This window comes from Bradyrhizobium sp. MI1.11 (assembly GCF_055811255.1).
In genome coordinates this window covers 1-56875 of sequence record NZ_JBVVPM010000038.1, presented here as the reverse complement: position 1 = coordinate 56875, position 56875 = coordinate 1, and the positions used below count along the sequence as shown (strand labels likewise).

The 56875-nt window shown below is 64.6% G+C and carries 50 protein-coding genes; 25 read left to right on the top strand and 25 right to left on the bottom strand.

What is annotated here, in order from left to right; all coding sequences use genetic code 11:
* Positions 1-237 precede the first annotated feature (237 nt).
* Positions 238-1386 carry an ROK family protein gene (locus AC0L30_RS29820; protein WP_473405839.1) on the bottom strand — a complete coding sequence of 383 codons (1149 nt, stop codon included), beginning with the start codon at positions 1384-1386 and terminating at the stop codon, positions 238-240.
* Positions 1387-1720: 334 nt separating this feature from the next.
* Here AC0L30_RS29820 and rplU point away from each other — a divergent pair, with 334 nt between their 5' ends.
* The 3 genes from rplU to AC0L30_RS29805 all read left to right on the top strand — a co-directional run bounded on the left by rplU (position 1721) and on the right by AC0L30_RS29805 (position 3223).
* Positions 1721-2110, top strand: coding sequence for a 50S ribosomal protein L21 (rplU, locus tag AC0L30_RS29815; RefSeq protein WP_007598925.1), 390 nt, complete (start codon positions 1721-1723; stop codon positions 2108-2110).
* Between the two features lie 97 nt (positions 2111-2207).
* Positions 2208-2477 carry a 50S ribosomal protein L27 gene (gene rpmA / locus AC0L30_RS29810; protein WP_007598923.1) on the top strand — a complete coding sequence of 90 codons (270 nt, stop codon included), beginning with the start codon at positions 2208-2210 and terminating at the stop codon, positions 2475-2477.
* 152 nt (positions 2478-2629) lie between these two features.
* Complete coding sequence (locus AC0L30_RS29805; RefSeq protein ID WP_473405838.1) at positions 2630-3223, top strand: GNAT family N-acetyltransferase; 594 nt, start codon at positions 2630-2632, stop codon at positions 3221-3223.
* A gap of 164 nt (positions 3224-3387) precedes the next feature.
* Here the strand turns inward: AC0L30_RS29805 and AC0L30_RS29800 are convergent, their stop codons facing one another.
* Positions 3388-4302 (bottom strand): DMT family transporter, encoded by a 915-nt coding sequence (locus tag AC0L30_RS29800; RefSeq protein WP_456766763.1) that lies wholly within the window; start codon positions 4300-4302, stop codon positions 3388-3390.
* A 272-nt stretch (positions 4303-4574) separates the two neighbouring features.
* On the opposite strand from AC0L30_RS29800, the gene AC0L30_RS29795 reads away from it, so the two are divergent.
* The 3 genes from AC0L30_RS29795 to AC0L30_RS29785 all read left to right on the top strand — a co-directional run bounded on the left by AC0L30_RS29795 (position 4575) and on the right by AC0L30_RS29785 (position 8152).
* On the top strand, positions 4575-5054 hold the full coding sequence (locus tag AC0L30_RS29795) for a MaoC family dehydratase (protein WP_473405837.1): 480 nt from the start codon (positions 4575-4577) through the stop codon (positions 5052-5054).
* A gap of 202 nt (positions 5055-5256) precedes the next feature.
* Complete coding sequence (obgE, locus tag AC0L30_RS29790) at positions 5257-6297, top strand: GTPase ObgE (protein WP_473405836.1); 1041 nt, start codon at positions 5257-5259, stop codon at positions 6295-6297.
* A 220-nt stretch (positions 6298-6517) separates the two neighbouring features.
* Positions 6518-8152 (top strand): alkaline phosphatase family protein, encoded by a 1635-nt coding sequence (locus AC0L30_RS29785; RefSeq protein ID WP_473405835.1) that lies wholly within the window; start codon positions 6518-6520, stop codon positions 8150-8152.
* Between the two features lie 133 nt (positions 8153-8285).
* Here AC0L30_RS29785 and AC0L30_RS29780 read toward each other — a convergent pair whose 3' ends face one another.
* Complete coding sequence (locus tag AC0L30_RS29780) at positions 8286-9251, bottom strand: Bug family tripartite tricarboxylate transporter substrate binding protein (protein WP_473405834.1); 966 nt, start codon at positions 9249-9251, stop codon at positions 8286-8288.
* A gap of 166 nt (positions 9252-9417) precedes the next feature.
* Here AC0L30_RS29780 and proB point away from each other — a divergent pair, with 166 nt between their 5' ends.
* From proB to AC0L30_RS29730, 10 genes are all read left to right on the top strand, one after another.
* The gene (gene proB / locus AC0L30_RS29775; protein WP_027515023.1) at positions 9418-10539 is read left to right on the top strand and encodes a glutamate 5-kinase; all 1122 of its coding nucleotides are present in this window, start codon (positions 9418-9420) and stop codon (positions 10537-10539) included.
* Positions 10540-10767: 228 nt separating this feature from the next.
* Entirely contained in the window at positions 10768-12063 is a 1296-nt protein-coding gene (locus tag AC0L30_RS29770) for a glutamate-5-semialdehyde dehydrogenase (RefSeq protein ID WP_473405833.1), read from the top strand.
* Between the two features lie 20 nt (positions 12064-12083).
* Positions 12084-12728 carry a nicotinate-nucleotide adenylyltransferase gene (locus AC0L30_RS29765; RefSeq protein ID WP_473405832.1) on the top strand — a complete coding sequence of 215 codons (645 nt, stop codon included), beginning with the start codon at positions 12084-12086 and terminating at the stop codon, positions 12726-12728.
* A gap of 238 nt (positions 12729-12966) precedes the next feature.
* Complete coding sequence (gene rsfS / locus AC0L30_RS29760) at positions 12967-13323, top strand: ribosome silencing factor (protein WP_007598906.1); 357 nt, start codon at positions 12967-12969, stop codon at positions 13321-13323.
* 96 nt (positions 13324-13419) lie between these two features.
* Positions 13420-13902: a 23S rRNA (pseudouridine(1915)-N(3))-methyltransferase RlmH gene (gene rlmH, locus AC0L30_RS29755; protein ID WP_007598905.1), complete on the top strand. Its 483-nt coding sequence runs from the start codon at positions 13420-13422 to the stop codon at positions 13900-13902.
* Between the two features lie 33 nt (positions 13903-13935).
* Positions 13936-15282 (top strand): murein hydrolase activator EnvC family protein, encoded by a 1347-nt coding sequence (locus AC0L30_RS29750; protein ID WP_219681804.1) that lies wholly within the window; start codon positions 13936-13938, stop codon positions 15280-15282.
* On the top strand, positions 15279-16634 hold the full coding sequence (locus tag AC0L30_RS29745; RefSeq protein WP_007598902.1) for a S41 family peptidase: 1356 nt from the start codon (positions 15279-15281) through the stop codon (positions 16632-16634). Before AC0L30_RS29750 ends, AC0L30_RS29745 begins: the two co-directional genes overlap by 4 nt.
* Before the next feature lie 143 nt (positions 16635-16777).
* Positions 16778-18010: a divergent polysaccharide deacetylase family protein gene (locus AC0L30_RS29740; protein WP_473405831.1), complete on the top strand. Its 1233-nt coding sequence runs from the start codon at positions 16778-16780 to the stop codon at positions 18008-18010.
* A gap of 75 nt (positions 18011-18085) precedes the next feature.
* Positions 18086-18589, top strand: a complete 504-nt coding sequence (locus AC0L30_RS29735; protein WP_007598900.1) for an RNA pyrophosphohydrolase — start codon at positions 18086-18088, stop codon at positions 18587-18589.
* A gap of 63 nt (positions 18590-18652) precedes the next feature.
* The gene (locus AC0L30_RS29730) at positions 18653-19153 is read left to right on the top strand and encodes an RNA pyrophosphohydrolase (protein ID WP_007598899.1); all 501 of its coding nucleotides are present in this window, start codon (positions 18653-18655) and stop codon (positions 19151-19153) included.
* A gap of 77 nt (positions 19154-19230) precedes the next feature.
* Here AC0L30_RS29730 and AC0L30_RS29725 read toward each other — a convergent pair whose 3' ends face one another.
* The 6 genes from AC0L30_RS29725 to AC0L30_RS29700 all read right to left on the bottom strand — a co-directional run bounded on the left by AC0L30_RS29725 (position 19231) and on the right by AC0L30_RS29700 (position 26121).
* Entirely contained in the window at positions 19231-20862 is a 1632-nt protein-coding gene (locus AC0L30_RS29725; protein ID WP_473405830.1) for an adenylate/guanylate cyclase domain-containing protein, read from the bottom strand.
* A gap of 151 nt (positions 20863-21013) precedes the next feature.
* Positions 21014-21421: a F0F1 ATP synthase subunit epsilon gene (locus AC0L30_RS29720; protein WP_007598897.1), complete on the bottom strand. Its 408-nt coding sequence runs from the start codon at positions 21419-21421 to the stop codon at positions 21014-21016.
* Between the two features lie 86 nt (positions 21422-21507).
* Entirely contained in the window at positions 21508-22950 is a 1443-nt protein-coding gene (gene atpD / locus AC0L30_RS29715) for a F0F1 ATP synthase subunit beta (RefSeq protein ID WP_007598896.1), read from the bottom strand.
* A 52-nt stretch (positions 22951-23002) separates the two neighbouring features.
* On the bottom strand, positions 23003-23878 hold the full coding sequence (locus AC0L30_RS29710; protein WP_007598895.1) for a F0F1 ATP synthase subunit gamma: 876 nt from the start codon (positions 23876-23878) through the stop codon (positions 23003-23005).
* A 153-nt stretch (positions 23879-24031) separates the two neighbouring features.
* Complete coding sequence (atpA, locus tag AC0L30_RS29705) at positions 24032-25561, bottom strand: F0F1 ATP synthase subunit alpha (protein ID WP_007598893.1); 1530 nt, start codon at positions 25559-25561, stop codon at positions 24032-24034.
* Complete coding sequence (locus AC0L30_RS29700) at positions 25561-26121, bottom strand: F0F1 ATP synthase subunit delta (protein ID WP_007598889.1); 561 nt, start codon at positions 26119-26121, stop codon at positions 25561-25563. Before AC0L30_RS29700 ends, atpA begins: the two co-directional genes overlap by 1 nt.
* A 646-nt stretch (positions 26122-26767) precedes the next feature.
* Between AC0L30_RS29700 and AC0L30_RS29695 the strand changes: the two genes are divergently transcribed.
* Positions 26768-27277, top strand: coding sequence for a septal ring lytic transglycosylase RlpA family protein (locus AC0L30_RS29695; RefSeq protein ID WP_007598887.1), 510 nt, complete (start codon positions 26768-26770; stop codon positions 27275-27277).
* A gap of 158 nt (positions 27278-27435) precedes the next feature.
* Here the strand turns inward: AC0L30_RS29695 and AC0L30_RS29690 are convergent, their stop codons facing one another.
* Positions 27436-29646, bottom strand: coding sequence for a primosomal protein N' (locus tag AC0L30_RS29690; RefSeq protein ID WP_473405829.1), 2211 nt, complete (start codon positions 29644-29646; stop codon positions 27436-27438).
* A gap of 111 nt (positions 29647-29757) precedes the next feature.
* On the opposite strand from AC0L30_RS29690, the gene AC0L30_RS29685 reads away from it, so the two are divergent.
* Both AC0L30_RS29685 and AC0L30_RS29680 read left to right on the top strand, forming a co-directional pair.
* Positions 29758-30723 carry a tyrosine recombinase XerC gene (locus tag AC0L30_RS29685; protein WP_219681807.1) on the top strand — a complete coding sequence of 322 codons (966 nt, stop codon included), beginning with the start codon at positions 29758-29760 and terminating at the stop codon, positions 30721-30723.
* A 100-nt stretch (positions 30724-30823) separates the two neighbouring features.
* Complete coding sequence (locus tag AC0L30_RS29680) at positions 30824-31414, top strand: DUF4337 domain-containing protein (protein ID WP_007598882.1); 591 nt, start codon at positions 30824-30826, stop codon at positions 31412-31414.
* A gap of 104 nt (positions 31415-31518) precedes the next feature.
* On the opposite strand, the gene AC0L30_RS29675 is transcribed toward AC0L30_RS29680, so the two are convergent.
* The 10 genes from AC0L30_RS29675 to zapE form a co-directional block, all read right to left on the bottom strand.
* Positions 31519-32049 (bottom strand): hypothetical protein, encoded by a 531-nt coding sequence (locus AC0L30_RS29675; protein WP_219681808.1) that lies wholly within the window; start codon positions 32047-32049, stop codon positions 31519-31521.
* Between the two features lie 33 nt (positions 32050-32082).
* Entirely contained in the window at positions 32083-33480 is a 1398-nt protein-coding gene (gene lpdA, locus AC0L30_RS29670) for a dihydrolipoyl dehydrogenase (RefSeq protein WP_219681809.1), read from the bottom strand.
* Positions 33481-33536: 56 nt separating this feature from the next.
* The gene (locus tag AC0L30_RS29665; protein WP_473405828.1) at positions 33537-34298 is read right to left on the bottom strand and encodes an SDR family oxidoreductase; all 762 of its coding nucleotides are present in this window, start codon (positions 34296-34298) and stop codon (positions 33537-33539) included.
* 52 nt (positions 34299-34350) lie between these two features.
* Complete coding sequence (gene odhB / locus AC0L30_RS29660) at positions 34351-35595, bottom strand: 2-oxoglutarate dehydrogenase complex dihydrolipoyllysine-residue succinyltransferase (RefSeq protein WP_219681810.1); 1245 nt, start codon at positions 35593-35595, stop codon at positions 34351-34353.
* Positions 35596-35777: 182 nt separating this feature from the next.
* Positions 35778-38747 carry a 2-oxoglutarate dehydrogenase E1 component gene (locus AC0L30_RS29655; RefSeq protein WP_473405827.1) on the bottom strand — a complete coding sequence of 990 codons (2970 nt, stop codon included), beginning with the start codon at positions 38745-38747 and terminating at the stop codon, positions 35778-35780.
* Between the two features lie 137 nt (positions 38748-38884).
* On the bottom strand, positions 38885-39769 hold the full coding sequence (gene sucD / locus AC0L30_RS29650) for a succinate--CoA ligase subunit alpha (RefSeq protein ID WP_473405826.1): 885 nt from the start codon (positions 39767-39769) through the stop codon (positions 38885-38887).
* A gap of 34 nt (positions 39770-39803) precedes the next feature.
* Positions 39804-40283, bottom strand: a complete 480-nt coding sequence (locus AC0L30_RS29645) for a DUF1579 family protein (RefSeq protein ID WP_007598873.1) — start codon at positions 40281-40283, stop codon at positions 39804-39806.
* Positions 40284-40287: 4 nt separating this feature from the next.
* Positions 40288-41484, bottom strand: a complete 1197-nt coding sequence (gene sucC, locus AC0L30_RS29640; RefSeq protein WP_007598871.1) for an ADP-forming succinate--CoA ligase subunit beta — start codon at positions 41482-41484, stop codon at positions 40288-40290.
* 217 nt (positions 41485-41701) lie between these two features.
* A complete protein-coding gene (gene mdh / locus AC0L30_RS29635; RefSeq protein WP_007598869.1) occupies positions 41702-42670 on the bottom strand; it encodes a malate dehydrogenase in 969 nt (322 codons plus the stop codon).
* A gap of 262 nt (positions 42671-42932) precedes the next feature.
* Positions 42933-44117 (bottom strand): cell division protein ZapE, encoded by a 1185-nt coding sequence (gene zapE / locus AC0L30_RS29630; RefSeq protein WP_473405825.1) that lies wholly within the window; start codon positions 44115-44117, stop codon positions 42933-42935.
* Between the two features lie 139 nt (positions 44118-44256).
* Here zapE and AC0L30_RS29625 point away from each other — a divergent pair, with 139 nt between their 5' ends.
* Positions 44257-44511 carry a type II toxin-antitoxin system VapB family antitoxin gene (locus AC0L30_RS29625; RefSeq protein ID WP_354201509.1) on the top strand — a complete coding sequence of 85 codons (255 nt, stop codon included), beginning with the start codon at positions 44257-44259 and terminating at the stop codon, positions 44509-44511.
* 67 nt (positions 44512-44578) lie between these two features.
* Here the strand turns inward: AC0L30_RS29625 and thpR are convergent, their stop codons facing one another.
* Positions 44579-45115 (bottom strand): RNA 2',3'-cyclic phosphodiesterase, encoded by a 537-nt coding sequence (gene thpR / locus AC0L30_RS29620; protein WP_007598862.1) that lies wholly within the window; start codon positions 45113-45115, stop codon positions 44579-44581.
* Between the two features lie 174 nt (positions 45116-45289).
* Complete coding sequence (locus AC0L30_RS29615; protein ID WP_473405845.1) at positions 45290-45937, bottom strand: arylesterase; 648 nt, start codon at positions 45935-45937, stop codon at positions 45290-45292.
* Positions 45938-45992: 55 nt separating this feature from the next.
* On the opposite strand from AC0L30_RS29615, the gene AC0L30_RS29610 reads away from it, so the two are divergent.
* The 4 genes from AC0L30_RS29610 to AC0L30_RS29595 all read left to right on the top strand — a co-directional run bounded on the left by AC0L30_RS29610 (position 45993) and on the right by AC0L30_RS29595 (position 51160).
* Positions 45993-46715, top strand: coding sequence for an ABC transporter ATP-binding protein (locus AC0L30_RS29610; RefSeq protein ID WP_007598857.1), 723 nt, complete (start codon positions 45993-45995; stop codon positions 46713-46715).
* Positions 46712-49282 (top strand): ABC transporter permease, encoded by a 2571-nt coding sequence (locus AC0L30_RS29605; RefSeq protein WP_473405824.1) that lies wholly within the window; start codon positions 46712-46714, stop codon positions 49280-49282. Before AC0L30_RS29610 ends, AC0L30_RS29605 begins: the two co-directional genes overlap by 4 nt.
* Positions 49283-49552: 270 nt before the next feature.
* The gene (locus tag AC0L30_RS29600) at positions 49553-50344 is read left to right on the top strand and encodes a Bax inhibitor-1/YccA family protein (RefSeq protein ID WP_007598855.1); all 792 of its coding nucleotides are present in this window, start codon (positions 49553-49555) and stop codon (positions 50342-50344) included.
* A gap of 285 nt (positions 50345-50629) precedes the next feature.
* Positions 50630-51160 (top strand): GNAT family N-acetyltransferase, encoded by a 531-nt coding sequence (locus AC0L30_RS29595; RefSeq protein WP_473405823.1) that lies wholly within the window; start codon positions 50630-50632, stop codon positions 51158-51160.
* A gap of 93 nt (positions 51161-51253) precedes the next feature.
* Here the strand turns inward: AC0L30_RS29595 and AC0L30_RS29590 are convergent, their stop codons facing one another.
* The 3 genes from AC0L30_RS29590 to acnA all read right to left on the bottom strand — a co-directional run bounded on the left by AC0L30_RS29590 (position 51254) and on the right by acnA (position 55949).
* Positions 51254-51622, bottom strand: coding sequence for a DUF2794 domain-containing protein (locus tag AC0L30_RS29590; protein ID WP_007598853.1), 369 nt, complete (start codon positions 51620-51622; stop codon positions 51254-51256).
* A gap of 595 nt (positions 51623-52217) precedes the next feature.
* Positions 52218-52994 (bottom strand): DUF1223 domain-containing protein, encoded by a 777-nt coding sequence (locus tag AC0L30_RS29585; RefSeq protein ID WP_007598850.1) that lies wholly within the window; start codon positions 52992-52994, stop codon positions 52218-52220.
* A gap of 234 nt (positions 52995-53228) precedes the next feature.
* Complete coding sequence (acnA, locus tag AC0L30_RS29580; RefSeq protein WP_473405822.1) at positions 53229-55949, bottom strand: aconitate hydratase AcnA; 2721 nt, start codon at positions 55947-55949, stop codon at positions 53229-53231.
* Between the two features lie 242 nt (positions 55950-56191).
* On the opposite strand from acnA, the gene ccmA reads away from it, so the two are divergent.
* Positions 56192-56794: a heme ABC exporter ATP-binding protein CcmA gene (gene ccmA / locus AC0L30_RS29575; RefSeq protein WP_473405821.1), complete on the top strand. Its 603-nt coding sequence runs from the start codon at positions 56192-56194 to the stop codon at positions 56792-56794.
* Positions 56795-56875 lie beyond the last annotated feature (81 nt).

The window sequence follows — 56875 nt, the reverse complement described above, 5'->3', positions numbered from 1 at the left end:
GAACGCACCTTTATCGGGGCACGAGGCCCGTCTCATTCATTATGCGCTGAAAGAGGGGTGGGACCGCCAGACGCGGTAAACACTGGCGGTCCCGTGCCGCTCATTGAAATACTGGCTGGGAAGGGCGGCTTCGCCGGCCAGGTGAGGCGACGGTTCCACCGTAGCGTGTAACCCGTGCACCGCAACGCAATCCGTTTCTTAACCTAACCAGACAAGGTTACTCCTTGTCATTCTTTGTCATTCTTTGCCTTTTTTCTTCCCGTTCTCCGTGGACTCCCGGTCTTTGCCATTATCTTTGCCGTTACCTTTGCCTTGGCCGTTGTCCTTGCGGCGGTTGGTGAAGCGGGCATTGCCGAGCCCGGTGCCGATGGTGAGCACGCCCCAGCGATCGACGTCCTGCATGAACGGCACCTCGGAGAGGCCCTGAACCACGCCGTCATTGTGCATCAGGATCGCGGTGTCGTGCTCGCCGATGGAAGGGATGCCCTCGAGCAGGCTCGCCGGCAGGTTGAACTTGCTGCTCTCCCAATTGCCCGGCAGATTCTGCGCGCCTTTCTCGATCGAGCCGTCCGCGTTGATCACGCCGGGACAGGCAATGCCGATGAACGGCGCCAGCTTGTAGCCTTCCTTCTCGGCCTCGGTGATCAGCCCCTTCAGCATCTTGGTGAGCCGCTTCACCGCGCCTTCGCGCGTCGGCTCGTCGTCGGCATGGCGCCACAGCTCGGACTTCACGACCTTGGCTTTCGACAGGTCTTTTGCCTTTTTCCAGCTGGTCTCCACCAGGCCGCAGCGGATGTTGGTGCCGCCGATATCGACGGCGAGGATGCTGTCATGGGCCTCGAAGATCCACGACGGCGCCAGATGCAGCGCGCCGATCAGGCCGGCTTCGTCGGGGTGATGGCGGATCGGCATCATGTCGATCTTGAAGTCCTCGGATTTGAGGATGATCTCGGTGCGCGCGATCGCGAGCTCGCCAAGCCGGGAATCGCGGAAACCGCCGCCGACCACGATGCGCTCGGTCTTGGCCCAGGCCTTGGACTTGAGGAAACGGCGGGTGACATAGGCGAGCTCCTGGGCAAAGTCCTCGATCGCGCTGTGCACCAGCGCGGAGGCCTCGGTGTCGTCCCCGATCAGGATGGCATCCAGTGTCTTCTTGCTGATCTCCTCGGACGGCTCCTTGCCGAACGGGTCCTCGCCGGTCTTGCGCAGCGGCTTGCGCCAGCGATCGAGGATCTCGCGAAACGCGCCCTTGCTGGCGCGGTCGCCGAGAAACCCGTCCTCGTCCTTCATCTCGATGTTGAAGCTGTCGATGTCCACCGACGGCAACCGCTCCGCGCCGTGGGTGGCGATGCCCGTCGTCGTCTTGACCAGCTCGTCCGTTGCCATGGTAAGCCCCTTGCCCGTCTGACTGAATTCGCGGGGACAACGGCGGGGGAACCTGTTGGTTGCCGCGCGGGCCGAAATTCGCCTGCGGGGCCGGATCGGGCCCAAATGCTTCAAATCCGGGCCGTTTTCGCCGGCTTTTCCTTGACTCCGTGCTGTCAGCGGCTATAAATCCCGCAACCGGCGCGGGGCGTTTCTCGCGCCGCTTGTTTTTGCGTGGGTTTTCAAAGGGATAACTCCCGCCCGCACAAAACTCGCATAAACCCATAACGACTGACAAAAAGCCGGCCCCGACGATATGTCGCGAGGCCGGGAATGAACACGAAGGAAAACAACGATGTTCGCAGTCATCAAAACCGGCGGCCGGCAGTACCGCGTCGTTCCGGATGATGTCCTGGAAGTAGGCAAGATCGAAGGCGAAGTCGGCTCGATCGTGCAGCTCAATGAAGTTCTCCTGGTCGGCGGCGACACGCCGATCCTGGGTCTGCCCACGGTCGCAGGTGCGTCCGTTGCGGTCGAGGTGCTCGACCACAAGCGCGGTCCCAAGGTCATCGCTTTCAAGAAGCGCCGCCGCAAGAACTCGCGCCGCAAGCGCGGCTATCGCGACGAGATCACGGTGCTGCGCATCTCGGAGATCCTGACGGACGGCGCCAAGCCCACCAAGGGGCCGCGTCCGAAGCGGGAAAAGGTCGTCAAGGAAACGACCACCGAAGAGGCCGCCGCATAATTTGATCACGCGCCATCACGAATTGATGCGTGAGAAATTGTGAAATGATTCCGTCAAGGAATTGATCTAGACATACGTAGAATTTCGGAGACGAGCCATGGCTCACAAAAAAGCAGGCGGTTCATCGCGCAACGGTCGCGATTCCAAGGGCAAGCGCCTCGGTATCAAGGCGTTCGGCGGGGAAGTTGTGATTCCCGGCAACATCATTGCGCGTCAGCGCGGCACCACCTGGCATCCCGGCCTTAATGTCGGCATGGGCACGGACCACACCTTGTTCGCCAAGGTCGAGGGTCGCGTAACGTTCCAGGCCAAAGCCAACGGCCGCACCTTCATCTCGGTGCTCCCGCTCGCAGAGGCGGCTGAATAGACGGTGGATCAAATTTGGAGTCCGCCGGGTCCCAGACCGAACCGGCGGAGTCCTTGAGATCCTAGAGATCGAAGGCTCCAGGGGAGGCGGGAAACCGGCCTCCCCTTTCGTTTGCGTGCTCATTTCACTGAGTGACTTCGACGGAGCCGGACATGTTGCAGGATTTTTCGAGCGTGACCTTGCGGGAGGCGAGACCGAGCGTCGTCGCCACCGAACGGCTGACCTTGCGGCGGCCGACCCTCGCCGACGTCAGGACCATCGCCCTCCTCGCCAACGACCGCCGTGTCGCCGAAAACACAAGGCGCCTCCCGCATCCCTATTTGCAGGACGACGCTATCGCCTTCGTCCGCGCCACCGCCGCGCCCGGCGGCGAGACCGTGTTCCTGATTGAGCATGACAGCGGCCCCGTCGGCGTGGTCGGCATCGACCGCTCGACACCCGACAATGCCGAGCTCGGCTATTGGCTCGGCGTCGAGCATTGGGGCCGGGGCTTCGCCACCGAGGCCGCGCGCGGCGCGATCGACTTCTTCTTCGAGGAGTTCGAGGACGACCATCTCTATGCAGGTGCGCGCGTCACCAACCCGGCCTCGCGCAACGTGCTGGAGAAGTGCGGCTTCCAGTGGAGCGGCGTCCAGCTGCATCGCTTCCTGGCGCTGGGCTCGTCCACGCCCGTCGACTGCTTCCGCCTGTCACGCAGTGTGTGGGCGTCGCTGAAGAGCTGGAGCAGTGCGCGGAGGGTGAGGTAGGCGGAAGCGGCCTCAACTGTCGTCCTGGCGAAAGCCAGGACCCATTACCCCAGGGTGAAGTCGTGGCGCGAACGATCAACCACGAATCTTCATCAAACTCCTCCCTGGGGTAATGGGTCCTGGATCTGCGCTCCGCTTGTCCAGGACGACGCCGATGACTGTGATTACGCCGGCGGATTCACATCCGCGTCCCCACGCCCCAGATCGCGCTCACGCAAGTAAATATAGAACCCGGCGCCGATGATGATGGCGGCGCCGACGATGGTGGCGATTTCGGGCACGTCGCCGAACACGACGAAGCCGAAGATCACCGCCCAGACGATCATCGAATATTGATAGGGCACGACGACGCTGGCCGGCGCGAGCTTGAGCGAGCGGTTAACGCAGAACAGCGCCGTGACCGAGACGCATCCCGCCAGCGCGAAGATCACGAGGCTGCCCGGTGTCGGCGGCACCCAGTGGAACGCCGACAGCACCGCACCCAGCAAGAACGTGCCGACGAATTGCGACGACGCCATCACGATATCGGGCGTCTTGCGCAGGCTGCGCGTGATCAGCATCAGCGTTGCGAAGGAAAGACTGCCGCCAAGCGCGATCAGCGCCGGCAGGCTCACCGTCTGTGCCGACGGCCGCAGCGCGATCAGCACGCCGCAGAAGCCGATCAGGATCGCCGTCCAGCGCCGCCAGCCGACCTTCTCGCCGAGAAAGATCGCCGACATCGCGGTGACGAAAATGGGCCCGGCGAGATAATAGGTGATGACGTCGGCGAGCGGCAGGTAGACCGTCGCAAGGAAGAAGGCCGCCACTTCCAGCGTCGACAGCACGACGCGAAAGAGCTGGAGGCCCGGCCGCTCCAGCTGCAGGAACTGGTGACGCTGCCGCCAGACCAGCGGCGATAGCAGCAGCAGCGCTGCGCAGGCGCGCAGGAACAGCAGCTGCCCCACCGAATAAGTCCCGACCAGGAACTTGCCCATGGCGTCGCCGAACGAGAACATGAAGATCGACAGCACCATGAGTGCGATCCCGGCGAGGCGCGCCGAGCGTTCGTCATAGGCCGAGAGATTCTTGAAGAGGGGCATTGCTGTCGTTCGTGGAAACTCGTCATTGCGAGGAGCTCTTGCGACGAAGCAATCCAGACTGTTGCCGCGGAGACAGTCTGGATTGCTTCGCTTCGCTCGCAATGACGAGCGGAGAGAGCGTCGGAATGGCGACCGGAGTCGCTTGCGGTCGTTTTAATGACGTGAGCGCCCGCGACAAGCCCACGCAAGACGAATTGAACGGATTGCCGCACTCTTCGCGTCGCGGTAGCGATAGGCGACACCGAACGAAAGAGCCAGGAAAGAGCTTAGCCATGACCGACTTCGACCCGGCCCGGCATCGCATGATCCCCGCGCAACGCTGGTTTGAGGATTTCGTGGTCGGCGAACGCTTCGTGCTGCCGAGCCGCACGCAGACGACGGCCGTGTTCGCGGCCTTCCAGACCGCGAGCGGCGACACCCATCCGGTGCATTACGACGTGGAGTATTGCCGCAGCCGCGGCATGCCGCATCTGCTCGCCCACGGTTTCCAGACGCTGATCCACACCGCACCCGGCGCAGGCCTGTTTCCGTTCATGGTCGAGGACTCCCTGGTCGGCTTCCTCGAGCAATCGAGCCGGTTCCTCAAGCCGGTGTTCGCCGACGACACAATCTATCCCGCGCTCGAGGTCACCGAGCTGGTGCCGGGACGCTCGACCGGCGCGGTGACGCTCAAAAGCACCGTGTTCAACCAGCGCAAGGAGCTGGTGCTGGAGGGTGTGCAGAAATTCCTGATCCGGCGCCGGCCATCCTAACCGCATGAAGACCAGTCCACTGCCGGTCTTCGCCAAACGCCTCCCTGTGGTTATGGGTCCCGGATCTGCGCTTCGCTTGTCCGGGACGACACGTAGGGGCCGCCGGCCAGTTGGTTAAGCAAGGCCACAAATCGCCGGGTTTCGGCCGATTTGCGGGTCTATCCGGGTTGCCGCGCGGGACCGGCTGGCCTACCTATGGCCCATGAAATTCCTAGACGAAGCAAAGGTCTATATCCGCTCCGGCGACGGCGGAAACGGCTGCGTGGCGTTCCGCCGCGAAAAATTCATTGAATTCGGTGGCCCCTCCGGCGGCAATGGCGGCCGCGGCGGCAATGTCATCATCGAGGTCGCAGACGGCCTGAACACGCTGATCGACTATCGCTACCAGCAGCACTTCAAGGCCCAGAAGGGCGAGAACGGCTCGGGGTCGGACCGCCACGGCGCCAATGGCAAGTCGATCGTGCTGAAGGTCCCCCTGGGCACGCAGATCTTCGATGAAGATCGCGAGACCATGATCCACGATTTCACGACTGTGGGCGAAAAATTCGTGCTGGCCGAAGGCGGCAATGGCGGCTTCGGCAACGCGCATTTCAAGACTTCGACCAACCGTGCGCCGCGCAATGCCAATCCCGGCCAGCCCGGCGAGGAGCGCTGGATCTGGCTGCGGCTGAAGCTGATCGCGGATGCCGGCCTCGTCGGCCTGCCCAATGCCGGCAAATCGACCTTCCTCGCCAAGGTCAGCGCGGCCAAGCCGAAGATCGCCGACTATCCCTTCACCACGCTGCATCCGCAGCTTGGCGTCGTGAATGCCGACGGCCGCGAATTCGTGCTGGCTGATATCCCCGGCCTGATCGAAGGCGCGCATGAAGGCGTCGGTCTTGGCGACCGCTTCCTCGCCCATGTCGAGCGCTGCCGCGTGCTGCTGCATCTCGTCGATGCAACCTGCGAGCACGCCGGCAAGGCCTACAAGACGGTGCGAACCGAGCTGGACGCCTATGCCGGGCAGCTCACCGACAAGATCGAGATCGTCGCGCTGAACAAGATCGACGCGGTCGAGCCGGACGAGTTGAAGAAGCAGAAGGACCGGCTGAAGCGCGCCGCCAAAAAGACCCCGCTGCTGCTCTCCGCCGCCACCGGCGATGGCGTGCAGGAAGCGCTGCGCGCTCTGGCGGATGTGATCGGCGAGAGCCCGGTCTCCGCCAAGGCGAAGAGCGCGGCCGAAGCGGAGCCTTGGTCGGTTTGAACAATCCGGCTTGAAGACCTCATGGTGAGGAGCGCGGAACGCGCGTCTCGAACCATCAAGGCCCGGCTCTCGCCCGTGGCCATCCTTCGAGACGCCCGCTTGTCGCGGGCTCCTCAGGATGAGGTTCGTTGCTTGTGACGCAGCGGAATCGGACCCCCTGCTTGTCTTCGCGCCCTCGATAGCGCAGCATCGGCCAATCAAGAAACGGCAGGGATGATTCATGGCGCGCGCGAAGAACGTTCTCTGGATCATGTGCGACCAGCTTCGCTATGACTATCTCGGCTGCACCGGCCACCCCACGCTGAAGACACCGAACATCGACGCCATGGCGAAGCGCGGCGTGCTGTTCAGCAAGGCCTATGTGCAATCGCCGATCTGCGGCCCGTCGCGCATGTCGTTCTACACCGGGCGCTACATGCGTTCGCACGGCTCGCACTGGAACGGCTGGCCGTTGCGCGTCGGCGAGCCCACCCTCGGCGATCACCTCAACAAGCTCGGCGTGCGCAACGTGCTGGTCGGCAAGACCCACATGGCGCCCGATCTCGAAGGCATGAAGGCGCTCGGCATCCCGCCGGAATCGATGATCGGCGTGCACGTCGCCGAATGCGGGTTCGAGCCCTATGAGCGTGACGACGGCCTGCATCCCACGGGGCGGCCGCGCCCGAAATACGACGAGTATCTGCGCCAGCAGGGTTTTGATGCGCCCAATCCCTGGGAGCATTGGGCCAATTCCGGCGCGGCCGAGGACGGCTCGCTCCAGAACGGCTGGCTGCTCGTGCATGCCGACAAGGCCGCGCGCGTGCCGGACGAGCATTCCGAAACGCCCTACATGACGCGACGCGCGATGGACTTCATCGGCGAAGCGGAGACCGACGGCAGGCCGTGGTGCCTGCATCTGTCCTACATCAAGCCGCACTGGCCCTACATTGCGCCCGAACCTTACGCCAGCATGTATTCGACATCGGACATGATCCCGGTGATCCGCTCCGAGCGCGAGCGCCAGAACCCGCATCCGGTGTTCGGCGCCTATATGGACATGCGCTACTCCCGCAACATGGCGCGCGACGATGCCCGCGAGAAGGTGATCCCGACCTATATGGGCCTGATCACCCAGATCGACGACCAGATGGGCGTGCTGATGAAATTCCTGGAGGAGCGCGATCTGCTGGACACCACCATGATCGTGTTCACCTCCGATCACGGCGACTATCTCGGCGATCACTGGATGGGCGAGAAGGACCTGTTCCACGAGCAGTCGGCGAAGATCCCGCTCATCATCATCGATCCCTCGAAGGAGGCGGATGCGACGCGCGGCACGCGCAACGATGCGCTGGTCGAAGCCATCGATCTCGCGCCGACCTTCGTGGATTATTTCGGCGGCAAGGTGCCGGGCCATATCCTCGAGGGACGCTCGCTGCTGCCGCTGATGCGCGGCGAGAGCCCGCCCGATTGGCGCAAGGTGGCGTTCTCCGAATACGACTATGTCATGCAGGACGTGCGGCTGAAGCTGAACCAGCCGATCGAACGCTGCCGCCTGTTCATGGTGTTCGACGGCCGCTGGAAATACATCCACGCGTCAGGCTTCCGCCCGATGCTGTATGACCTCGAAACCGATCCGGAAGAGTTTCTGGATCGCGGCGACGATCCAGAGTGCGCCGGCATCATCGCACGACTGCAAGCCGAATTGTTCGACTGGGCGCTGCATCCCAACGACCACATCACAACACCGCGCGAGAAGATCGCGGCCTATGCCGACAACCAGCTCCAGGTGAAGGGCGGGATTTTGATCGGCATCTGGGACGAAGCGGAGCTGGCGTCGATCAAGGACGGCATCGCGCAACGCGCGAAGCTCTAAGACCCTCATGGTGAGGAGGCGCGAAACGCCGTCTCGAACCATGCAGGCCGCGCTGTGGCAGTCGGGCCTTTCATCCTTCGAGACGCGCGCAAGAGCGCGCTCCTCAGGATGAGGAGAGAGTGAAGCGCTCGGGTCAATTCTCGATCTTGTACCCCGTCGCCTTCACGATCGGCTGCCAAAAGGCGGTGTTGGCGGCGAGCTCCTTGGCCAGACCTTCCGCACTGCTGCCGACCGGGATCAGCCCGATCGCGGTGAGCTTCTCCTTCACCTCAGGCTTGGCGAGCGCGGCGCTTGCGGCCGCGCCGAGCTTGCTGGCGAATTCCGGCGCGCTGCCGGCGGGAAGCCACATGCCGTACCAGGCGTCGGCGACGAGATCGATGCCGCTCTCCTTCAAGGTCGGTACCTCCAAGGCAAACGGCGAACGTTCGGCGCTCGCGACCGCGATGATCTTCACGCCCTTGGCGCGATGCTGCGGCAGCGCATCGGCCAAAGTGACGATGCCGAAGGAGATGTGACCGCCGATGATGTCGTTGAGGATGGGCGCGCTGCCGCGATAGGGCACGCGCGTCATGGGGATGCCGAGGTCCTTCTCGAGCTTGGAGCCCATGAAATGCGGGATGGTGCCGTTGCTCGGCACGCCGAACGATGCCTTGTCCGGATGCGCCTTCAGCCAGGCGACGAATCCCCTGAAATCCGCGGCATCGATCGTCGGGCTGATCACGACGGCGAACTCAAACCGCGCCAGCAGCGAGACCGGGACGAAATCTCTTGCGGTGTCGAAGCTCGGGGTCGTCTCCACCATCGGCAGCAGGTACATCGTGGGCCCGGTGGTCACCAGCACCATACTGCCGTCGGGGCTGCCCCCTTTCACCGCCTTGATGCCGATCAGGCCGTCTCCGCCGGTGCGGTTCTCGACCACGATGGTCCGCTGCAGCCCCGGCGCCATCTCCTGTGCGATCAGCCGGCACAGCGTGTCGCCACCCGCTCCCGCCGCGAACGGGAAGATCATTTTTGTCAGCCCGGTCTGTGCTTGCGAACCGCCCACCTGCGCCAACAACGGCAACCCGAGGCATCCGGCGATGAAGTTGCGGCGATCCATTGGTTTCCTCTTTGAGCCCATTATGGTTGGCGACAGTTAGAGCCAGACGGGCGCTCCGGACAAGCGCCGTTTACCGGGCCTGCCGCCTTGCGCCGGCCATCGTCCTGCTGCAAAAGCAGGCCTTACCGGCGCCGCTCTCCAGCACATACACACACCACATACATAGATGGCCAGCCCCGAACTCAGTCAATTCCGCCGCATCGTCGTCAAGGTCGGCTCCGCGCTGCTGGTCGATTCCGACAAGGGCGAGGTGCGGGCGTCCTGGCTTGCCGCGCTCGCCGACGACATGGCCAAGCTGCATCGCGAGGGGCGGGACGTTCTCGTCGTCTCTTCCGGCTCGATCGCGCTCGGCCGCAGCCGCCTGAAATTGCCGCGCGGCCCGCTGAAGCTGGAGGAGAGCCAGGCGGCCGCCGCCGTCGGTCAGATCGCGCTGGCGCGGATCTGGTCGGAGGTCCTTGGCGCCCACGGCATCGGCGCCGGCCAGATCCTGGTGACGCTGCAGGACACCGAGGAGCGCCGCCGCTATCTCAACGCGCGCTCCACCATCGGCAAGCTCCTGGAGTGGCGCGCGATCCCCGTGATCAACGAGAACGACACGGTCGCCACCAACGAGATCCGCTACGGCGACAATGACCGCCTCGCCGCGCGCGTCGCCACCATGGCGAGCGCGGACCTGCTGGTGCTGCTATCGGACATCGACGGGCTCTACGACGCCCCGCCGAAGAACAACCCGAACGCCAAGCTCATTCCCGTCGTCGACAGCATCTCCTCGGAGATCGAGGCCGTTGCAGGCGACGCCGAATCCGAGCTCTCGCGCGGCGGCATGCGCACCAAGGTCGAAGCCGCAAAAATCGCGACCACAGGCGGCACGCATATGCTGATCGCCTCGGGCAAGATCGAGCATCCCCTTCAAGCGGTCGCCGATGGCGGCCGCTGCACCTGGTTCCTGACGCCGGCCAATCCCATTACGTCGCGAAAACGTTGGATCGCGGGCTCGCTGGAGCCGAAGGGCACGCTGACCATCGACGCCGGCGCGGTCGCGGCGCTGCGCGCCGGCGCCAGCCTGTTGCCGGCCGGCGTGATCAAAGTCGAGGGCCAGTTCGCCCGCGGCGACGCCGTGATCGTGCGCGGCCCCGACACCAGCGAGGTCGGCCGCGGCCTGATCGCCTACGACGCCGACGATGCCGAGCGGATCAAGGGCCGCTCCTCCCCGGATGTGATGGCGATTCTCGGGATCAGCGGGAGGTCCGAGATGATCCACCGGGACGATCTGGTGATGGGCGGGTAGGGGCCGGCAGGCGCCCAGACCGTCATGCCCGGGCTTGTCCCGGGCAACCACGTTCTTTGCACCGCGTGGTAATCCGTGGATGGCCGGGACAAGCCCGGCCATGACGCCGTAGATGGGTCATTGGCCCAGCCGAACCAGCACGTGAAGCCCTGCCATACCCTCCCCGCCCTTCGCAAAAGCGGGATTTCCGTGCTAGGACACCGCCTTAGCAGAAGGTTGAAACTCCCCATGGCCGCCCCCCTCAAAGCCGTCGACGGCAATGCCGATCTTCAGGCGCTGATGACCGATCTCGGTACCCGTGCCCGCGCTGCCGCGCGCGTGCTGGCGCTGGCGCCGCCGGAGCAGAAGAACCGGGCGCTCGAGGCCATGGAGCGGGCGATCCGCAACAATGCAGCTGCGATCCTTGCCGCCAATGCCGAGGACGTCACCGAGGCCCGCGCCTCCGGCAATGCCACCTCGTCCTTCATCGACCGCCTGACGCTGACGCCGGCGCGGGTCGAGGGCATGGCCGAGGGCATCGGCATCGTGCGCGGCATCGCCGATCCGGTCGGCATCGTCACCGAGAGCTGGCAGCGGCCGAACGGCATGACCATCGAGCGCGTGCGCGTGCCGCTCGGCGTCGTCGGCGTGATCTTTGAGAGCCGGCCAAACGTTGCGGCGGACGCTGGCGTGCTGTGCCTGAAGTCGGGCAATGCCGTGATTCTGCGCGGCGGCTCCGACAGTTTCCGCTCCTGCCGCGCGATCCATGACTGCCTGGTGCAGGGCCTGCGCGAAGCGGGCCTCCCCGAGGCTGCAATCACGCTGGTGCCGACGCGCGACCGCGCGGCGGTAGGCCAGATGCTGTCGGGATTGAACGGCGCCGTCGACGTGATCGTGCCGCGCGGAGGCAAGAGCCTGGTCGCGCGCGTCGAGCAGGAAGCGCGCGTGCCGGTGTTTGCGCATCTCGAAGGCGTCAACCATGTCTATATCGACGGCAGCGCCGACCTCGCCATGGCGAAGTCGATCGTGCTCAATGCCAAGATGCGCCGTACCGGCGTCTGCGGCGCCGCCGAGACGCTGCTGGTCGATCGCGCCGCTGCCGGTAAAAACCTGAAGCCGCTGGTCGAGATGCTGATCGAGGCCGGCTGCGAAGTGCGCGGCGACGATGCCGTGCAAAAGACCGATGCCCGCGTCAAACCCGCGAGCGCGGACGATTGGGACACCGAATATCTCGATGCGATCATCGCAGCGAAGGTGGTGGACGGCGTCGACGGCGCGATTGCGCATATCCAGAACCACGGCTCGCACCATACCGATGCGATCGTGAGCGCCGATGAGACCGCTGCGAAGAAATTCCTGAGCGAGGTCGATTCGGCGATCGTGCTGCACAACGTCTCGACGCAGTTCGCCGACGGCGGCGAGTTCGGCTTCGGCGCCGAGATCGGCATCGCCACCGGCAGATTCCATGCCCGCGGCCCGGTTGGCGCCGAGCAGCTGACGAGCTTCAAATATCGCGTTCACGGCACCGGGCAGACGCGGCCGTAGACGACGCAAGGCGCGGGGCATTGAGCAACAATTTCGTCGCGCCACGTTTCTTCGCGCAGGCCATACCAAGCCACACTTCGGGCATGCGCATCGGCCTGCTCGGCGGCTCGTTCAATCCGCCGCACCAGGCTCATCGCGCGATCAGCCAGTTCGCGCTGAAACGTCTCCAGCTCGATCGCGTGTGGTGGCTGGTGACGCCAGGCAATCCGCTGAAGGAGAACGGCGCGTTGCACGAGCTCGGCGAGCGCATGCAGGCGGCGCGCGACGTGGCCGACGACCCCAGGATCGAGGTGAGCTGTCTCGAATCCGTCATTCGCACGCGCTATACTATCGACACGATCAACACCTTGCGCTGCCGCCTCTCGGGCTTGCGCTTTGTCTGGATCATGGGCGCCGACAACCTCGCTCAATTCCATCGTTGGCAGCACTGGCGGCGCATCGCCGGTCAGGTGCCGATCGCGGTCATCGATCGCCCGCCGCAGAGCTTTCGTGCCCTCGCCTCTCCCGCCGCCCAGGCGCTCAGGCGCTACCGCTTGCCGGAGAATGAGGCGCCATTGCTTGCCGATCGGGCCGCCCCGGCCTGGGTATTCCTGACCGGTATGAAGCTGAATCTCTCGTCGACCGGCTTACGGAACCCGGACGGAAGCTGGAAAGGTACGAAGTGAGTCGGATTTGTGCGAACGCCATGCGGCCTTCGGCTCTCTGGCATATTGAAACCCTTAACCCCACATGATGTAGTGTAACCAGTGAGCGCCGGATTCGGCGTTCGCGATACAGTGAAAGGAATGGTCCCTGACCACATCTGTATTGTCCAAGACAGCATCACCCAAGACGGCTTCACTGAAGTCTGTTTTACCCAAGGTTGCCAAGCCGACGCGTAAAACATCGACCAAAGCTGCGGCCTTGAAGGCGCAACCCGACGCCGACAAGACGCTGAGCCTGATCCTCTCCCGCCTCGACGACATGAAGGCGGAAGAGACGGTTACCATCGACCTTCGCGGCAAATCGGCCTACTCCGACTACATGATCGTCACGACCGGCCGGGTGAACCGGCACGTCGGCGCGATCGCGGAGAACGTCGCCAAAGGCCTCAAGGAAAACGGCATCAAGAACATCCACGTCGAGGGCTTGCCCAATTGCGACTGGGTGCTGATCGATTCCGGCGATGTGATCGTGCACGTGTTCAGACCCGAGGTCCGCGAGTTCTACAGTCTCGAGAGATTGTACACGCAGGGCCCAGGGGCGGCGAAGGCGATCTGAGAGGCTGCTGGCCGATTTCGAATCGGCTGACGCGCATGCTAGCGTCGTGCGCGCGCATATCGCGCGCGGTCCAGAAAACGCGACCCTGAACATATCATGCGCATAGCCGTCATTGCGGTGGGCCGGCTGAAGCAGGGCCCCGAACGGGAGCTTGCCGACCGCTATTTCGAGCGGTTCGACGAGGCCGGCCGCAAGCTCGGATTCCGCGAGCTCGCCATCCACGAATTGCCCGAAAGCCGCGCGCGCGATACCGCGACGCGGATGGCCGAAGAGGCGGCGGCGATCTCGGCGCATATTCCCGAAAAATCGGTCCTGGTGGCGCTGGACGAGCGCGGCCAGAATCTGGATTCGACCGTATTCGCACGGCATCTCGGCCGCTGGCGCGACGAGGGTGCCGGCCACACTATCTTCATGATCGGAGGGGCGGACGGACTTTCGCCCGAATTGCGCCGTAAGGCCAAGCTCGCGATCGCGTTCGGCTCTGCGACCTGGCCGCATCAAATGGTCCGCGTCATGCTTCTGGAACAGCTTTATCGGGCCGCCACCATTCTGGCCGGCCACCCCTATCACCGCGCGTGATCCGCGCCACAACGAGCACCTTTGCCTATAGCGATGCGAGCGCCTGTCCTCAACCTGCTGCTGATCGCCGGCATGACCGGCGCAAGTATTTTGGGCGCAAGCCTTGCGCAAGCTCAGACGCCTGCACCGCAGACTGCGGCCGTCGCGCCCGATGCGATCAAGCAGCGCGAGCAGGAGCTCGAAGCCGCGCGCGCCAGCAAGAAGAGCGCGGAGGAAGCGCAGGCCAAGCTCAAGGCCGAGATCACCTCGCTCGGCCAGGACCGCACCCAGCTCAATCAACAGTTGATCGACACCGCCGCCAATGTGCGCACCGTCGAGACCAAGATCGACGAAGCCGAAGCGCGGCTGCGATCGCTGAACGGCCGCGAGCAGGCGATGCGCAGCTCGCTCGATTCGCGCCGCGCCGACATCGTCGAGGTGCTGGCGGCCTTGCAGCGCGCCGGAAGGCGGACGCCGCCGGCGCTGTTGGTAAGGCCCGAGGATGCCCTGCAATCGCTGCGCACGGCGATGCTGCTCGGTGCCGTGGTGCCGGAATTGCGCGGGCGCGCCGAGAAGATCGCAAGCGAGCTCGGCGAGCTCGTGGCCTTGCGCAAGACCATCGCGACCGAGCGCGACCAGCTTGCCTCCGACCGCGACAAGGTCCGCAACGACCAGACCCGGCTCGCAGCTCTGGTCGACGAGCGGCAGCGCCAGCAGGCGTCGCGCGAAAAGGACCTCGACGCCGAGAATGCGCGCGCCGTCGCGCTCTCACGACAGGTCGGCGATCTCCAGGGGCTGATCGCCAAGATGGAGCAGGATCTGCAAAGTGCCGCCAAGGCGGCCGAGAAGGCGGCTGAGGCCGCCAAGCAGGCCGAGGCAAAGGCCGCTGCAAACGCGGCCGCCAGCGCCAAGACCGGCCCTGGCGCTTTCAAGGATCGTTCCCGGACCACCCCTGCGATGGCCTTCGCTGCGGCCAAGGGCCTGCTGCCTCTTCCGGTTAACGGTAACAAGATCAGGGATTTCGGCGGTTCGGACGGGCTCGGCGGGGTCCAGAAGGGCATTTCGCTGGCGACCCGGCCCGGCTCCCAGGTCACGACGCCGTGTGATGGCTGGGTAGTCTATGCCGGCCCCTTCCGCAGCTATGGACAACTCTTGATCCTCAATGCCGGGGGCGGGTATCATGTGCTGATCGCCGGGATGGAGCGCATTTCGGTCAACATCGGTCAGTTTGTGCTCACGGGGGAGCCTGTCGCGACCATGGGGTCGACTTCTCAAGTCGCCTCCATTCTCGCCACGAACGCGAGTCAACCTGTGCTCTATGTCGAGTTCCGCAAAGACGGCACTCCAATCGATCCAGGCCCATGGTGGGCCGCAAATGAAGGCGAGAAGGTTCGCGGATGATGCGCAAGACTTCAGTTATCCTCCTCAGCGCGGCCACCGGTGCGGCGCTGACGCTGTTCGTGACGCAACCGCGCGCAGTCTTCATGGGCTCCAGCGCGCGAGCCGCCACCGCGGACACCTATCGCCAGCTCAATTTGTTCGGCGACGTCTTCGAGCGCGTGCGCTCGGACTATGTCGAGAAGCCCGACGACACCAAGCTGATCGAATCCGCGATCAGCGGCATGCTCACCGGTCTCGATCCGCATTCGAGCTACATGGACGCCAAGAGCTTCCGCGACATGCAGGTGCAGACCCGCGGTGAGTTCGGCGGCCTCGGCATCGAAGTCACGATGGAAGACGGCCTGATCAAGGTGGTCTCGCCGATCGACGACACCCCGGCCTCGCGCGCCGGCGTCATGGCCAACGACATCATCACCAATCTCGACGACGAAGCGGTGCAGGGGCTGACCCTGAACCAGGCAGTCGAGAAGATGCGCGGCCCCGTCAACACCAAGATCAAGCTCAAGATCATCCGCAAGGGCCAGGACAATCCGATCGACGTCACGCTGGTGCGCGACAACATCCGCGTCCGTTCGGTGCGCGCCCGCATCGAGGCCGACGACATCGCCTATATCCGCATCACCACCTTCAACGAGCAGACCACCGAAGGCCTGAAGCGCGAGGTCGCCAACCTCTCGAATCAGATCGGCGACAAGCTGAAGGGCTACGTCATCGACCTCCGCAACAACCCGGGCGGGCTGCTCGAGGAAGCGGTCACCGTCTCCGACTCCTTCCTGGAGAAGGGCGAGATCGTCTCGACCCGCGGCCGTAATGCCGAGGAGACCCAGCGCCGTACCGCGCATACGGGCGACCTCACCAAGGGCAAGCCGGTCATTGTGCTGGTCAACGGCGGCTCGGCTTCGGCGTCGGAGATCGTCGCCGGCGCGCTGCAGGACCACAAGCGCGCGACCATCGTCGGCACGCGTTCGTTCGGCAAGGGCTCGGTGCAGACCATCATTCCGCTCGGCTCCGGCAACGGCGCGCTGCGTCTGACCACGGCGCGCTACTACACGCCGTCGGGCAAGTCGATCCAGGCCAAGGGCATCGTGCCCGACATCGAAGTGCTGCAGGACGTGCCGGACGAGCTGAAGTCGCGCACCGACACCAAGGGCGAAGCTTCGCTGCGCGGCCATCTCAAGAACGACGGCGACGAGAAGACCGGCTCGCAGTCCTACGTTCCGCCGGACGCCAAGGACGACAAGGCGCTCAAGCTCGCCGACGATTTGCTCCACGGCATCAAGAACAGCGCCTCCGCAGCGCCCACCCCGGGCGGCGACAAGGCCACGACCGACAAGCCCAAAGCGGCGAACTAAGTCGGCGCATCGCGATCTGACGAAAAGGGCGGCTCCCGGAGCCGCCCTTTTTGCTTGGAGCTCCTGATATCCCCGGCCTATCCCGGCCTGCCGCCGCTTGACCCCGGCGTGGTATCGTCATCTCGAGTGATTCGGGATCGCGCATGACTGAAACGGCCGATGATCTGAGCGCCCCGCTCGGACGGGACAAGCCGCGCCGGAAACGCCGGCTGCGGCTGCCGTTCACCGCCATGCAGCTGCTCGCAGTCCTGCTCGGCCTGTTCCTGGTCACCTTTGCCGGCTTCGCCATCTTCAACAAGGACCCGCTCGGCGGCGAGCCGATGACGCGGCTCGCGATCCGCGAGCCCAGTGCCGCAGACAAGGCCGGCGACGACAAGCCGGCCGCCGCCAGCCACGGCCAGGACAGCAAGCAGGAAAGCAAGCACGAGGCCAAGGAGGCACTGAAGCAGGCGGGCGAGCAGAAGACCGTCACCATGATCGACGGTTCCACCGGCACCCGCCACGACGTGGTGATCGGCGGCGATGCCGCCGGCAAGAGCGAGCCGGCCTCAGCCTCCGCACCGCCGCCCGTCATGGCCGGGATCGACACAAAACTCCTCGAGAAATCGCGCTACGGCATGATCCCGGCGATTTCCGGGGATCTGAAGCCGTTCAACGTCTATGCGGCGGATGCCGATCGCGCCAAGGCCGCCAAGATGCCGGTGGTCGCGATCTTGATCGGCGGCCTCGGCGTCGGCGCCGCCAAGACCACCGATGCCATCATGCGGCTGCCACCGGCGGTGACGCTGGCCTTCACACCCTATGGTTCCGATCCAGGAAAACTTGCCGAGCGCGCCCGCGCCCAGCGCCACGAGATCTTCCTCCAGATCCCGATGGAGCCCTATGACTTCCCCGACAACGATCCGGGACCGCAGACGCTGCTGACCTCGCTGAGTGCCGACCAGAACATGGACCGCCTGTACTGGCATCTGAGCCGGATGCAGGGCTATGCCGGCCTCACCAATTTCATGGGTGCCCGCTTCATCGCGACGGAGCCGGCGATGCAGCCGATCATCCGCGAGGCGGCCAGGCGCGGTCTCGGCTTCTTCGACGACGGCTCCTCGCCCCGCAGCATCGCACCGCAGGCCGCCGGCAGCCTGGCGATGCCGTTCGGCAAGGGCGATATCGCAATCGACGCAGTGCCGACCCCGGCCGAGATCGACCGCGCCCTGACCAAGCTCGAAGCGGCGGCGCGCGAGCGCGGCGTGGCCGTAGGCACCGCCTCCGCCCTCCCGGTCTCGATCGAGCGCATTGGCGTCTGGACCAAGACATTGGGCGACCGAGGTATCCTTTTGGTGCCATTGACAACCGCGATGCTGAAATCAAAATCCAGCTAAATCAACGGATTGGTACGGCACAGGCCCGCGGGGCCTGCTTCAGCCTTACCGACGGCATGCGAGAGGTCTGGCGGAATGGCGCGTTACGAGGATCTGCCCTACCGGACCTGCGTCGGCGTGATGTTGCTCAACAAGGACGGACTGGTGTTCATCGGCCGGCGTGCCGGCGGCATCGAGCATGTCGACGACACCCATGTCTGGCAGATGCCGCAGGGCGGCGTCGATCCAGGCGAGGACAATTGGGAGGCCGCCAAGCGCGAGCTCTATGAGGAGACCAGCGTGCGCTCGGTCGAGCGGCTCGGCGAGGTTCCGGACTGGCTCACTTACGACATTCCGCGCACGGTCGCCGGGCGCGCCTGGAAGGGCCGCTACCGCGGCCAGCGCCAGAAATGGTTCGCGGTCCGCTTCACCGGCAAGGACAGCGAGATCAACGTCGAAAAGCCCGGCGGCGGCCACAAGGCCGAGTTCGTGAGCTGGCGCTGGGAACCGATGAAGAACCTGACCGGGCTGATCATCCCGTTCAAGCGTCCGGTCTACGAGCGCGTGGTGAAGGAATTTTCCGCGCTGGCGCGGGATTAGTTCAGGTCGCCATTCCAGCTTGATGCTAATGCATCGCCTGGAATGACGACGAGAGATCCACGCGTGACCCATGAAAAGCCTTACCGTCCCAATGTCGGAATCGCGCTGTTCAACGCCGATGGCCGCGTGCTGATCGGGCACCGCTTCAAGGGCGACGGACCCGAGATCATCCTGCCGGGCCTCGACTGGCAGATGCCGCAGGGCGGCGTCGACGAGGGCGAGGATTTGCGCGATGCCGCGCTGCGCGAGCTCTGGGAAGAGACCAGCGTCAAGAGCGCAACCTATCTCGGCGAGACCGACTGGCTGACTTACGAATTTCCGCCCTATGACGGGCCGCAGACGCATCGGCTGGCGAAATTCCGCGGTCAGCGCCAGAAATGGTTCGCGCTGCGCTTCACCGGCAAGGATGACGAGATCGATCCGCTGACGCCGCGCAACGGGCAGCCCGCCGAGTTCGACGCCTGGCGCTGGGAGCGGCTCGACCGCGTCCCCGATGTCGTGGTGCCGTTCCGCCGCCACGTCTACAGCGCAGTGGCGCAGCAGTTTGCGCCCTTCGCCAACTAAAAACGCGAAAACAACCCCATGCACAGTAGAACGGGGTTGAAATCATTAGAGAACTTTCGCCGGAAATTTGCGCGAGCCTAATTGATCGGTCCCACCGTGAACGGGCCGATCGCGATGACGTGGCAGTCGCTGTCGCGCTTGGCGCAGTCGGCGAGCGCGGAACTGACGGCGGTCTGCTCGTCCGCGGCCTTGAGGCCGAGGCCCGGCCGGCCCGCGGTGCCGACCGCGACGGCGTTCCAGCCCATGCCGTCGGCGAGCTTGCGCACGACCTCGTCGCGCGCATCTGCGACGATCGAGGCGTTGGACGCCGCGTGGAAGAAGCCGGTGATCCTCAGCAGGGTCGGGATCGGCACGACGAAATTCTCGTCGACCGCAACGACCAGGCAAGCGACGCCGGCGATCGCGCCGCACGATTCCAGCGAACGCCGCGCGGCATCGTCGGCGGATGATGCGCCCATCACCATGAAATATTGACCGCCCGGGCCGAGCGCGACCGCGCGGGATTTTGCAGCGGGCACGAACATGTTCTCGAGGCGGACTTTCGCGGGATCGCGCACCATCGGAAAGTCTTTGGAGGCAAAGGCACGCTCGGTCATGGCATCATGCCGGATGAACGGTTGCGGCGGCATCGGCGGCTTGCCGTGCGTGTAGACAATGTTGTTGCCGACCGCATAGAGCTCGCAGCGCCGCGGCGACTGCGCGGCATCGGCGCGCTTCTGACACTGATCGAGTGCGGCGTTGCGCGCGGCTTCCTCGTTCGGCTGATTCAACGACGCGCCGGTGAACCCGCCGACATTGAGCGCGAACGCCTTGTAGTTGCCGGCAGCGGAATAGTCGCCAGCCAGGTAGTTGCGGATGCGCTCGTTGATAAAGGGGACGCTGTCGGCGGGAAACTTGCCGGCCATCGGTGAAGCCGATGGTGCCGGCATGGGCATCGGCGCTTTCGCTGCCATGGTGGCTGACGGGCTTGGCGCTGCTGCCGCAGCCGCGCTGGGCATCGGACTTGATGCAGAGCTTGGCGCAATCGCTGCAACCGCCGGCGCCCTGGTGGTCTCGAGCTTGGTGAAATAGAGGAAGCCACCGACGCCGATGGCGACGACGGAGACGACACCGACCACCAGCGGCCACATCCAGTTCGGCGCGGCCGCAGCCTTCGCCACCTTCTTGATCTGCGGCGTCGCGTAGCTGCCGTCCCCGCGCCGCATTGCCACCATGTAGGCGTGCACCGGCGTCGGGATGTTCTTGACCTCCTGCGCGCCGATATCGGCGAACTGCACCGACAGCTTGTTGGCGACCTGCTCGTGCACGGCGCGAGAGACGCAGATGCCGCCGACCTCGGCGAGGCCCTCGAGCCGGGCGGCGATGTTGACGCCGTCACCGAGCAGATCGCCATCGCGCTCGACCACGTCGCCGATGGTGATGCCGATGCGGAACGACATCTGCCGGCTTGGCGGATAGGCCATGTTGCGGGTTCGCAGGGATTCCTGAATGTCGATCGCGCAGCGCACCGCATCGACTGCGCTTGGAAATTCCGCGAGCACGGCGTCACCCGCAGTGTTGAAGATGCGTCCGCCCGCCTTGGCAATGAAATCGTCGACAACCTCGCGATAGGAGGCGAGACGCCGCAGCGTCTCCTCTTCGTCTTCCGCGACCAGTCGTGAATAGCCGGCAATATCGGCTGCGAAAATCGCTGCGATCTTGCGTTTCATTTGCGGCCGGCCCCCGGAACAAAGTTCGCGAGCGCAGAATGGCGCGATCGGCGGCGCGGTGCAACAAAGTTTCAGCGCCCGCCACTTCCGTGACGAGCGCTGAACTTATTCAGGAATTTTCAGTTCGGGCCCCGGCGCGATGCACCGGGGCTTAATGCATAGCCGTGCTGCTGAGCTGCTGCTGGATGCTCTTGAAATGGTCGAGCCGCGCGATGGCTTGATCGAGCTCGTTGCCTTCGTGCTCCTTCAATCCCTCTTCCATCTCCGAGATAGTCGCGGCGAACTGGGCGCGATCGAGCTCGGCCAGCGAGGTCGCGACGTCGGCGAGTACCGTCAGGCCCTTGTCGGAAACTTCGGCGATACCGCCGAGCACGATGATCTTCTCGTGCTTGCCGCCGGTGGTCACGGTGAGAATGCCGGGCCGGATCGCGGCCACGACCGGAGCGTGTCCCGCCAGCACGCCGAAATCACCTTCGACGCCGGGGATATCGACCTGGTCGACCTCGCCCGAGAAGGCGAGCTTTTCCGGCGAGACGAGATCGAAGTGGAAGGTGGCCATTGGAAACCTGCGAATGGTGAGTAGCGAATTGCGAATGGAGCGGGAGCAGCGCGACTATTCGCTACTCCCTGCTCGCCCTTCGCAGCTTAGGCCGCCTCGGCCGCCAGCTTCTTGCCCTTCTCGATCGCCTCTTCGATGGTGCCGACCATGTAGAAGGCGGCTTCCGGCAGGTGATCGTACTTGCCTTCGCAGAGGCCGCGGAAGCCCTTGATGGTGTCCGCGAGGTCGACGAACTTGCCGGGCGAGCCGGTGAAGATTTCGGCGACGTGGAACGGCTGCGACAGGAAGCGCTCGATCTTGCGGGCGCGGGCCACCGTCAGCTTGTCCTCTTCCGAAAGCTCGTCCATGCCGAGAATGGCGATGATGTCCTGCAGCGACTTGTAGCGCTGCAGCACCTGCTGGACCTGACGCGCGGTGTCGTAATGCTCCTGGCCGACGACGAGCGGCGAGAGCATGCGCGAGGTCGAGTCGAGCGGATCCACCGCCGGATAGATGCCCTTTTCCGAGATCGCGCGGTTCAACACCGTGGTGGCGTCCAAATGCGCGAACGAGGTCGCGGGCGCCGGGTCGGTCAAGTCGTCGGCCGGAACGTAAATGGCCTGCACCGAAGTGATCGAACCCTTCTGCGTGGTGGTGATGCGCTCCTGCAGCGCGCCCATGTCGGTGGCAAGCGTCGGCTGGTAACCCACGGCGCTCGGGATACGACCGAGCAGCGCCGACACTTCAGAACCGGCCTGGGTGAAGCGGAAGATGTTGTCGACGAAGAACAGCACGTCCTGACCCTGGTCACGGAAGTGCTCGGCGACGGTCAGACCGGTGAGGCCGACGCGGGCGCGGGCGCCGGGCGGCTCGTTCATCTGGCCGAACACCAGCGCGCACTTCGACTTGACGCTCGGATCCGGATTGTGCGGATCGGCGTTGACCTTGGACTCGATGAACTCGTGATAGAGGTCGTTGCCCTCGCGGGTACGCTCGCCGACGCCGGCGAACACGGAGTAACCACCGTGCGCCTTCGCGACGTTGTTGATCAGCTCCTGAATCAGCACGGTCTTGCCGACGCCGGCGCCGCCGAACAGGCCGATCTTGCCGCCCTTGGCGTAGGGCGCGAGCAAGTCGACGACCTTGATGCCTGTGACGAGAATTTCAGCTTCGGTCGACTGGTCGGTGTAGCTCGGCGCTTCCTGGTGGATGGCGCGCATGCCTTCGGACTGGATCGGGCCGGCTTCGTCGATCGGCTCGCCGATCACGTTCATGATGCGGCCGAGCGTGCCCGCGCCGACGGGAACCGAGATCGGCTGACCGGTGTCGGTCACTTCCTGGCCGCGGACCAGACCTTCGGTCACGTCCATCGCGATCGTGCGCACGGTGGACTCACCGAGATGCTGCGCAACTTCCAGCACGAGGCGGATGTTGCCGTTCCTGGTTTCCAACGAATTCAGAATGGCCGGCAGATGGCCTTCGAACTGAACGTCGACGACGGCGCCCATGACCTGGGTGACACGACCGACCTGGGTAGCTGCTGTAGCCATGAAGCTCTCCTTCGAAATTCTTTACTTGAACGACCGTCGTTTGGTTCGTGCGTCAGACCGCCTCGGCGCCGGAGATGATCTCGATCAACTCCTTGGTGATCTGGGCTTGACGGGTTCGGTTGTAGATCTGGGTTTGCTTGCGGATCATTTCGCCCGCGTTGCGGGTGGCGTTGTCCATCGAGCTCATCTGCGCGCCGTAGAACGAGGCGTTGTTTTCCAGCAGCGCGCGGAAAATCTGCACCGCGATATTCCGCGGCAACAGGCCGGAGAGGAGTTCGTCTTCCTCCGGCTCGTAGTCGTAGGACGTCGACGGCGCGTTCGCCGCCTTTTCTTCCACGGTCAACGGAATGATCTGCTGCGCGGTCGGGACCTGGGCGATCACCGACTTGAACTGCGCGTAGAACAGCGTGCAGACGTCGAATTCGCCGTTGTCGAAGCGGGCCAAGACCTTCTTGGCGATGTCCTCGGCGTTGAGGAAGCCGAGCTGACGAACGCCGCGCAGGTCGAGGTGCTCGATGATCTGCTTGTCGTACAGGCGGCGGAGCTGCTCGTAGCCCTTGCGACCGACGCAGAAGAATTTGACTTCCTTGCCCTGCGCGATCAGCGCCTGGGCGCGCTCGCGCGCGAGACGCACGATCGAGGAGTTGAAGGCGCCGGACAGACCACGCTCGCCGGTGCAGACCAGCAGCAGGTGAACCTGATCCTTGCCGGTGCCGCCCAGCAGCACCGGAGCGCCGGGCGAACCGGCGGCAGCGCTGGCGATGTTGGAGATCACCGCGCTCATCTTGTCGGCATAGGGCCGCGCCGCCTCGGCCGCCTGCTGGGCGCGGCGCAACCGGGACGCCGCGACCATCTGCATGGCCTTGGTGATCTTCTGCGTCGCCTTGGTGGAGGCGATGCGGACGCGCATGTCTTTAAGTGACGCCATTCTTCGTTCACCCCGGCGGTTCGACCCCTTGGATCAAGCCGCTAGCCTATCCCAGTCGTCATGCCCGGGCGTGTCCCGGGCATCCACGTCTTCGTTTCCATGCAGTGAGGCACGGAAGGCCGGGACACGAAGCCCGGCCTTGCGACCGTTCTCTTATGCGAAGCTCTTGGCGAAACCTTCGACCACCGACTTCAGCTTGGCGGCACTGTCGTCGGAGAGATCGCGGCTATCGCGGATCGCGTTGAGGATATCGACGTTCTTGCCGCGCAGCAGCGACAACAGACCGTCCTCGAACGCGCGCACCTTGTTGACCGGAAGCGGATCGAGATAGCCGTTGGTGCCGGCCCAGATCACGCAGACCTGCTCTTCCATCTTCAGCGGCGCGAACTGCGGCTGCTTCAGGAGCTCGGTGAGACGCGAGCCGCGGTTGAGCAGGCGCTGGGTCGAGGCGTCGAGGTCGGAGCCGAACTGCGCGAACGCCGCCATTTCGCGGTACTGCGCCAGCTCGCCCTTGATCTTGCCGGCGACCTTCTTGGTGGCCTTGGTCTGCGCCGAGGAGCCGACGCGCGACACCGACAGACCGACGTTCACCGCGGGGCGGATGCCCTGGAAGAACAGGTCGGTTTCGAGGAAGATCTGGCCGTCGGTGATCGAGATGACGTTGGTCGGAATGTAGGCCGACACGTCGTTGGCCTGGGTTTCGATGACCGGCAGCGCCGTCAGCGAGCCCGAGCCCTGGTCCTTGTTCAGCTTCGCCGCGCGCTCGAGCAGGCGGGAATGCAGATAGAACACGTCGCCCGGATAGGCTTCGCGGCCCGGCGGGCGGCGCAGCAGGAGCGACATCTGGCGGTAGGCGACGGCCTGCTTGGACAAATCGTCATAGATGATGACGGCGTGCATGCCGTTGTCGCGGAAGTACTCGCCCATGGTGCAGCCGGTGAACGGCGCGATGTACTGCATCGGCGCCGGATCCGACGCGGTGGCGGCCACGATGATCGAATATTCGAGCGCGCCCTGCTCTTCCAGCACCTTCACGAACTGGGCAACGGTCGAGCGCTTCTGGCCGATCGCGACGTAGACGCAATACAGCTTGATGTTCTCGTCCGGCTGCGCGTTGAGCGGCTTCTGGTTGAGGATGGTGTCGAGCGCGATCGCGGTCTTGCCGGTCTGACGGTCGCCGATGATCAGCTCGCGCTGGCCGCGGCCGATCGGGATCAGGGCGTCGATCGCCTTGAGGCCGGTCGCCATCGGCTCGTTCACCGATTTGCGCGGAATGATGCCGGGCGCCTTGACGTCGACGCGCATGCGCTTGTCGGCCTGGATCGGGCCCTTGCCGTCGATGGGGTTGCCGAGCGCGTCGACGACGCGGCCGAGCAGGCCCTTGCCGACCGGCGCGTCCACGATGGCGCGGGTGCGCTTGACGGTCTGACCTTCCTTGATCTCGCGGTCGGCGCCGAAAATGACGATACCGACGTTGTCGGTTTCGAGGTTCAGCGCCATGCCGCGGGTGCCGTTCTCGAACTCGACCATTTCACCGGCCTGGACGTTATCCAGACCGTAAACGCGGGCGATACCGTCGCCGACGGACAGCACCTGTCCGACTTCGGAGACTTCAGCTTCCTGGCCGAAATTCTTGATCTGGTCCTTGAGGATCGCGGAAATTTCCGCGGCGCGGATGTCCATCAGCCTGCCTCTTTCATCGCGTGCTTGATCGAATTGAGTTTGGTGCGAAGCGAGCTATCGATCATCCGGCTGCCAAGCTTGACCACGAGGCCACCGATGATCGAGGGATCGATCTTCACGTTGAGCGCGACGTCCTTGCCGGTGACCGACTTCAGGGCAACCTTGAGGGCGTCGAGATTCTTGTCCGAGAGCGCCTCCGCCACGGTGACGTCGGCCGTCGCCTCGCCCTTGAACCTGGCGACCAGGGCGCGATAGGCGCGGATGACGTCAGCCACCGCGAACAGGCGGCGGTTGGCGGTCAGCACTTTCAGGAAATTGGCGGAGATGCCGGCGATGCCCGCCTTGTCCAAAACGGCCGAGAGGGCCCTGGACTGGGCATCGGCCGCGAACACAGGGCTGCGGACGAGGCGCTTCAGATCGGCGCTTTCGTTCAGCATGCCCTCGAATTTTTCGAGATCGGCTTTGACCTCGTCGACCACTTTCTGGTCGCGGGCCAGTTCAAACAAGGCCGTTGCATAACGGCCCGACACACCGGAAACGGACGTATCTTCTGCAGCCACAGACGTGCTCTTTTTGCTGTCAAACTCGCAAGGGAAAAACCGTCGCCACAAAGCGGCGCCTAGCGATCCAAGCCCTTGGAATTCAAGCGGGACTTCGATTTTCGACCCCGCACGGAAGTGCCGGGCTCGTTAAAATCGCGGCTTTGCTAACATAGCAGGCGCGCACGTGCAACATGACGCCAAATTAAAGGCATGACGTTCTGTCGCCAGTTCGTCGCACTCCACGACGACGCGACGACGACCTGCCATGCCGCGGAATTGCCACAGCCCCTAAGCCCACCCCCGAGCCGATGCCGGCCATTGGTTCCTGCCCTCAGCGCATAGCGGCCATGAACACGGATCGCTGAGGCGTGATTCCGGCGCATCCAGCTTCACTCGCCGAATACTTTCCGAATTCTAAATGCGGAAAGCGATGACTTCGTTTTACAGTATTCGCGAGTAATTTAGAGGTTAACGAATCGTTAAATTCCAATATTACGGGATGTCGGCTGAATATCTCCACCGGTAACAAGATATTACACGGCGACACAGAACGGATTTACTGCCCAATTCACGCCTCATTAGGAATCGAAACGCGGTCCCGCTCGCAAACTTACGGGGGCTCCACTTGCCACATATGTGGCAATACTAGCTTAGGAACCAATATATGCTTTGTTTGAAGACGCTGGGCTCAGTGACCCGGCCGCGTACGGCGATCGCTTTTGTTGCCGCAACTCTTCTCATCGGGGGAACTGCCACCGAAGCTTCCGCCAAATCCCGGCATCACCATCGGTATTCCCACCATCATCACCGCCACCAGGCCCAGAACGATGCCAACACGTCCTCCGATTGGCGTAACGCCAATGCGTCGATGACGCCGTCGCAGGGCACCGGACGTGCCTTCTCCGGCATGGCTTCCTTTTACGGGAACGAGTCCGGCAGCAGGACTGCCTCGGGCCAGCGCTTCAACCAGAACGCCATGACCGCGGCGCACCGTTCGCTGCCGTTCGGCACCAAGCTGCGGGTCACCCATGGCGGCTCCAGCGTCATCGTCACCATCAACGACCGTGGCCCGTTCGTTCGCGGCCGTGTCCTCGACCTCTCCACGGGCGCTGCCCGCGCTATCGGCCTCACCGGCGCCGGCGTCGGCCGCGTCACCGCGGAAGTCGTCTCCTAGAGCGCGCGACGCGTGAAACAAGCCCGCCGTCTTGGGGGACGGCGGGCTTCGTCATTCCGGGGCGCGCGCAGCGCGAGCCCGGAATCCATCGAACAGCAGGGTCGGTGGATGAATGGATTCCGGGTTCGCGACTTCGTCGCGCCCCGGAATGACAGCGGCTACAAAAAGCTCTGCGGATCGACGTCGACCTCGAGCTTTTGATTGCCCTTCGGCTTCGGGCATACGGCAAGCCAGTTGCGCAGATAATCCGACAGGTCGAAGCCGCGCGCCGATTTCACCAGGATGCGGAAGCGGTAGCGGCCCTTGATGACGGCGAGCGGGGCTTCCGCTGGGCCCAGCACCACCACCCGCTCGTCGCGCGGCGCGAGCGCAACGAGGTGGCGGCCGAAGCCTTCGGCGCTCGGCCGGTCGCCGGCGGAAATGATCAGGCTCGCGAGCCGCCCGAACGGCGGATACAGCGTGCGTTCGCGCAAATCGATCTCGCTGTCGTAGAACGCTTCACGGTCGCAGGCGATCAGCGCCTTCATCACGGGATGGTCGGGCTGGTGGGTCTGGAGATAGCCGACGCCGCGGCCCTGCTCGCGCCCGGCGCGGCCGATCACCTGGTTGAGCAATTGCCAGGTGCGCTCGGAGGCGCGCGGATCGCCATTGGACAGGCCGAGATCCGCATCGACCACGCCGACAAGATTGAGCCGCGGGAAATTGTGGCCCTTGGCGACGAGCTGGGTGCCGATGATGACGTCGACGCGGCCCTCCGCGATGTCATTCAGCTCGGAGCGCATCGTCTCGATCGAGGTGATGAGATCGCTCGACAGCACCATGGTGCGCGCCTCCGGGAACAGCGCGGCCGCCTCTTCCTGCAAGCGCTCGACGCCGGGCCCGACCGCGACCAGCGATTCCTCCGCCGCGCAATGCGGGCAGGTTTGCGGACGCGGCATCGAGAAGCCGCAATGGTGACAGACGAGGCGCTGGCGGAAGCGGTGATCGACCAACCAGGCATCGCAGATGGTGCAGGCAAAGCGATGGCCGCAGGCGCGGCACAGCGTCAACGGCGCATAGCCGCGGCGATTGAGGAACAATAGCGCCTGCTCGCGCCGCTCGATCGCGGTCCTGATCTCGGACGCCAGCCACGGCGAGATGAAGCGGCCGCGCGCCGGCGGCTCGCGGCGCATGTCGATGGCCTCGATATGCGGCATGTGCTGGCCGCCGAAGCGTGACGGCAGCGCGATGCGCTGATAGCGGTTCTTGCGCGCATTGACCTCGGATTCGACCGACGGCGTCGCCGATGCCAGCACGATCGGAACCTTCGCGATATGCGCGCGCACCACCGCCATGTCGCGGGCGTGATAATGCACGCCTTCGTCCTGCTTGTAGGCCTGGTCGTGCTCTTCATCGACCACGATGAGGCCGAGATTGGCGTAGGGCAGAAACAGCGCCGAGCGCGCGCCGACCACGACCGGCGCGCTGCCCTCGGAGATCGCCGCCCAATTGCGTGCGCGGGTGCGCGGCGTCAGCTCGGAATGCCATTCCAAGGGACGCACGCCAAAACGCTGCGCGAAGCGATCGAGAAACTGGCCGGTGAGCGCGATCTCCGGCATCAGGATCAGCGACTGTTTTCCGCGGCGGATCGCCTCGGCCACGGCTTCGAAGTAAACCTCGGTCTTGCCCGAGCCGGTGACACCGTCGAGCAGCGCGACGTGAAAGCTGCCGTTGGCCGCGAGCGCGCGCATCGCATCAACTCCGGCGCGCTGGAGCGGCGAAAAATCCGGCCGGCTGAAATCCGGATCTGGCGGCGGCGGCGGTGGAGGCGGCGGCATCGGCTCGACCGTGAGCGTGCCTTCGTCGACGAGGCCGTCGATCACGCCGGCCGAAACGCCGGCCTCCTTGGCCGCCTCGGACTTGCCGTGCAGCAGCCGGTCCGACAGCACCTCGATCAGGCGCTGCCGCGCCGGCGTCAGTCGCCGCGGGAGATCGCCGGTCAGGCGCACGCCGGCGCGCACCCGCTCGGGGCCGAGGTTCTCGCCCATCCGCAGGCACATGCGCAGCACCATGCCGCGCGGGCTCAGCGTGTAATTGGCGATCCAGTCCACGACTGCACGCAGCTCGGGCTTCAGCGGCGGGATGTCGAGCTTTTCGCTGACCTCCTTGAGGCGGTTGTGCAGGCGCGGATCCGGATTGGCGTTTTCGGCCCAAACCACGGCGAGCACCTCGCGCGGGCCGAGCGGCACGCCAATAATGTCGCCCGCCTTCAGCTCCATCCCACGCGGCACCTTGTACGAATAGGTCTGGTCGAGCGCGACCGGCACCAGCACGTCGACCATGCGGGTCGCGTTGGCGGAGACGGCGTTGCTGCGCGACGTGTGGTCCATGGAGGGGAATCGGAACCCGGGGGCTTCAAGGCTAGCGCCCTGAGGCGGCCTTAGCGAACGATAAACGAGTGTGATGCGATATACTGAGTGGAATCACCACGTCCAGAGCGCATGAGCAAAGCGGCCGCCCCACAGATCGAGCTCGCCAGCGCCGATCCTGACATCGCGCAGGAGATGACGCGCTGGCTGTCGCATCTCGGCGCGGAGCGACGGCTGTCGCCGAAGACGCTCGAGGCCTATGGCCGCGATTTGCGGCAGTGCCTGAATTTCCTCTGCGGCCATTGGGGCGAGCGGGTGACGCTGAAGCGTTTCGCCGCGCTGGAAGCCACCGATATCAGGGCCTTCATGGCGATGCGCCGCGCCGATGATATTGCCGGGCGCTCGCTGATGCGCGCACTCGCGGGCCTGCGCTCGTTTGGCCGCTTCCTCGAACGCGAAGGCAAGGGCAAGGTCGGCGCACTCTCGGCGATCCGCGCGCCGAAAGTCGCAAAGAGCCTGCCAAAGCCGCTGCCGATGGCGTCGGCCAAACGTCTTGCGGACGCCGACGAGCGCGCCGGCGAGGATCGCGAGACCTGGATTTTGGCGCGCGATGCCGCGGTGATGGCACTCCTCTACGGCTCGGGCCTGCGCATCTCCGAAGCGCTGGGGCTGACGCGCCGCGAGGTGCCGCGTCCCGGTGAAGGCGACGTGCTGATCGTGACAGGCAAAGGCAACAAGACCCGCATGGTGCCGGTGCTCCAGAACGTGCTCGCGCTGGTGCAGGAGTATGTCGCGATGTGCCCGTATCCGCTGCCGGCCGAAGGCCCGATCTTCGTCGGCGCACGCGGCGGGCCGTTGAGCCCGCGCATCATCCAGCTCGCGATGGAGCGGCTGCGCGGCGCGCTCGGCCTGCCCGACAGCGCCACGCCGCACGCGCTCCGGCATTCCTTCGCCACGCATCTGTTGTCGCGCGGCGGCGATTTGCGCGCGATCCAGGAATTGCTCGGCCATGCCTCGCTCTCGACCACGCAGATCTATACCGGCATCGATGCCGAGCGGCTGCTGGAAGTCTATGCCAGCGCGCATCCGCGGCGCTGATGCTGACATGAAGCTGTCATAGCAAGCCTCGCGGCGCGCATGCCTCTTGCGCGGCGCCCGCGGTTCGGTCAATCGTGGGGAACCGAGCCAGGAGGAATTTATGAGCGCACATGAAAGCATGGAGCATGCCGAGCACGCCGAACACGCGTCCGGCTCGAACAAGAAGATCGCGCTCCTGATCGCGGTCCTGGCGCTGTTCCTGGCGATCTCCGAGACGCTCGGCAAGGGCGCCCAGACCGAATCGATCAGCAAGAACGTCGAGGCCTCCAACCTCTGGGCCTTCTTCCAGGCCAAGAGCATCCGCCGCACCGTGGTGCAGACCATGGCCGACCAGGGCAAGCTCATCCTCGGCGCGGCGAGCGACGAGGCCAACAAGGTGGCCGTGCAGAAGCAGATCGAGGACTGGCAGAAGACCGCGCAGCGCTACCGCTCCGAGCCCGAGACCGGCGAAGGCACCGAGCAGCTGGCCGAAAAGGCCAAGCACGCCGAGCATGAGCGCGACGAGGCGACTGCGAAGTATCATCACTTCGAGCTGGCGTCCGCCGCCTTCCAGATCGGCATCGTCCTGGCCTCGGCGACGATCATCACCGGCATGCTACCGCTCGCCTGGATCGCGGGCCTGCTGTCGCTTGCCGGACTTGGAATGACCGTGCTCGGCGCATGGTCGCCGCATCTGCTGCATCTGCATTGAGGCTCGTAGCCCGCATGAGCGCAGCGACATGCGGGGAGCCACAATAAGGAATCCCGGATATCGCTTTGCTCATCCGGGCTACGCGACGCTCATTGCGTCGACGCTCAACGCGCTTCGTGCACGCTCTTGCGAAAACGCTGGATCAGGCGGAGGGTTCGTGAGGACCAGCCTTCGCCGTTGCCGGCGATCAGCTCCTTGATGCGCCGCTTGACCGGATCGACCAGCTCGGCGGCCTTGGCACGCAGCTTCAGCACCAGATCGTACAGCCGCTCGAACCAGTGCATCTCCATCAGCTTGTCGCGCGTCACATCGAACACGAAGGCGGTGACGCCGACCCCGAGCAGCTTTGCGAACACGATGGTGAAGACCGCGCTGGTCCAGTATTCGTGCGTGAGCAGCCACAGGCCGACCAGCTTGAGCGGAAACAGCGGGATGATGGGCACGGCGAACACTATCAGCGTCATCGCCGGCGACAGCGCATCGACGCGGTCCGACAGCCATTGCTTGAACCGGGCGAGCGGGACAATTGCGACAACCCGCGCGACGATCGGTTCGAGATGGTCCCACAGCCAGGCTTCGATCAGGAAGATGATCGCAAGCAGGACCCAGACCGGTTGAAGCAGGCGGCGTAGCATGTGTTTCCCGCCCGATTCGGCGCTGGGCGCCACCTACATATGGATGGCCCGCTTGCCGACTGCAAGCGCGGCTTCCTTGATGGCCTCGGAGCGGGTCGGGTGCGCGTGGCAGGTGCGCGCGAGATCCTCCGCGCTGCCGCCAAACTCCATGAGAACGGCCGCCTCATGGATCATTTCGCCGGCCTCAATGCCGATAATGTGCACGCCGAGCACGCGATCGGTCTTCGCATCTGCGAGAATCTTCACAAAGCCGTCGGTGGTCTGGTTGACCTTGGAGCGGCCGTTGGCGGTAAAGGGAAACTTTCCGACCGTATAAGCCACGCCCGCCTGCTTCAGCTCCTCCTCGGTCTTGCCGACGGAGGATACTTCCGGCGTGGTATACACGACGCCTGGGATAACATCGTAGTTCACGTGGCCGGCCTGCCCCGCGATGATCTCGGCAACCGCGACGCCTTCATCCTCGGCCTTGTGCGCGAGCATCGGGCCCGCGACGACGTCGCCGATGGCATAGACGCCCTTCACGCTGGTGGCGAAGTGCGGATCGATCTGCACGCGGCCGCGATTGTCGAGCGCAACGCCGGCTTCCTTCAAGCCCAGCCCATCCGTGTACGGCACACGGCCGATACAGACGAGAACGACATCGGCTTCCAGCGTCTCGGCAGCGCCGCCGGCGGCGGGCTCGACCGTCGCCTTCAGCGCCTTGCCGGAGGTGTCCACGCCCGTGACCTTGGCACCCAGCTTGAACGCAAAGCCCTGCTTCTCCAGGATGCGCTGGAATTGCTTGGCGATCTCCCCGTCCATGCCGGGCAGGATGCGGTCGAGGAATTCGACGACGACGACTTCGGCGCCGAGACGCTTCCACACTGAGCCGAGCTCGAGGCCGATCACGCCGGCGCCGACGATCAAGAGCTTGCCGGGGACCTTGTCCAGCGACAGCGCGCCGGTCGACGACACGATACGCGTCTCGTCGATCTCGATGCCCTTCAGACGCGCGATGTCCGAGCCGGTGGCGATCACGATGCTCTTGGTCTCGATCACTTGCGACTTGCCGTCGGCGGAGATCTCGACCTTGCCGGTGCCGAGAATCTTGCCGGCTCCCTTGAGCACGTCGATCTTGTTCTTCTTCATCAGGAACTCGACGCCCTTGACGTTGCCGTCGATGCCCTGCTGCTTGAAGTTCATCATCGCAGGCAAATCGAGCTTCGGCGCGGAAACGCTGACGCCCATCTTGGCGAAGGAATGCCCGGCCTCCTCGAACATTTCGGAGGCGTGCAACAGCGCCTTCGACGGCATGCAGCCGACATTGAGGCAGGTGCCGCCGAGCGTCGCGTTCTTTTCCACCACGGCGACTTTCATGCCGAGCTGCGCTGCACGCACCGCGCAGACATAACCGCCCGGTCCGGTGCCGATGACGACGAGATCGTATGCCATGAGAGAAAGTCCCGTAAGTTTAGCGTTGAGGGATGTGTCAGCGTCCGCGCGGCGCGTCAGCGTCCGCCGGACACATCGAGAATGGCTGAGGTGACGTAGGAGGCCTCGTCCGACATCAGCCAGACGATGGCATTGGCGACTTCATCGGCAGTACCGACGCGCTTCATAGGCACCATATGGGCCAGACGATGGGCGCGGTCGGGCTCACCGCCGGCAGCGTGGATTTCGGTGTCGATCAGGCCGGGCCGGATGCCCGCGACACGAATGCCCTCGCCGGCAACCTCATGGCCGAGGCCGACGGTGAAGGAATCGATCGCGCCCTTGGACGCGGCATAGTCGACATAGGTGTTCGGCGCGCCGAGCTTGGCAGCAACCGACGACAGATTGACGATGACGCCGCCCTGGCCGCCGTGCCTGGTCGACATCCGCTTCACCGCTTCGCGCGCGCAGAGGATGGAGCCGGTGACATTGACCGCCATCACGCGCTGGATGCGCTCGGCCGACATCTCGTCGACGCGCACGCCGCTGGTCCCGACAATACCGCCATTGTTGACAAGCGCCCCGAGCGTGCCGAACGCGTCCGCGGCCTTGAACAGCGCCAGGATATCGCTTTCCTCGGCAACATCGCATTTCACCGCGACGGCATTGCCGTTGCTGGCCGCGATCTCCGCGACCACCTCATCGGCGGCCGTCTTGTTGCTGGCATAGGCGACGACGATTCGGAAGCCGCGCTTGGCCGCCGCAATCGCGGTCGCACGCCCGATGCCGCGGCTGCCGCCGGTGATGACAACGACCTTATCGGTCACACGCGCCTCCATGGTTCGACACGCGCCGTCGCGAAAGGCGACGGCGCTCGCAGAGCATCAGCGATCAGAGATCGAGCACCAGGCGCGCCGGATCTTCCAGGCTCTCCTTGACGCGAACCAGGAAGGTCACGGCTTCCTTGCCGTCGATGACGCGGTGATCGTAGGACAGCGCCAGATACATCATCGGGCGGACCTCGATCTTGCCGCCGACGACCATCGGCCGCTCCTGGATCTTGTGCATGCCGAGAATGCCGGACTGCGGCGCGTTCAGGATCGGGGTCGACATCAGCGAGCCGTAGATGCCGCCGTTCGTGATGGTGAAGGTGCCGCCCTGCATCTCGTCGATCTTGAGCTGGCCGTCGCGGGCACGGCGGCCGAAATCGGCGATGCCCTTCTCGATCTCCGCGATCGACTTGTTGTCGCAGTCGCGCACCACGGGCACGACGAGGCCCTTGTCGGTGCCGACGGCGACGCCGATGTGGTAGTAGTTCTTGTAGATCAGGTCGGTGCCGTCGATCTCGGCGTTGACGGCCGGGATGTCCTTCAGCCCCTGCACGACGGCCTTGGTGAAGAAGCCCATGAAGCCGAGCTTCGAGCCGTGCTTCTTCTCGAACGCATCCTTGTAGTGCGCACGCAGCGCCATGACGTTGGTCATGTCGACCTCGTTGAAGGTCGTGAGCATGGCGGCGGTGTTCTGCACGTCCTTGAGGCGGCGCGCGATGGTCTGGCGCAGCCGGGTCATCTTGACGCGCTCTTCGCGGGCTGCGTCGTCGGCCGGCGAGGGTGCGCGAACCTGGACCGCTGCGGCCGGCTGGTTGACCGGGGTCGGCGCCGAGGCCGCACGCTCGATCGCGGCGAGCATGTCGCCCTTGGTGACCCGGCCGTCCTTGCCGGAGCCGGGAACGGTCGAGGCGTCGATGCCGGTCTCGGCCGAGAGCTTTCGCACGGAGGGCGCGAGCGGCGAGTCGGCCGGCGGTGCTTTCGACGCGGCCGGGGCGGCGGCTGGAGCCGCCGCGGCGGGAGCAGGCGCGGGCGCGGCAGCCGGCTTGGCGGGCGTCTTTGCGACGCCGGCCGTGCCCTCGGTGATCTGCCCGAGCAGCGCACCGACCGCAACGGTCGTGCCATCTGCGGCGATGATCTCGCTCAGCGTGCCCGCGGACGGCGCCGGGACTTCGATGGTGACCTTGTCGGTCTCGAGCTCCACCAAGGGCTCGTCGACGGCGACGGGATCGCCGGCCTTCTTGAACCAGCGGCCGATGGTGGCCTCGGTGACGGATTCGCCGAGGGTCGGCACACGAATTTCAGTCATGGTCTTTTCCTTAAGGAGATCGCCAATGCGGTCGGGAATTTTCAGGTGTCATCGGCCTGCGAAAAGCAGGCCATCCAGCAAGCCGAAACGTTCGCATTCACGACGGACGCCACGGTTTGCCGGATGCCCCGCTCCAGTGCGCCATTGCACACAAGGCGGGGCATAGCGCAGCTCGAAAAAGTTCAGCTCAATGCTTCGTCCAGGAACGCCTTCAGCTGCGCCTGATGCTTCGACATCAGACCTGTGGCGGTCGCGGCGGAGGCGGCGCGGCCGACGTAACGCGGACGCCGGCTCGCACCGTTCACCTGGTTCAGCACCCATTCCAGATAGGGCTCGATGAAGTGCCAGGCACCCATGTTGCGGGGCTCTTCCTGGCACCACACCACTTCGGCCTTCTTGAAGCGCGACAGCTCGGCCACCAGCGCCTTGAGCGGCACCGGATAGAGCTGCTCGATGCGCATCAGGTAGATGTCGTCCATCCCGCGCTTCTCGCGCTCCTCGTAGAGGTCGTAATAGACCTTGCCCGAGCAGAGCACGATGCGGCGGATCTTCTCGTCGGGCACGAGCTTGACCGCTTCGCCCGGCAGCATCTGGGCGTCGTCATACAGGATGCGGTGGAAGGTCGTTCCCTTCGCGAGCTCCTCGAGGCGCGACACCGCCCGCTTGTGACGCAGCAGCGACTTCGGCGTCATCACGATCAGCGGCTTGCGGATCTCGCGATGGAGCTGCCTACGCAGCACGTGGAAGTAGTTCGCCGGCGTGGTCGGATAGACCACCTGCATGTTGTCTTCCGCGCACATCTGGAGATAACGCTCCAGACGCGCCGAGGAATGCTCCGGTCCCTGGCCTTCATAGCCGTGCGGCAGGAGGCAGACGAGGCCGGACATGCGCAGCCATTTGCGCTCACCCGAGGAGATGAACTGGTCGAACACGACCTGCGCGCCGTTGGCGAAGTCGCCGAACTGCGCTTCCCACAGGGTCAACGTGTTCGGCTCGGCGAGCGAATAGCCGTATTCGAAGCCGAGCACGGCTTCTTCCGACAGCAGCGAGTTGATGACCTCGTAATGGCCCTGCTCGTGACCGAGATGGTTGAACGGCGTGTAGCGGCTCTCGTCTTCCTGGTCGATCAGGACCGAGTGGCGCTGCGAGAAGGTGCCGCGCTCCGAATCCTGTCCGGACAGGCGGACATGGTGGTTCTCGTTGAGCAGCGTGCAGAACGCCAGCGCCTCGCCGGTCGCCCAGTCGATGCCCGTGCCGCCGTCGATCGCCTTGGCGCGGTTTTCGAGGAAGCGCTGGATGGTGCGGTGGACGCGGAAACCATCCGGCACCTTGGTAATCTTGCGACCGATGTCCTTCAGTGCGGCGATGTCGACGCCGGTGACGCCACGCCGCGCATCTTCTTCCTGATCCGCGATCTTGAAGCCGGCCCATTTGCCGTCGAGCCAGTCGGCCTTGTTGGGCTTGTAGCCGGAGCCGGCTTCGAGCTCGGCATCGAGCCGCGCGCGCCAGTCGGCCTTGGCCTTCTCGACCTCGCCCTCGGTCAGCACGCCTTCGCTGATGAGGCGGCGGGCGTAGAGCTCGAGCGTCGAGGGATGGGCCGCGATCTTCTTGTACATCACCGGCTGGGTGAAAGCCGGTTCGTCGCCTTCGTTATGGCCATGCCTGCGGTAGCAGAACATGTCGATGACGACGGGCTTGTGGAATTTCTGCCGAAACTCGGTCGCGACCTTGGCCGCGAACACGACGGCTTCCGGATCGTCGCCGTTAACGTGGAAGATCGGCGCGTCGATCATCTTCGCCACGTCGGACGGGTAAGGCGACGAACGGGAATAACGCGGATAGGTGGTGAAGCCGATCTGGTTGTTGACGATGAAGTGCACGGAGCCGCCGGTGCGGTAGCCCTTCAGGTCCGACAGGCCGAAGCATTCCGCAACCACGCCCTGGCCGGCGAACGCGGCGTCGCCATGCATCAGCAGCGGCATCACCGAGATGCGCATATCCGGCGGATCGCCGTGCTGGTCCTGCTTGGCGCGGACTTTTCCGAGCACCACGGGATCGACGATCTCGAGATGCGAGGGGTTGGCGGTCAGCGACAGATGGATGCGGTTGCCGTCGAACTCGCGATCCGAGGACGCGCCGAGGTGATATTTGACGTCGCCCGAGCCTTCGACCGCATCAGGATTGGCCGAACCGCCCTTGAACTCGTGGAACAGCGCGCGGTGCGGCTTGCCCATCACCTGGGTCAGCACGTTGAGGCGGCCGCGATGCGGCATGCCCAGCACGACCTCCTTCACGCCGAGATTGCCGCCGCGCTTGATGATCTGCTCGAGCGCGGGAATCAGCGATTCAGCACCGTCCAGGCCGAAGCGCTTGGTGCCGGTGAACTTGGTGTCGCAGAACTTCTCGAAGCCTTCGGCCTCGACCAGCTTCATCAGGATGGCGCGGCGGCCTTCGCGGGTGAAGGAGATTTCCTTGTCCGGCCCCTCGATGCGCTCCTGGATCCACGCCTTCTGCGCCGCGTTGGTGATGTGCATGAACTCGACGCCGAGCGTCTGGCAGTAGGTGCGCTCGCAGATCGCGGTGATTTCGCGCAAGCTGGCGTATTCGAGACCGAGCACATGGTCGAGGAAGATCTTGCGGTCGAAATCGGCTTCGCTGAAGCCGTAGGTCCGCGGATCGAGCTCTTCGCGATTGCGCTGGGCTTCGATGCCGAGCGGATCGAGCTTGGCGTGGAAGTGGCCGCGCATGCGGTAGGACCGGATCAGCATCAGGGCCCGGACCGAGTCGCGGGTGGCCTGGAGCAAATCGGCGGAGGAGAGGCCGGCGCCCTTGTCGCCACCCTTGGCCTGCGCTTTGGCCGCGATCTTGGCGCCGACCGTCTTCTCGACTTCCGCCCAATTGCCGTCGAGCGCGGAGGTCAGATCGTCCTGCGGGGTCAGCGGCCAATTGGCGCGCTCCCAGGACGGGCCTTGGGCGTTCTTGCTGATGTCGCCCGGCTGGTCGTTGAGGCTCTTGAAGAAGTCCTGCCACTCGGCATCCACCGAGGACGGGTCCTTCTCGTAGCGGGCATAGATTTCGTCGATGTAGGTGGCGTTGGTGCCCTGCAAAAAGGAGGAGAGGGCAAAGGCTGCGTTCGCGTCTTGGCGAGACATACTTGAGTTCCTGGCGATTTCGGTTCGCGCATAACAAACGGCGCTGGCGCTGGGCTCCCCGGCAGAGGACCAGCGCGACAGGCACCATTTACCCTATTTGCTGCGAAACTTCGCCCGGAAAATTACGAAGGTGTGAATCAGGCTTTCAATATTTCGGCAAGCGTGTGCCCGAGCCGAGCGGGAGACGGGGACACTGTAATTCCAGCCGATTTCATCGCGTCGGTCTTGGAACCGGCGTCGCCCTTGCCGCCCGAAATGATCGCGCCGGCGTGGCCCATGCGGCGACCGGGAGGGGCTGTGACACCGGCGATGAAACCGACCATCGGCTTCTGGCGGCCGCGCTTGGCCTCGTCCTTGAGGAACTGGGCGGCGTCTTCCTCGGCGGAACCGCCGATCTCGCCGATCATGATGATCGACTCGGTCTTGGGGTCGCCGAGCAGCATTTCCAGCACGTCGATGAACTCGGTTCCCTTGACCGGATCGCCGCCGATGCCGACCGCGGTGGTCTGGCCGAGGCCTTCCTGGGTGGTCTGGAACACGGCTTCGTAGGTCAGGGTCCCCGAGCGGGAGACGATGCCGACGCTGCCGGTCTTGAAGATGTTGGCCGGCATGATGCCGATCTTGCACTCGCCGGCGGTCATGACGCCCGGGCAGTTCGGCCCGATCAGGCGCGACTTGGAGCCCGCCAGCGAACGCTTCACCCTGACCATGTCGATGACCGGGATACCTTCCGTGATGCAGACGATCAGCGGGATCTCGGCATCGATGGCCTCGCAAATCGCATCGGCGGCGCCCGGAGGCGGCACGTAGATCACGGACGCATCGGCGCCGGTCTTCTCACGCGCCTCGCGCACGGTGTCGAACACCGGCAGGCCCAGATGCGTCGCGCCGCCTTTGCCCGGCGAGGTGCCGCCGACCATCTTGGTGCCATAGGCAATCGCAGCCTCCGAGTGGAAGGTGCCGTTCTTGCCGGTAAAGCCCTGGCAGATGACCTTGGTGTTCTTGTCGATCAGGATGGACATGAGGTCTGCTTTCGCGAAACTAACGAGTGAGAGGTCAGTGGATGCGGCGGTAGACGCCGGTGAGCACGTCGGCCCAGCCTTCCGCGTCCGGCGAGAACTGGATCTTCAACGAATAGGAATCGTCGTCGATGATTTCATAGACGTGGCGCGCATTGCCGCGGAGCGAGCCGCGCACCAGCGTCAGGGTCTTGCCGACCCACCCGCCGGAGGCGGGCGAGGGCGGCGTGTAGCCGAGCGAATCGTACCAGAACAATTTGTAGGTCCGGTCTTCGCGGTCGAAGGTGAAGATGCCGTGGGTGGCGAAGCTCTGCTTGCCGTCGCGGGTCTGGACCGAGTCCTGGATCAGATAGAAGCCATTGAGATCCATGTGGGCCACGACGTGAGAGGTCGCCGTCCCGCCCTCCGTCCAGCGCGACGGAAAGACCACCTCTTCGCCATTCCATTCACCGGCGAACGCGGCAAGACGCGCGTGCTCCGGCAGCGGGGATGATGCAGCGAGATGGTCCTGGGTCATGGCCTCAGCCTTCCTTGACGGCCTTCACGATCTTCTGCGCGGCGTCGTCGAGATTGTCGGCCGGCACCACGTTCAGGCCGGATTCACGGATGATCTTCTTGCCCAGCTCGACATTGGTGCCTTCGAGGCGAACCACCAGCGGCACGCTGAGGCCGACCTCGCGCACGGCGGCCGTGACGCCCTCGGCGATCACGTCGCACTTCATGATGCCACCGAAGATGTTGACCAGGATGCCCTTCACGTTGGGATCCGCTGTGATGATCTTGAAGGCGGCCGCGACCTTCTCCTTGCTGGCGCTGCCGCCGACGTCGAGGAAGTTCGCCGGCGCCATGCCGTAGAGCTTGATGATGTCCATCGTCGCCATCGCGAGGCCGGCGCCGTTGACCATGCAGCCGATATTGCCGTCGAGGGTGACGTAGTTGAGGTCGTGTTTCGACGCTTCGATTTCCTTGGCGTCTTCCTCGGTCTCGTCGCGCAGCGCGAGCACCTCGGGGTGACGGAACAGGGCGTTGTCGTCGAACGACACCTTGGCGTCGAGCACGCGGAGCTGGCCCTGCTTGGTCACGACCAGCGGGTTGATCTCCAGCATCGACATGTCCTTGGCGACGAACGCCGCGTAGAGCTGCGCGGTGAGCTTCTCGGCCTGCTTGGCGAGATCGCCGGAGAGTTTCAGCGCGTTCGCGACGGTGCGGCCGTGATGGCCCATGATGCCGGTCGCGGGATCGATCGAGAAGGTCACGATCTTCTCAGGCGTGTTATGCGCGACGTCCTCGATGTTGACGCCGCCCTCGGTCGACACCACGAACGAGACGCGCGAGGTTTCGCGGTCGACCAGGATCGAGAGGTAGAATTCCTTGTCGATGTCGGAGCCGTCCTCGATGTAGAGGCGGTTGACCTGCTTGCCGGCGGGGCCGGTCTGGATCGTGACGAGCGTGGCGCCGAGCATCTGCTTGGCGAATTCGGAAACTTCCGCGGCCGACTTGGCGATGCGGACGCCGCCCTTGTCGCCGGCCGAGGCTTCCTTGAACTTGCCCTTGCCGCGGCCGCCGGCGTGGATCTGGCTCTTCACAACCCAGACCGGGCCCGGGAGTGCCTTTGCCGCCGCGTCCGCATCGGCCGCCTTCAGGACCGGAACGCCCTTGGAGATCGCGACGCCGAACTCGTTCAGCAGCGCTTTGGCCTGATATTCATGGATATTCATATGGTCGCTCCCTGAACCCGCGGGCGGTGACCTCGTAGGCCCACCTCAGTCTTGTGGCTGGCATACCATATACCACAGGAACTGCAACCCGGATTCTCTGACATCGATCTCTGGACTTGCGGACCAGGACCCGCCCCAACCTTAAACAAGGTTTGGCGGACCCCGGAAATGAAACCGCCGAAGACCGGTTTTCGATCTTCGGCGGAATGTTTCGACCTTAGCGGCCCAGAAGATCGGGTGCGATCTTCTTGCAGGCATCAACCAGACCCTGCACCGCGCCGACCGACTTGTCGAAGGCTTCGCGATCCTTGCCGACGAGCTCGATCTCGACGACGCGCTCAACGCCCTTGGAGCCGATCACGACGGGCACGCCGACATACATGTCCTTCACGCCGTATTCGCCGTTCAGGTAGGCGGCCGAGGCCAGCACGCGCTTCTTGTCACGCAGATAGCTCTCGGCCATCGCGATCGCGGAAGCCGCCGGCGCGTAGAAGGCCGAGCCGGTCTTGAGGAGGTTGACGATCTCGGCGCCGCCGTTGCGGGTACGGTCGACGATCTCGTCGAGGCGCGCCTGCGAGGTCCAGCCCATCTTGACGAGATCGGGCAGCGGGATGCCGGCGACGGTGGAGTATTTTACCAGCGGCACCATGGTGTCGCCATGGCCGCCCAGCACGAAGGCGGTGACGTCTTCGACCGAAACGTTGAACTCGTCGGCCAGGAAGTAGCGGAAGCGCGACGAATCCAGCACGCCGGCCATGCCGACGACCTTCTTGTGCGGCAGGCCGCTAGCCTTCTGCAGCGCCCAGACCATCGCGTCGAGCGGGTTGGTGATGCAGATGACGAAAGCGTCGGGGGCGTATTTCTTGATGCCGGCGCCGACCTGTTCCATGACCTTGAGGTTGATCGAGAGGAGGTCGTCGCGGCTCATGCCGGGCTTGCGCGGCACGCCGGCGGTGACGATGCAGACTTTTGCGTTGTCGAGCGCCTCGTAGGAGTTGGCGCCGGTGTAGTGCGCGTCAAAGCCGTCGACCGGCGAGGACTGCGCGATGTCGAGCGCCTTGCCCTGCGGCACGCCCTCGGCGATGTCGAACATCACCACGTCGCCCAGCTCTTTCAGGCCGATGAGATGAGCCAGCGTTCCGCCGATCTGACCGGAGCCAATCAAAGCAATCTTGTCGCGCGCCATGTGAACCTGTCCTTTAGACACGTAAGGAGGGGAAAACTGAGACGGGTGGTTATCCCTTTCGCCTCCCCCGTTCAAGTCACGGGTTGCCCAATTGTCGGGCTTGCCGGGATAGCAGCCAGAATACCCAGGCTGTCATTCCGGGATGCGCCAACAGGCGCAGGCCCGGAATCCATGAGGCAGTAGAGTCGGCGGCAGGATGGATTCCGGGCTCGCGACTTCGTCGCGCCCCGGAATGACGCCGGAGAAGATGGTGAAATAGGACTTAAGTCTCCACCAACCCCTTGGTCGAACCGCTGGCGGTGGAATCCTTGCGACCGTGGGGCAGTGCCAGATAGGATTCCGAGCTCATTTCGATCAGGCGCGAGGCGGTGCGCTTGAACTCGTTGGCCTCGTTGCCCTCATTGGCGAGATAGAGCGAGATCGGGTTGGCATCGGCCGAGGCCATCAGCTTCACGGCATTGTCATAGAGCGTGTCGATCAGCGTAATGAAACGCTTGGCGGCGTTGCGCTGGGAGAAATCCATCACTGGAATATGGTCGACCAGGATGGTGTGATAGTCGTGCGCCAGCCTGAGATAGTCGGATGCCCCGAGCGGCTTCTCGCAGAGATCGGCGAACGCGAAGCGCGCCACGCCGTGGGCCGAGCACGGCACGTGCAGGATGCGGCCCTTGATCGAAATATCGCGCGACTTGCATTTGGCGCTGCCTGACATCTTCGACCAGGCGCGGTCGAGCGCGGCGTCGGCCTCGGTGTCTGCCGGCGTCAACCACATCGGCACGCCCTGAAGCTTTTCCAGCCGGAAGTCGGTGCGCGCGTCGAGCCGCAGCACGTCCATGTGGTCGGTGATCTGCCTGATAAAGGGCAGGAACAGCGAACGGTTCAGACCGCCCTTGTAGAGGTCGTCAGGCGCGACGTTGGAGGTCGCGACCACGACGGTTCCGAGCTCCAGCAGCTTTGCGAACAGGCGGCCGAGGATCATCGCGTCCGCGATGTCGGTGACGTGGAATTCGTCGAAACAGAGCAGCCAGCTCTCCTCGAAGATCGCATGCGCCGTCAGCGCGATGACGTCGCCGTCGGCGATCTCGCCGCGGGCGATGCCCTGGCGAAAATCGTAGATGCGCTCGTGCACATCGGCCATGAATTCGTGGAAATGCGCGCGCCGCTTGTGCTCGACGGTCGCGTGCTGGAAGAACAGATCCATCAGCATGGTCTTGCCGCGGCCGACCTCGCCATGGACGTAGAGCCCATGCGGCGCCTCGTCCTTGTCGCTGCTGAACAGGCGGCTGAGCAGGCCCTGCTTGCGCTGCGGCTTGTAATCGGCGAGCCGCTGGTCGAGCGCCGCATAGGCGTCGGCGATTTCGGCCTGCGCAGCGTCGGGCTCGATCGCACCGGACGCGATCTGGGCCTGATAGGCTTCGCGGAATGAGGAACTGGGGGTCGAGAGCATGCTCTTTACCGCCAGAGATGAGCGGAAATTGCAACTCCGTATTGGCGCAAGGGCTTATGCGCTCCGCCCACATCCACGTGGTCGGAGGCGAATAATTGAGATATCACAGGGCTAAAGCGGCTACTTTGAGGTTCCTGGCATGGCCCTTAGTATCGAGGACTCCGAGGTCGAACGTCTCGCGAGGCGTCTGGCGCAACTCACTGGCGAGACGGTTGCCCTTGCTACGACGCGAGCTATCGAAGAGCGCCTCAGGCGCATCGACAATCAGTACTGCAAAACTGCTCTTTTGGAGGATATGGCCGCAATCCGTCGACGCTGGAGCGAGCTGCCTGTATTAGCCGACCGGATGCCCGACGAAATAGTTGGATACGACGAACACGGATTGCCATTCTGACTTCAGTCGATGCTAGGCATCTACGCGCCATATGGGTCGGCGTCGCTCCATCTTCTGCGAGCCAGACTCACTCACACAACTCATAAGCGTCCTCGACCACATACGGGCCGCCGCCCGTCGATGCGCGGGACGAGAACAGCACGAAACGTTCGGCCGTGAACGCCTTGCTGGGAAAATAGCCGCGCAGCGAAAGATAATCGGCGACGTCACGGTCGGTGGCGTCGTGCAGCCGGGCCAGCGTGACATGCGGGATGAACTTGCGGCCTTCAGGGTCGAGGCCGATCCGCTGCATCAGGCGCTCGAGCTCGGCCTGCAATTCCATCAGCGGCTTGCTCGGCACGATGGTGGCGACCACCGCGCGCGGCTTGCGTCCGCCGAAACTCTGCAAACCCTGCACCTTCACCTCGAACGGCTTGCGGTCGACGCGAAACAGCATCGAGGCGATTTCGTTGGCGGACATGCCATCGATATTGCCGATGAAGCGCAGGGTGACGTGATAATTTTCGGGATCGATCCAGCGGGCGCCGGGAAGGCCGCCCCGCAAATTGGAAAGCGACTGACCAATCTCGGCCGGAATTTCCAGACCAGTGAACAAACGCGGCATCGTTTCGCACTCCCGATGCTTGGGCATGATCCCAGGGCAAGATCATATCCAAATTTTAGAGCCGGCGACGAATCACCGGTACCTCAATTCCTATCGCAGTTGTGTGACTCTGCGAAGCATCGCGCGCCTCACCCCGGTAAAACCCTGGGAATTACGGTTAGCGTTGCCTGCTTTTCAACGCCGCTGCTCAGCTATCGTGCCAATGAATGCCTCAACCGTGGGCAAGATATTCCTGACGATGATGTCGACGCCGGCCGCGGTCGGATGAATGCCGTCGGCCTGGTTGAGCTTGGCATCGGCCGCGACACCGTCGAGAAAAAACGGATAGAGCGGCACGCCGAATTTTTTCGCCAGATCCGGATAAATCGAATTGAAGCGCGCGGCATAATCCGCGCCGTAATTCGGCGGCGCCAGCATACCGCACAGCATCACCGCGATCTTGCGCGCCTTGAGGCGCTGGACGATCTCGGTGAGCGCGGTGCGCGTCAAATCGGGATCGATGCCGCGCAGCGCATCGTTGGCGCCGAGCTCGATGATCACACCGTCGGTTCCGTCGGGGACCGACCATTCGAGCCGGTCACGGCCCCCGGAGGAGGTGTCGCCGGATACCCCGGCATTGGTCATGTCAACCTCTATGCCTTTGTTTTGCAAGGCTTTTTGGAGTTTTGTAGGGAACGCCTCCTGGGCCGGGAGGCCAAGGCCGGCGCTCAAGGAATCGCCGAGAACCACCAGCTTGATCGGCTTCGCAGCCTCGGCCCATGCCGGAGTCCATGCCGGATTTGCGACCGTCATCAAAGCGAACATCAACACGGCTATGTGCATGAACAATCCGTAACGCCTCTCGACCGCGCGTGCGGAGTTGCCATATGACCGGACCATGGATACTCGCATCTCTTCCTCGTCGCTCGCCGACAGTTCGGCGGACACCATCGCCATCTCCAACGTCAATCTGTCATTGGGTACGGGCGCGGCACGCGTTCACATTCTCAAGGATATCAGCCTGCGCGTCGGCCGGAGCGAGACGATCGGCCTGATCGGCCCGTCAGGTTCGGGCAAATCCACGCTGCTGATGGTGATGGCGGGGCTGGAGCGTCCTGATAGCGGAGAGGTGGTGGTCAGCGGCACGCCTTTCAATGCCCTCGACGAGGACGCGCTGGCCCGCTTCCGCGGCCGCCAGGTCGGCATCGTCTTCCAGTCCTTCCATTTGATCCCGACCATGACCGCGCTGGAGAACGTCGCGGTGCCGCTCGAGCTTGCGGGCAATCCCGACGCCACAAAGCGCGCGGCGCAGGAGCTGCAATCGGTCGGGCTCGGCGACCGTCTGCATCATTATCCGACGCAGCTTTCCGGCGGCGAGCAGCAGCGCGTCGCGCTGGCCCGCGCGCTGGCACCCGATCCCGCGATCCTCGTTGCCGACGAGCCGACCGGCAATCTCGACGAAGCCACGGGACAACAGATCGTCGACCTGCTGTTCAGCAAGCATGCCGAGCGCGGCATGACGCTGGTGCTGGTCACGCACGATTCCTCGCTGGCGCATCGCTGCGATCGCGTGATCCGCCTGCGCTCCGGGCGCATCGACACGCAGTCGGCGCCGGCATGAGCATCGCTGCCGAACCGTTTGCGAAGCCCAATGGCGTTGCGCTGTCGCTGCGCTACGCGCTGCGCGAATTGCGCGGCGGCCTGCGCGGCTTCTACGTCTTCATTGCCTGCATCGCGCTCGGCGTGATGGCGATCGCCGGCGTCGGCTCGGTCTCGGCGAGCCTGAGCGACGGCCTCGCCCGCGAGGGCCGTACGCTGCTCGGCGGCGACGTGTCCTTCGTCTTGTTTCAGCGCGAGGCGAAGCCGGAGGAAGTCGCCTTCCTGCGTTCGCGCGGCACCGTCTCGAGCGCCGCCACACTGCGCGGCATGGCGCGCTCGGCTGAGGGCAAGCTGGCGCTGGTCGAGATGAAGGCCGTCGACGACACCTATCCGATGCTGGGACAGCTGACGCTGGCGCCGCCGCTGCCGATGTCCGACCTGCTCGCAGAGCACGACGGCGCGTTCGGCGCGGCCGCCGATCCGACGCTGCTGGCGCGGCTGTCGCTCAAGACCGGCGATCGCGTCACCGTCGGGGCTGCGACGTTCCAGATCCGCAGCGCCGTCGAAGCCGAGCCCGACAAGCTCGCCGGCGGCATCGGCTTCGGCCCGCGCTTCCTGATCAGCGAAGCGGGCCTGCGCGCCACGGGGCTGGTCCAGCCCGGCAGCCTGGTGCGCTGGGTCTACCGTGTGAAGCTGCCGGAGATCGCCAACGGCGAGCGCGCCACCGAAGCCTTCATCGCGGATTCGCGCAACGCTGCGCCGCAGGCCGGCTGGGAGGTCCGCAGCCGCTCCAACGCCTCGCCGCAGCTCGAGCGCAACATCAACCGCTTCACGCAGTTCCTGACGCTGGTCGGCCTCGCCGCGCTGCTGGTCGGCGGCGTCGGCGTCGCCAATGCCGTCAAGGCCCATATCGACCACAAGCTCGAGGTGATCGCGGCCTTCAAGGCCGTCGGGGCCACCGGGCGCGACGTGTTCGGCATCTATCTCGCCCAGGTTCTCCTGCTCGCCGCGATCGGCTCGGTGATCGGCCTCGCGCTCGGCGCCGCCATGCCCTTCGCAATCGTCGGCCTGTTCGGCAAGCTGCTGCCGCTGCCGGTGGTGCCGGCGGTGCATGCCGACGAACTCGCGCTGTCGTTCGTCTACGGGCTGCTTACGGCGCTTGCATTCGGCCTGTGGCCACTCGGGCGGGTGCACGACGTGCCGGTGGCCGCGCTGTTCCGCGACACCATCAGCTCCGAATGGCACCGGCCGCGCTGGAGCTATCTCGTCTTCATGGCCGTCGTGATCGCGCTGCTCATCGCGGTCGTGATCGGGCTATCCTTCGACAAGCGCATCGCCGCGGTGTTCGTGGCCTCCTCCGTGGTCGTGTTCGCGCTGCTGCGCGGCATTGCCGCTCTGCTGATGACGATCGCACGGCGGCTGCCGCGCACGCGGTGGCCGATGCTGCGGCTTGCGATTGCCAACATCCACCGGCCGGGCGCGCTGACGCCCTCCGTCGTGCTGTCGCTCGGGCTCGGCCTCGCCGTGCTCGTCACCATCACCCAGATCGACGGCAATCTGCGCCGGCAGTTCCTGGCGGCACTCCCCGAGCACGCGCCATCGTTCTTCTTCATCGACATTCCGAGCACGCAGGCCGAGCAGTTCGACTCATATCTGCGCCAGCTCGCCCCTGGCGCGAAGGTCGATGACGTGCCGATGCTGCGCGGGCGCATCGTCGGAGCCCGCGGCGTCCGCGCCGAGGAGCTCAAGCCCAGCGCCGATTCCGAGTGGGTGCTGCAGAGCGACCGTGGCCTGACCTATACCGCCGAGCTGCCGAAGGGCTCCAAGGTGGTCGAGGGCGAGTGGTGGAGCGCCGATTATTCCGGCCCGCCGCTGGTTTCGATGGAGAAGAAGATCGCGGACGGACTCGGCCTCAAGCTCGGCGACGAGGTCGTGGTCAATATCCTCGGCCGCGACATCCCCGCGAAGATCAGCAATCTGCGCAGCATCGACTGGCAGGGCCTCGGCATCAATTTCGTCCTCGTGTTTTCGCCGAACGCGTTCAAGGGCGCGCCGCACACCCACATCGCGACGCTGACGGAAGCCGGCGGCGATGCGGCCGGCGACGGCAAGATCATCAGGGAGGTGGCTGACGCCTATCCGATGGTGACGAGCGTGCGCGTGCGCGAGGTGATGGAGACGGTCGGCTCGGTCGTGACCAACCTGGCGCTGGCGATCCGCGGCGCCAGCGCGGTGACCCTGATCTCGGCGATCCTGGTGTTGGGCGGCGCGCTCGCCGCCGGCCATCGCCACCGGGTCTACGATGCTGTAATCCTCAAGACCCTGGGCGCGACCCGGCTGCGGCTGCTCGGCGCCTATGCCCTCGAATACCTCCTGATTGGCCTCGCTACGGCGGTGTTCGGCGTTTTCGCCGGCAGCGTCGCGGCCTGGATGATCGTGACCCGGCTGATGACCCTCACTTTCGTCTGGCAGGGCGGCAGCGCCGCCGGCGTGGTCGCGGCTGCCTTGGTCGTCACGGTCGGCCTCGGGCTCGCCGGCACGCTGCTGGCGTTGAACAAAAAGCCCGCCACGGTGTTGCGGAATTTGTGACAAATGGTAGCGGGCGGCGGCACGGGAGCGAAATCGCACGATTCCGGCGATTAACCACGTCCGCTCGTCTGGATTGCAGGGAAGGGCGACATTCAGCCGCGCGTGGACGGTTGCAGCGGATGTGTTAGTTTCCCACATATCGAGTGGGTTCGGAGCCCCGATTGTTAGCCAAAATTTAGTCGGCAGACATCGGTATCCGAGATAGAGTTTGACGAACCGGCGGCATGGCGACCCTCATGCCGGACCGGACCAACCAACGGGAATTCGACCATGTCGGACCTAGACCGCAATTACGCTTCTCCTTTCGGCAGGGCCGCCGGGCGTGTTGACGCCGCGACGGTCGATGCCGGCCTGCGCGCCTACATGCTGCGCATCTACAACTACATGAGCATTGGCCTCGCCATCACCGGCTTGGCCGCGCTCGGCGTCTACATGGCCGCCGTGACGGATGTTCCGACCCCGGAAGCCGTCCGCGTCGGCAAGCTGTTCCTGACGCCGTTCGGCTACGCGATGTTCGTCAGCCCGCTGAAGTGGCTGTTCATGCTCGCGCCGCTCGCCATGGTGTTCGTGATCTCGGCGGGCATCAACCGTCTCGCTCCCTCGACCGCCCAGATCCTGTTCTGGGTGTTCGCGGCGCTGATGGGCGTCTCGCTGTCCTCGATCTTCCTGGTGTTCACGCACACCTCGATCGTGCGGGTGTTCTTCATCACCGCGGCGACCTTCGGCGCGCTCAGCCTCTACGGCTACACCACCAAGCGTGACATGAGCGGAATGGGTTCGTTCCTGTTCATGGGCCTGATCGGCATCGTGATCGCGAGCCTGGTAAACCTGTTCCTGGCGAGCTCGGTGCTGCAGTTCGTGGTGTCGGTTGTCGGCGTGCTGGTGTTCGCGGGCCTCACCGCCTGGGATACCCAGCGGCTGAAGAACGACTACATCTACGGCTACGCCTCGGCCGGCGGTGACATCGCAGAGCGTGCGGCCATCACCGGCGCGCTGTCGCTGTACCTGAACTTCATCAACCTGTTCACGCTGCTCCTGCAGCTCCTCGGCCAGCGCGACTAAGCGCTGAGGCGAGAGGACGGACACGAACCCCGGCCGAAAGGCCGGGGTTTTTGTTTGGGTGGGCCGGACGTCGTCATCGCCCGCCTTGTGCGCAATTGCGCACTGGGGCGGGCGATCCAGTACGCCGCAGCGCCTCGATCCTAGCCGTGCTGTCTCGGAGTACTGGATGCCCCGCCTACGCGGGGCATGACAGCGCAGAAGATGGAGGCTGCTTCCCTCGCAATGACGACGTGGGGAGGCCGTTCGCCTCTTCCAGCCGTTCCAGGAAGGCTCTAATCTTGCCCCATGTCCGCACCCGATATCAGGCCCACCACTGAGGCCGACCTCCCCGCCATCACCGCCATCTACCAGCAGGCCGTCCGCGAGGGCACCGCGACGTTCGAGCTGGAGCCGCCCGACCTCGCCGAGATGACGCGCCGCTACCGTACGCTGATCGACGGCGGCTATCCCTATTTCGTCGCTGTCCTCGACGGGCGCGTCGCCGGCTACGCCTATGCCGGGGCCTACCGGCCGCGCCCGGCCTACCGCTTCACGGTCGAGAACTCGATCTATCTCGATCCGTCCTTCCACCGCCGCGGCATCGGGGCACTCCTGCTGGAGCGGCTGATCGTCGAATGCGAGGCACGCGGCTTCCGCCAGATGATTGCCGTGATCGGCGATTCCGCCAATGCCGGCTCGATCGGCGTGCACACCAAGGGCGGCTTCAAGATGATCGGCACGCATCCCAGCGTCGGGCTGAAATTCGGCCGCTGGCTGGACACGGTGATGATGCAGCGGGACCTTGGTGAGGGCGCGAAGAGCGTGCCGGGGAAGTAAGGCCCGTAGCCCGGGTGAGCGAAGCGATACCCGGGAAGGCTGCAAGCAAAGACCCGGATGTCGCTACGCTCATCCGGGCTACTGGATCCCTGCTCACACCACCGCCAATTTGCGATCGATCACCAGGAGCACGCGCTCCAGCTCGTGGCCGCGGCGCAGGATCAAGCCCGTCGCCGAGATCACGCTGTACATGCCCTGCTTGCGCGCGAGGCGCGGATCCTTCTCGATACGATAAATTGGCACTTCCGAGGCGCGGCGGAAGACCGAGAACACGGCGCGATCCCTGAGGAAGTCGATGGCATAGTCGCGCCACTCGCCATCGGCGACCATCCGGCCGTAGAGATTGAGAATACGGTGCAGCTCGAGCCGGTTGAACGTCACGCGGCTCAGCTGCGCATTCGAAGCGGCGGGGCGCGCCGCCGCGCGCTGTTCGCTCGGATCGGCATCCTCCGACAGACTCATAGGTCGCCTCCTGTCGCATCAGCATGACCGCGTCCGCGAAGACCGTCCCCGGAACCGCGGATCATGACAGTTGCATGATCGCGCCAACTGTTCCCCACCGCAAGGGGCCCCTGGAAGGACACTGGACCGGAGCAAACCGCCCACACGCAGCGGTGGAACTCTGTCGCGGCAAACCGTCACGGGATCGTTAGCAGGAATCATAGTGTCGCCGCTTTTCCGCCAAGCGACTGCCGCCCTGCATTGCGAAAAGACTTGTGTGCGTTGACCCGGTCCTTTCGGTTCCGGATTCCTCAGCCCCCAGCCCCCCGGGGCCGTCAGGATCGGGTCTGTTCGCACGACAAGGAGGGCCAACGCGAGTTGGTCCTTTTTTGTTTGGGTCGGTTTTGTCTGTGTCGGGATGTTTCTGCCTCGACGCATATCTCACCATCTCCGCACAAACTCTCTCCCCTCATCCTGAGGAGCCGCGAAGCGGCGTCTCGAAGGATCGAGGCCGAGCTGCCTCAGTAGGGCCTGGATGGTTCGAGACGGCGCTGACGCGCCTCCTCACCATGAGGATTGAGAGCGTGCTTGAGTCGGAAGATTCGAAGTGTGCGCGTCAGTGCAGGGACGTGTATGCCGCGCCCAGCATCGGGCCCGGCTTTTCCCGGCTGCCGTCCTGGACATAGACCACGGCACCGTCGACGCCGTCGCGCGTGAGGTTCTCGATCGGCACCGTCCAGCTTTCCGGACGACCGGTCCAGTCGCCGACCTTGAGCAGGTTGCGCACCACGTTGTGATAGATGACCTGCTGTCCGCGATTTTCGCCGCGGCTGATCGCGATCGGCACCGATTTCGCAATCGAGCAGATCCAGACCTCGCCGTGGGACACGGTCGGCTCGTTGCTCGCGGCCACCGAGACGTTGATCTGCTTGCCCGCGAGCGACATCGTCACCGGCACGCTCATCACGCCCGTGCCCGTGTCGGTTTTGCCGATCGCGCTTTCGATGCCGGTGCGGTCGCTGCCGACGACATGCGTGGAGCCGTTGACCACGACCTGCGGTGTGTAGACTTCGCGGTCGCCGCGCATGCGCGAATAGGCACGCTGCCGTGCAGAGAAGCGCGAATCGGCCAATGTGTCCTTCCAGCCGAGATAGTCCCAATAGTCGATCGGCATGCTCAGCGCGATGATCGAGGGATCGCGGGCGAGGTCGCCGATGATCTTGTCGGCCGGCGGGCAGGAGGAGCAGCCCTGCGAGGTAAACAATTCGACAACGGCGCGGGGATCAGCCTCGGCAGGACGGATGACGGCGACGATCGCACAGAGACCAAGAGCTCCCGACCAGAGGGCGCCGGACCAGCGTGAAACCAGATGAGAAGCCGTCATTGTTGTCATGTCGAACGCCGTACACCATTGCTCGTGAGAGGGAAATCTTACCGCCGGATGGTCACCGTAGTCGTACGGGCCTCACACTTTCGTCCGCCAAAGTAACCGTCCAAAGCGTGGGGTTCTCCGCCGGGCGGGCCCATCTGAAGCCTGCCGCAAACGCGTGAAGGCGGCCTTGTGATAGGCCGCCTTCGTGTAACCTACTACTCACTTCGCAGTGAGCCACCGTTCACAAGTCCGCGCTTACGCCGCGAGCTTGCGCAGCACGTAGTGCAAGATGCCGCCGTTGCGGTAGTATTCCAGCTCGTCCAGCGTATCGATGCGGCAGAGCAGCGAAACGCGCTGCAGCGAACCGTCGCCGGAGACGATCTCCGCGGTCAGCTTCTGGCGCGGCTTGAGCTCGCCGACGAGGCCGCGCAGCGTGACCTTCTCGTCGCCCTTCAGACCGAGCGACGACCAGGAGGTGCCGTCCTCGAACGTCAGCGGCAGCACGCCCATGCCGACCAGGTTGGAGCGGTGGATGCGCTCGAAGCTCTGGCAGATCACGGCGCGCACGCCGAGCAGACGCGTGCCCTTCGCGGCCCAGTCGCGCGAGGAGCCGTTGCCGTATTCGGCGCCGGCGAACACCACCAGCGGCACCTGCTCCTGCTGGTACTTCATCGCGGCGTCGTAGATCGACATCTGCTCGCCGTCTGGCCAGTGTTTTGTCAGACCGCCCTCAGGGATATTTCCATCCGCGCCCTTGAGCATGAAGTTCTTGATGCGGATATTGGCGAAGGTGCCGCGCATCATGACTTCATGGTTGCCGCGCCGCGTGCCGTACTGGTTGAAGTCGGCCGGACGTACCTGGTGTTCGCTGAGATATTTGCCGGCGGGCGAGGTGAGCTTGATCGAACCGGCCGGCGAGATGTGGTCGGTGGTGATCTTGTCGCCGAACATGGCGAGGATGCGGGCCTCGACGATGTCGGTGACCGGCTCCGGCTCCTTCTTCATGCCTTCGAAATAGGGCGGGTTCTGCACATAGGTCGAGCTCATGTTCCAACGATAGGTCTCGCTCTCGACCGTCTTGATCTTGCGCCATTTGGTGTCGCCCTTGAACACGTCGGCATACTTTTTCTTGAAGATCGCCGCGGTCACGAACTTCTTCATGAAGGCGTTGATCTCCTTCGTCGTCGGCCAGATGTCCTTCAGGTAGACCGGCTTGCCGTCCTTGCCTTCACCGAGCGGTTCGATGGCGAGGTTCTTGGTGACGGTGCCCGCGAGCGCGTGGGCGACCACGAGCGGCGGCGAGGCCAGATAGTTCGCCTGCACGTCCGGCGAGACGCGGCCTTCGAAGTTGCGGTTACCGGAGAGCACGGCAGCCGCGACGATGCCGTTGTCGTTGATCGACTTCGAGATCTCCTCGGGCAGCGGACCGGAATTGCCGATGCAGGTGGTGCAGCCGAAACCGACCAGGTTGAAGCCGACCTTGTCGAGATCGGCCTGGAGACCGGAATCGGCGAGATAGGCCGCCACCACCTGGCTGCCCGGGGCGAGCGAAGTCTTCACCCACGGCTTTGCCTTGAGGCCCTTCGCGGCGGCGTTGCGCGCCAGCAGACCGGCGCCGATCAGCACGCTCGGGTTCGAGGTGTTCGTGCAGGAGGTGATCGCGGCGATCACGACGTCGCCATGGCCGATGTCGAACTTCTTGCCCTCGACGGCAAAGCGCTTCGCCGGCTCCTCGGCCTTCTTGTATTCGGTGGCGAGCGCGAGCGAGAAGCCCTCGGCCACGGACGGCAGCGCAATGCGGCCTTCGGGGCGCTTCGGACCGGCCATCGACGGCACGACGTCACCGAGGTCGAGCGTCAGCGTCTCCGTGAACACCGGATCGGCCGACTTGGCGGTGCGGAACAGCCCTTGCGCCTTCGCATAGGCCTGCACCAGCGCGACGCGCGCCGAGGCGCGGCCGGAGGTCTTGAGATAATCGAGCGCGGCGGCGTCGACCGGGAAGAAGCCGCAGGTCGCGCCATATTCGGGCGCCATGTTGGCGATGGTCGCCTTGTCGGCGACCGAGAGATGGTCGAGGCCGGGGCCGAAGAACTCGACGAACTTGCCGACGACGCCGAGCTTGCGCAGCATCTGCGTGACCGTCAGCACGAGGTCGGTCGCGGTGACGCCTTCCTTCATCGCGCCCTTCAGCTTGAAGCCGACGACGTTGGGCAGCAGCATCGACAGCGGCTGACCGAGCATGCAGGCTTCGGCCTCGATGCCGCCGACGCCCCAGCCGAGCACGGCGAGACCGTTGACCATGGTGGTGTGGGAATCGGTGCCGACCAGCGAGTCGGGATAGGCGACCTCGAAGGTGCCGGTCTTCTTGCCGACCGTCATTTTCTCCTTCTTGGTCCAGACCGTCTGGGAGAGATATTCGAGATTGACCTGGTGGCAGATGCCGGTGCCGGGCGGCACGACGGAGAAGTTCGAGAACGCCTTCTGGCCCCATTTCAGGAACTCGTAGCGTTCCTGGTTCTGCTTGTATTCCTCGGTGACGTTCTTGCCGAACGCCTTGTTGTCACCGAAGAAGTTCACGATCACGGAGTGGTCGATGACGAGGTCGACCGGCACCAGCGGATTGATCTTCTCGGCATCGCCGCCAAGCTTCTGCATCGCGTTGCGCATCGCGGCGAGATCGACCACGGCGGGGACGCCGGTGAAGTCCTGCATCAGCACGCGCGCCGGGCGGAAGGCGATCTCATGCTCCAGCGACTTCTTGCGCAGCCACTTCGACACCGCGACGATGTCTTCCTTCTTGACCGAGCGGCCGTCCTCGTTGCGGAGCAGGTTCTCGAGCAAGACCTTCATCGAATAGGGGAGTTTCGAAATTCCCTTCAGACCATTCTTCTCGGCCGTGGGCAGGCTGTAATAGACATAGGTCTTGGCGCCGACCTTGAGGGTCTTTTTGCATTTGAAGCTGTCGAGCGAGGTCATGTAGGAAATCCCAATTGTCAGTTATACCCGGCAGGGTATTTTAACACCGTCAGCGTAGGCAGGCTGAGTCGCTTGCAGGGGCAGGTTGAGTTGCTGCATCAAGTAGTTCCGGGCTTATAGAAGCTTTCTAACCGCGCCGCCACAGCCACAAACGTGCCGCGGCAATCCGCGAGCCAAAAATTCCCATACGCTACCCCAAGTTTTCCTGAGGCCTGACGTTGAGCGGGCCGGTACGAGGCGAGATGCAGCTTTCCGGACATGGGGTCACATGCGTGCGGGGCGGCCGCGAGGTGTTTGCCGGGCTCGATTTCGGGGCCGTCTCCGGCGAAGCCGTGGCGGTCGTCGGCCGCAACGGATCGGGCAAGACCTCGCTGCTGCGGCTGATCGCGGGCCTGCTCATTCCGGCGGGCGGCACGATCGCGCTGGACGGAGGCGATTCCGAGCTGACATTGCCGGAGCAATGCCACTATCTCGGCCATCGCGACGCCCTGAAGCCAGCCCTGAGCGTGGCGGAGAATCTGACGTTCTGGGCCGATTTCTTGGGCGGCGAGCGTTTCGACGCCGGCGAGAGCCTCGCCACCGTCGGGCTCGACCATGCCGCCGATCTGCCCGCCGCCTTCCTGTCCGCAGGCCAACGCCGCCGGCTCTCGCTGGCCCGCCTGCTGACCGTCCGCCGGCCGGTCTGGCTCTTGGACGAGCCGACCACGGCGCTGGATGTCGCGGGCCAGGACATGTTTTCCGGATTGATGCGCGAGCACTTGGCGCGCGGCGGCCTGATCGTCGCCGCCACCCACGCCCCCCTCGGGATCGATTCGCGGGAGCTGCGGATCGGGGGTGCGGTGTGATTCCGATGGACCCTCAGTTTTCCGAGCGGCGGGGTGCCGCTCTCTCCGTTCCCTCCCCCCTTGTGGGGGAGGGTCAGGGAG

What these genes read in the sequence shown, in the direction of transcription:
- acnA (WP_473405822.1), bottom strand. Translation starts at nt 55,949, where the DNA reads ATGACCTCGCTCGACAGCTTCAAATGCAAAAAGACCCTCAAGGTCGGC.
- ccmA (WP_473405821.1), top strand. Translation starts at nt 56,192, where the DNA reads ATGCAGCTTTCCGGACATGGGGTCACATGCGTGCGGGGCGGCCGCGAG.
- AC0L30_RS29740 (WP_473405831.1), top strand. Translation starts at nt 16,778, where the DNA reads ATGACTGAAACGGCCGATGATCTGAGCGCCCCGCTCGGACGGGACAAG.
- AC0L30_RS29795 (WP_473405837.1), top strand. Translation starts at nt 4,575, where the DNA reads ATGACCGACTTCGACCCGGCCCGGCATCGCATGATCCCCGCGCAACGC.
- AC0L30_RS29685 (WP_219681807.1), top strand. Translation starts at nt 29,758, where the DNA reads ATGAGCAAAGCGGCCGCCCCACAGATCGAGCTCGCCAGCGCCGATCCT.
- thpR (WP_007598862.1), bottom strand. Translation starts at nt 45,115, where the DNA reads ATGCCGCGTTTGTTCACTGGTCTGGAAATTCCGGCCGAGATTGGTCAG.
- AC0L30_RS29770 (WP_473405833.1), top strand. Translation starts at nt 10,768, where the DNA reads ATGGCCGCCCCCCTCAAAGCCGTCGACGGCAATGCCGATCTTCAGGCG.
- AC0L30_RS29600 (WP_007598855.1), top strand. Translation starts at nt 49,553, where the DNA reads ATGTCGGACCTAGACCGCAATTACGCTTCTCCTTTCGGCAGGGCCGCC.
- AC0L30_RS29745 (WP_007598902.1), top strand. Translation starts at nt 15,279, where the DNA reads ATGATGCGCAAGACTTCAGTTATCCTCCTCAGCGCGGCCACCGGTGCG.
- AC0L30_RS29655 (WP_473405827.1), bottom strand. Translation starts at nt 38,747, where the DNA reads ATGTCTCGCCAAGACGCGAACGCAGCCTTTGCCCTCTCCTCCTTTTTG.
- AC0L30_RS29595 (WP_473405823.1), top strand. Translation starts at nt 50,630, where the DNA reads ATGTCCGCACCCGATATCAGGCCCACCACTGAGGCCGACCTCCCCGCC.
- rpmA (WP_007598923.1), top strand. Translation starts at nt 2,208, where the DNA reads ATGGCTCACAAAAAAGCAGGCGGTTCATCGCGCAACGGTCGCGATTCC.
- AC0L30_RS29720 (WP_007598897.1), bottom strand. Translation starts at nt 21,421, where the DNA reads ATGGCCACCTTCCACTTCGATCTCGTCTCGCCGGAAAAGCTCGCCTTC.
- odhB (WP_219681810.1), bottom strand. Translation starts at nt 35,595, where the DNA reads ATGACTGAAATTCGTGTGCCGACCCTCGGCGAATCCGTCACCGAGGCC.
- AC0L30_RS29615 (WP_473405845.1), bottom strand. Translation starts at nt 45,937, where the DNA reads ATGCACATAGCCGTGTTGATGTTCGCTTTGATGACGGTCGCAAATCCG.
- AC0L30_RS29735 (WP_007598900.1), top strand. Translation starts at nt 18,086, where the DNA reads ATGGCGCGTTACGAGGATCTGCCCTACCGGACCTGCGTCGGCGTGATG.
- rlmH (WP_007598905.1), top strand. Translation starts at nt 13,420, where the DNA reads ATGCGCATAGCCGTCATTGCGGTGGGCCGGCTGAAGCAGGGCCCCGAA.
- atpD (WP_007598896.1), bottom strand. Translation starts at nt 22,950, where the DNA reads ATGGCTACAGCAGCTACCCAGGTCGGTCGTGTCACCCAGGTCATGGGC.
- AC0L30_RS29590 (WP_007598853.1), bottom strand. Translation starts at nt 51,622, where the DNA reads ATGAGTCTGTCGGAGGATGCCGATCCGAGCGAACAGCGCGCGGCGGCG.
- AC0L30_RS29610 (WP_007598857.1), top strand. Translation starts at nt 45,993, where the DNA reads ATGGATACTCGCATCTCTTCCTCGTCGCTCGCCGACAGTTCGGCGGAC.
- AC0L30_RS29820 (WP_473405839.1), bottom strand. Translation starts at nt 1,386, where the DNA reads ATGGCAACGGACGAGCTGGTCAAGACGACGACGGGCATCGCCACCCAC.
- sucD (WP_473405826.1), bottom strand. Translation starts at nt 39,769, where the DNA reads ATGTCCATCCTGATCGACAAGAACACCAAGGTCATCTGCCAGGGCTTT.
- AC0L30_RS29785 (WP_473405835.1), top strand. Translation starts at nt 6,518, where the DNA reads ATGGCGCGCGCGAAGAACGTTCTCTGGATCATGTGCGACCAGCTTCGC.
- AC0L30_RS29665 (WP_473405828.1), bottom strand. Translation starts at nt 34,298, where the DNA reads ATGGAGGCGCGTGTGACCGATAAGGTCGTTGTCATCACCGGCGGCAGC.
- sucC (WP_007598871.1), bottom strand. Translation starts at nt 41,484, where the DNA reads ATGAATATCCATGAATATCAGGCCAAAGCGCTGCTGAACGAGTTCGGC.
- AC0L30_RS29605 (WP_473405824.1), top strand. Translation starts at nt 46,712, where the DNA reads ATGAGCATCGCTGCCGAACCGTTTGCGAAGCCCAATGGCGTTGCGCTG.
- AC0L30_RS29725 (WP_473405830.1), bottom strand. Translation starts at nt 20,862, where the DNA reads ATGAAACGCAAGATCGCAGCGATTTTCGCAGCCGATATTGCCGGCTAT.
- obgE (WP_473405836.1), top strand. Translation starts at nt 5,257, where the DNA reads ATGAAATTCCTAGACGAAGCAAAGGTCTATATCCGCTCCGGCGACGGC.
- AC0L30_RS29800 (WP_456766763.1), bottom strand. Translation starts at nt 4,302, where the DNA reads ATGCCCCTCTTCAAGAATCTCTCGGCCTATGACGAACGCTCGGCGCGC.
- rplU (WP_007598925.1), top strand. Translation starts at nt 1,721, where the DNA reads ATGTTCGCAGTCATCAAAACCGGCGGCCGGCAGTACCGCGTCGTTCCG.
- AC0L30_RS29675 (WP_219681808.1), bottom strand. Translation starts at nt 32,049, where the DNA reads ATGCTACGCCGCCTGCTTCAACCGGTCTGGGTCCTGCTTGCGATCATC.
- AC0L30_RS29625 (WP_354201509.1), top strand. Translation starts at nt 44,257, where the DNA reads ATGGCCCTTAGTATCGAGGACTCCGAGGTCGAACGTCTCGCGAGGCGT.
- proB (WP_027515023.1), top strand. Translation starts at nt 9,418, where the DNA reads ATGGCCAGCCCCGAACTCAGTCAATTCCGCCGCATCGTCGTCAAGGTC.
- AC0L30_RS29710 (WP_007598895.1), bottom strand. Translation starts at nt 23,878, where the DNA reads ATGGCGTCACTTAAAGACATGCGCGTCCGCATCGCCTCCACCAAGGCG.
- lpdA (WP_219681809.1), bottom strand. Translation starts at nt 33,480, where the DNA reads ATGGCATACGATCTCGTCGTCATCGGCACCGGACCGGGCGGTTATGTC.
- AC0L30_RS29645 (WP_007598873.1), bottom strand. Translation starts at nt 40,283, where the DNA reads ATGACCCAGGACCATCTCGCTGCATCATCCCCGCTGCCGGAGCACGCG.
- AC0L30_RS29680 (WP_007598882.1), top strand. Translation starts at nt 30,824, where the DNA reads ATGAGCGCACATGAAAGCATGGAGCATGCCGAGCACGCCGAACACGCG.
- AC0L30_RS29750 (WP_219681804.1), top strand. Translation starts at nt 13,936, where the DNA reads ATGCGAGCGCCTGTCCTCAACCTGCTGCTGATCGCCGGCATGACCGGC.
- AC0L30_RS29780 (WP_473405834.1), bottom strand. Translation starts at nt 9,251, where the DNA reads ATGGATCGCCGCAACTTCATCGCCGGATGCCTCGGGTTGCCGTTGTTG.
- AC0L30_RS29695 (WP_007598887.1), top strand. Translation starts at nt 26,768, where the DNA reads ATGCTTTGTTTGAAGACGCTGGGCTCAGTGACCCGGCCGCGTACGGCG.
- AC0L30_RS29805 (WP_473405838.1), top strand. Translation starts at nt 2,630, where the DNA reads ATGTTGCAGGATTTTTCGAGCGTGACCTTGCGGGAGGCGAGACCGAGC.
- mdh (WP_007598869.1), bottom strand. Translation starts at nt 42,670, where the DNA reads ATGGCGCGCGACAAGATTGCTTTGATTGGCTCCGGTCAGATCGGCGGA.
- AC0L30_RS29585 (WP_007598850.1), bottom strand. Translation starts at nt 52,994, where the DNA reads ATGACAACAATGACGGCTTCTCATCTGGTTTCACGCTGGTCCGGCGCC.
- atpA (WP_007598893.1), bottom strand. Translation starts at nt 25,561, where the DNA reads ATGGACATCCGCGCCGCGGAAATTTCCGCGATCCTCAAGGACCAGATC.
- AC0L30_RS29690 (WP_473405829.1), bottom strand. Translation starts at nt 29,646, where the DNA reads ATGGACCACACGTCGCGCAGCAACGCCGTCTCCGCCAACGCGACCCGC.
- zapE (WP_473405825.1), bottom strand. Translation starts at nt 44,117, where the DNA reads ATGCTCTCGACCCCCAGTTCCTCATTCCGCGAAGCCTATCAGGCCCAG.